Consider the following 55,297-nt stretch of genomic DNA (forward strand, 5'->3'; position numbering starts at 1 on the left):
CCCATGCCGAACTCAGCAGTGAAACCGCTCAGCGCCGATGGTAGTGTGGGGTCTCCCCATGCGAGAGTAGGTCATCGTCAGGCACTTATTCAGAAGCCCCGGCCATTGGTCGGGGTTTCGTCGTTTGGGGGTCTCCCATGGAGAGTCGCGGGAGGCCGCCCCGATCATCGTCAGGCATTTATTCAGAAGCCCCGGCCACTGGTCGGGGCTTTTTCGTTTGGGGGTCTCCCATGGAGAGTCGCGGGAGGCCGCCCCGATCATCGTCAGGCGCTTATTCAGAAGCCCCGGCCATTGGTCGGGGTTTTTTCGTTTGGGGAGCTCCCTTGGATCCCGTCTGTCGGGAACAGGCGGAAGCCGTAAACGGGGTCGAAGGGCGAGTTTCAGGAGGTGTCAGCGACAAAGCACTTCGAGCGTTTCGACCAAGCTGTCCATCTCGTCCTCGGTGCCGATGGAGATGCGCAAGAAGTCGCTGAGCACTTCGGTGTTGAAGTGGCGTACGAGGATGCCGCGTTCACGCAGCCCGACGAATAGCTGTGCCGCCTCCTGGGCCGGATGGCGTACGAGGGTGAAGTTGGCTTGGGACGGCAAGACCTCGAAGCCCAGCGTTTCTAGCCGTTTTCGTGTGCGCTCGCGGGTGGTGATGACCTTTTCGCGACAGGCATCGAAGTGGTCGCGGTCTTGCAGAGAGGCGATGCCGATGGCGCTGGCCAAGCTGTCGATGGGATAGGAGTTGAAGGAATCTTTGACGCGCTCGAGTCCTTCGATCAGTTCGCGTGAGCCGATGGCGTAACCCAGTCGAACGCCGGCGAGGCTGCGGGATTTGGAAAAAGTGCCCGTCACGAGAAGGTTGTTGTGCTGAGCCACTAGTGGAACCGCGGATTCACCACCGAAATCCACGTAGGCCTCGTCGATGAGTACGACGCGTTGGGTGATACGCTTCAGCAACCGAGATATCGCCTCGCGAGAGTGGCCATGAGCGGTGGGCGCATTGGGGTTGGCGAAAATGACGCCACTACAGTTTTGGGAAAAGGCGTCCAGGTTGATCTGCCAGTGGTCGTCGAGAGGATGCGAGCGGCGCTCGATGCCATACAGGCGACAGTAAACCGGGTAGAAGCTGTAGGTGACAGCCGGCATCTCCAGCGGCAGGCCATGGCGGAAGAACGCCTGGAAGGCAAGTGCCAGCACTTCATCGGAGCCGTTGCCAACGAAGACCTCGCCGACGTCGACGTCATACTCATCGGCCAGCGCTTGCCTTAGTGCCCGTGACTCGGGGTCGGGATAAAGTCGCAAATGATCGGCAGGAAATTCACGCAGGATCGCTTCGACGCTCGGTGCTGGCGGGTAAGGGTTCTCGTTGGTGTTCAGCTTGATCAGACGCTCACGGGGTTGTTCTCCGGGAACGTAGGGGGTCAGTTCGCGTACGGACGGGCTCCAGAACTCGCTCATGGGTTCTCGCTCGGCTACAGGCAGAAGGTGATCGTGTCATGGTGACCCTTGAGGCCTGACCGCGCAAGCGGCCGTCATGCTAGGCTGATGCACTTCATGGGCCATGCGGGGCGCCGAGAGAGGACATGACAGCACAAATACTTGCCACACTGCTGCCGGTATTCCTCATTGCGGGTTGTGGCACGCTATACGGGCGTTTCCGTACGCCGAACATCAGCAATCTCAATACGCTGAACATGGAGCTGTTCGTGCCCATGCTGGTGTTCGCCGTGCTGGCCGACGGCCAAGCTCCGCTGGAAGAGTACGTAAAGCTGGCTTTAGCGGGGGCCGTGGTCGTGCTGGGTTCCGGCATCGTGCTGTGGCCACTGGTTCGTCGGCTGGGGCTCGAGGCGAAGACCTTCCTGCCGCCGATGATGTTCAACAATTCCGGCAACATGGGCATCCCGCTGTTGCTGCTGGCCTTTGGCGAGGCGGCATTGCCGGCAGCCGTGGTGCTATTCATCGTCGAGATGATGCTGCACTTCACGGTGGGACTCTACATGCTGGATCCGCGGACGTCGCTGCGTCGTCTCTTGCGCATGCCCATCGTACTTGCAACCGTGGCTGGGCTGGCGGTCAACCTGTTCGGCTTGCCGCTTCCCGGTTGGCTTCTGGAGGCACTGCATATGCTGGGCGGCGTATGCATTCCGCTGCTGCTTTTCGCATTGGGCGTTCGCATGCTCGATGTCGACTTCTCCGACTGGAAAACGGGCCTGCTCGGCGCAGTGCTCTGCCCGCTTTCCGGGTTGCTTCTGGCCTTGCCGATGATCCTTTGGCTCGATCTGACTGGATTGCAGGCCGCGTCTCTTTGGGTGTTTGCGGCCTTGCCTCCGGCCGTGCTGAACTACCTGGTCGCCGAACAGTATCGCCAGGAGCCGCACACCGTGGCGTCGTTGGTGCTGATCGGCAATCTGGGCAGCCTGGTGGTGATGCCGGCGGTGTTGGCTTTGGTGTTTCAGTTCGTGCATGCCGCAGTTGGGCAATGAGTCGGGAACCCTGGATGCAGCATGCTGTCCGCAATGGGCATGACGCGTTATGCTGTGAGGGTTGCAGTCGTGACCCACGGCCTCATGATGCTTTTGGTTAGGAGTGTGTCGATGAAAATGAAGACTCTGTTGGCCGGCTCGGCCATGCTGGCCCTGCTGGCAGGTTGTGCCGCCGGGCCGACCGGTGACCGGGCTGCCGGCCCGGAAGTGGACGAGGGTACCGAGGTGGCCTATCAGGGCACTCTGCCCTGTCGTAACTGCGCGGGTATCGATCTGAACGTGCGCATGCTCGGTGATGAGCAGAGTTCCCTGGATGAGCGCACCTTCAACCTTCGCGCAAGCTACCGTGAGCATCCCCAGGAGCCGCCGGACGAGAACTACGAAGGCAACTGGGAGGTGCTCGAAGGGACGGAAGACGATCCCCAGGCCACCGTCTACGAGCTGACCCCGGATGGTGACGGCCAGGTCTACTATTTCCTGCGCATTGATGATGACACGCTGGAACTCATCGACCCTCAGCGGCGGCGTTTCCAGAACAGCGAGGCGCTACAGCTCGAGCGGATCTAAACGCCGGTTCTTCGAACGTGAATCTGAAAGGGCGGCCCCACGGGCTGCCCTTCGCTGTTGTGCCAGTCTTCGCTGCCTGACTTCAAGGAGGAATTTCGCGCCCATGGCCAAAGCGAAAAGTGCCTTCGTGTGTACTGAATGCGGCGCCGAATATCGCAAATGGCAGGGTCAGTGTTCGAGCTGTCAGGCCTGGAACACCCTGAGCGAAGTCCGCCTGGCGCCGGCACGTCCCGGTGCTGCAGCCGGTGCGACGGCGCGTGCCGGCTATGCCGGTAGCCTGTCGCGGGAAGTCGTCGACCTGGCCCATGTCGACCTCTCCGAGGTGCCGCGGCTCTCCTCTACGTTCGCTGAATTCGACCGCGTGTTGGGTGGTGGCCTGGTGCCGGGGTCTGCCGTACTGCTCGGCGGCCATCCGGGAGCCGGCAAGTCGACCCTGCTGCTGCAGACCGCCGCCAAGCTGGCCCAGGCGCATCGGGTGCTCTACGTCACCGGGGAGGAGTCCCTATCCCAGGTGGCGATGCGTGCCCACCGGCTGCAGGTGCCAGTGACCGGACTCAAGATGCTCGCCGAGACCAGCGTCGAGACCGTTCTCGCCGTGGCCGAGCGCGAAAGCCCCGAGATACTCGTCATCGACTCCATTCAGACCATGCATCTGGAGGATGTCGCCTCGGCGCCGGGCGGCGTGGCCCAAGTGCGCGAGTCAGCGGCTGCGCTGACGCGTTTCGCCAAGCAGTCGGACACCGTCCTGCTGCTGGTGGGGCATGTGACCAAGGACGGCACTCTGGCGGGCCCCAAGGTGCTCGAGCACATGATCGACGCCTCGCTGCTGCTCGAAGGGGGGGCGGACTCGCGTTTCCGGACCTTGCGCGGTCAGAAGAATCGCTTCGGCGCGGTCAACGAACTCGGCGTCTTTGCCATGCTCGATCACGGCCTCAAGGAGGTGAAGAATCCCAGCGCCATCTTCCTGTCGCGCAGCGAAGAACAGGCACCGGGCAGCCTGGTGATGGTGGTCTGGGAGGGGACTCGCCCGCTGTTGGTGGAGGTTCAGGCGCTGCTCGATGAGTCGGCACTGGGTAATCCGCGCCGAGTCGCCGTAGGGCTCGACGCCAATCGCCTGGCCATGCTTCTCGCCGTTTTGCACCGTCATGGTGGACTCTTCACCGGGGACCAGGACGTCTTCCTCAACGTGGTGGGTGGCGTCAAGGTGCTGGAGACGAGTGCCGACCTCGCCGTGCTGCTGGCCGTGGTCTCCAGCCTGCAGAGCCGCTCACTCCCGCGTGAACTGGTGGCGTTCGGCGAGGTGGGGCTGTCCGGCGAAATCCGCCCGGTGCCGAGTGGCCAGGAGCGTATCGTCGAAGCGGCCAAGCACGGCTTCACGCGAGCCATCGTGCCGCGTGCCAATGTACCGAAGCGCATACCGGAAGGGATGGAAGTCGTCGGTGTTGAGAAGCTGGCCGATGCTCTGGAGGCGATGTGAGCCAGGGGGCCTGCGCCGATGATGTAGAATGCTCGTATCACCAGCAGAGGAGATCACGATGAGCGCCATTCGCCTGACCCAGTACAGCCACGGCGCCGGCTGCGGCTGCAAGATCGCGCCGGACGTGCTCGACGGTATCCTGGCCAAGGCCGGCCCTGGGGCGGCTCATTCGCGCCTGATCGTGGGCAATCAGGGCCGTGAGGATGCCGCCGTCTACGACCTGGGTGACGGGCGCGGCATGATTGCCACCACCGATTTCTTCATGCCGATCGTCGACGACCCCTTCGACTTCGGGCGCATTGCGGCCACTAACGCCATCAGCGATGTCTACGCCATGGGCGGTACACCGGTGATGGCGCTGGGTATCCTGGGCTGGCCTCTGGACAAGTTGGGGGCGGAGATCGCCGGCGATGTGGTGGCGGGAGCACAGAGCGTGTGCCGTGAACTGGGTCTGGCCCTGGCCGGTGGGCACTCCATCGATGCTCCCGAGCCGATCTTCGGCCTGGCGGTCAATGGGCTGGTGGATCTCGAGCACCTGAAACTCAACAAGGGCGCTCAGGTGGGAGATCTGTTGTTTCTGACCAAGCCGCTGGGCGTGGGGCTGCTCACCACTGCCGAGAAGCAGGGGCTGCTCGAGTCCGGCCACCAGGGGCTGGCCCGTGAGGCCATGCTGCGCAGCAATCGTATCGGCATGGCGCTGGCCAGGGTCAAGGGAGTCAATGCCATGACCGATGTCACCGGCTTCGGGCTGGCCGGCCATCTCGCCGAGGTGTGCATGGCGAGCGGTGTGGCGGCGCGTATCGACTTTCGCCGTTTGCCACGGCTGGCCGAGGCTGAGGCCTACCGTCGCCAGGGGGCGGTGCCCGGCGGAACCCGTCGCAATCGAGAGGCGCTGGGGGCGAGCCTGCCGGCGATGGACGAGGCTCACTGGCAGTGGCTCTGCGACCCTCAGACCTCCGGTGGTCTGCTGCTTTCCGTGCACCCGTCCTGGGAAGACGACGTGGAGCGCATCGGCCGTGAGCACGGAATCGAACTGGCCCCCTTCGGCGAGATCGTGGCCACCAAGGGCGAGGCGCTGATCGAGGTGCGCGGATGAGTGACCTGCCGCTGGTCGAGCCGGATCTCGCCCTGCTGCACGAGCGGCGTGTACTGATCGACGTGCGGGCGCCGGTGGAGTTCGCTCAGGGGGCGATGCCCGGTGCGGTGAACCTGCCACTGATGGACGACGAGGAGCGTCGAGCCGTTGGCATCGAGTACAAGCAGCGGGGCCAGCAGGCGGCCATCGCGCTTGGCGAACGGCTGGTCAGTGGAAGCATCAAGGACGCCAGAGTGGCCGCCTGGCAGCGTTTGATCGAGACTCATCCCGATGCCGTCATCTACTGTTTCCGCGGTGGGCTGAGGTCGCAGATCGCCCAGCAATGGCTGGCCGAGGTCGGCTGCCTGCGTCCGCGCGTCCGTGGCGGTTGGAAGGCGTTGCGCCAGGCGCTCTGCGCACGCATCGATACCGCGGCGGAGCAGCCGCTGCTGGTGATCGGTGGGCTCACCGGCTGTGCCAAGACGCCGTTGATCGAAGCGCTCGACAACGGCCTCGACCTCGAGGGCTGCGCGCGGCACAAGGGGTCCGCTTTCGGCCGGCATCCCTTGCCGGCTCCCTCGCAGATCGACTTCGAGCACGCCATGGGGCAGCGGTTGCTGTCGCTGCCCGGTCCGCTGGTGGTCGAGGACGAGTCGCGTCATATCGGGGCGGCGAACGTACCGCTGACTTTCTGGCATGCCATGCAGCAGGCGCCGCGGCTGCGCGTGGAGATGCCGCTGGACTGGCGGCTGCGCCAGATCCAGAAGGACTATATCGATGACCTGTGGGCCATCTATCGCCGGCAGTGCGGCGAGTGGCTGGGCTGGGCGCTGATGCGCAAGCAGCTCGCTTCTTCGTTGTCACGACTCAAGAAGCGCCTGGGCGGTGCGAGGCTGGCGCGTTTGCAGCGCCTGCAGCAGCTGGCCTTTCGCGAGCACGCGCGTGGCAACCCCCAGGCCCACGAGGCGTGGCTGGCACCGCTGCTTACCGAATACTACGATCCCATGTATCGCTATCAACTGGAGAAGCGCGACACGACGCAGTTTCTGCATGTGGGTGACTGGGACAGCTGCCTGGCCGTAGCTCGAGAGTGGAGCGCCACGGCCGAGCAGCGAGCGGGGGAGTCGGCGCTGCCTGCCTGAGCGCGATCAGCCGGTGCTGCGTGCGAGCCATTGGCTGAGCAGGCGGTCGAGCAGTGGAGCCAGTCGGTCGAAGCGTTGTGGGTCGTCGAGCAGCGCTTCTGCAGTTTGGACGTGGGGCCCGCCCCCCTCGTCGGGCGGCCAGGGGCCCGCGAGCAGGGCCGCCAGGCTGTCGCGGGTGACCTCTAGGTGGCACAGCAGGGCGATCACCCGTCCTCCGTCCCAGGCGAAGCCCTGGACGGGACTTGCCGCACTGCCGCCCAGCGGAAGGGCATCGTCGGGCAGGGCGAAGACGTCGCGGTGCCACATGAAGGCGGTAAACTGCTCCGGGAGGTCGAAGGGGCTGTTCGGAGCGAGGTCGATCCGATGCCATCCCACCTCGGCAAAGGTGCCGGGGCCCACGCTGGCACCCAGTTCCGCAGCGATCAGCCGTGCGCCCAGGCCGATGCCGAGCAACGGCTTGTTGCCGTTCACGGCACGGGCGATCAGCTTGCGCTCGCGCTTGAGCCAGGAGTGGTCGAGGTCGTCGCGGGTGCCCATGGGGCCGTCGAGAACGATCAGCGCATCGCCGTCGGCCAGGCGGGGCGGCAGCTCACCGTCATGTAGATGGAACACCGTATGACTGTGGCCCATGCTGGTCAGCCAGTCGGCGATGCGGGCCGGGCCGCGCCGGGGGTCGTGCTGAAGCAGATGGAAGTGCATGCGAGCCTCACGGTACGACAGATGGGAGTGGCGGCATTGCTGGCCAGTTTCCGGGAGCGCAAGGGTACATGAAGTCAGAGCTTCGCGAACAGATCTACACCGTCATCGCTGCGATTCCGCCCGGTCGGGTCACCACCTACGGGCGGATCGCCACCATGACCGAGGCCACCACGCCGCGGCTGGTGGCGCGGGCGCTGCGCGAACTGCCCGCCGGCCACGAACTGCCGTGGTTTCGGGTGATCACCGCTTCGCGCAGGCTGGCCGACCACTCCGGAGCACGGGAACAGCGCCAGCGACTGATGGACGAGGGCGTGGCGTTCGATGCTCGCGGTCGCGTTCCGTTGGATCGCCTGTGGCCTTGAGCCCATAGCGTTGTGACAGTCAATTTCGAGGAGACTTCGTGAGCGGATTTCATGAGCGACTACTGACCCTCTCGTCGCGCCGCCAGCAGGCGTTCATGGCGGCGCTCATCGAGCGGCTGCTGCCCAACTATGCGCTCTATGCGCAGACCGCCGGCCATGGCGACGTCCATGGCCTGCGCGTGATTCTCGACCTGGTCTGGGAACGGTTGGCGGTTCAAGGCGCGAAGATCGACTTCGAGCGCCAGGCCGAGAAGCTCGCTGGACTGGAACCGCCGGGCGATGACGACAGCTTCGGGGCGCGCCGGGCGTTGGAGGCGGTGGTGGCGCTATCGGCGCTGCTCGACACGCTTCAGGGCGAGGCACCGGATGCCGTCCTCGAGGTGAGTCGGACCTCCAAGGGGGGCGTACGCGCCTTCATCGAACTCACCGAGGGCGAGGTGGATGATCAGCGTTTGGCCGCCCTGGTACGCGAGCACCCACTGATGACGGAGGAGAACGCCTTCCAGGACGCCGTACTCGAGGCGGCCGAGGAGGGCGTGCTGGACCGGGACGCGCTGAAGACGCTGCGTCGGCTGGGACGCAACGAAGGCGTCAGCAACCTGGGGCTATCCGCGGAGTAGCGCGGAGACTCAGAAACGCCACCCGGCGGTGACCATCATGCCTGCAGTGCCGAAGACGATCAGATCGGCCTCGGCACGCTTCCAGCGTGCCCCCACCGTGGGCAGCAACGCTGGGGCGACGCCGTAACGGTTGAAGGGAATCTTGTCGCGATACTCGCCTCGATAGCCATGCAGCAACCCGCCGCTCAGCTTGGCGCGCAGGGTGACGTCTCCGGCTTGCCAGAAGGGAAACTCCCGCCCGACATAGAGGTAGTGCGAGTCCTGACTGAATGAGTTGCGAAAGCGGGCGCCGCCGGCGAACCAGCGGTCGGGATTGTGCAGCTCCACGCCAATCAGGTGCTGGTCGTTGGTGTGGTCGGGGTCGTCGCTGAAGTGGGTCGTGTAGAGGCCAGCCTGCACCAGCACGTGATCCAGCTCCATGGTAGGAGGCCATGTCGCGTGTTCGGCGATCGCCGGGCCGGCGCCTCCTGACAGCAGTAGCATCGCAGCGCTTAGCCATCGATGCAGCAGCATGGGAAGCTCCTTCGGGTCTGTAGTCACAGGCGCATATTGATGCCGCGCTCGGCCATGTAGCGTTTGGCTTCGGGGATGGTGTACTCACCGAAGTGAAAGATGCTGGCAGCGAGCACGGCATCGGCACCGCCCTCGCGGATTCCCTCCACTAGGTGGTCGAGGTTGCCAACGCCGCCCGAAGCGATCACCGGCACGCTCACCGCCTCGCTGATGGCACGGGTCACGCCGAGGTCGAAGCCGGCCTTGGTGCCGTCGCGATCCATGCTGGTGAGCAGCAGCTCGCCGGCACCGTACTCGACCATCTTCTTCGCCCACTCGATGGCGTCCAGGCCGGTAGGGCGTCGCCCGCCGTGGGTGAAGATCTCCCAGCGCGGCGGCTCGCCCTCCTGGGAGACCCGTTTGGCGTCGATGGCCACCACGATGCACTGACTGCCGAAGCGTTCGGCGGCCTCGTGCACGAACTCGGGGTTGTTCACCGCGGCGGTGTTGATCGAGACCTTGTCGGCGCCGGCGTTGAGCATGGTGCGGATGTCGTCGCAGGTCCGGATGCCGCCGCCCACGGTGAGCGGGATGAACACCTCGCCGGCGATTCTCTCGACCATCTCTACGGTGGTGTCACGATCCTCGTGACTGGCGGTGATGTCGAGGAAGGTGATCTCGTCGGCACCCTGCTGATTGTAGCGCTGGGCGATCTCCACCGGATCGCCGGCATCACGGATGCCGATGAAGTTGACGCCCTTGACCACGCGGCCGGCGTCGACGTCCAGACAGGGAATGATGCGCTTGGCGAGTGGCATGGTTAGCTCCCGGTCCGATTGGCAAGGAGGGCGTCGCACAAGCGCTGGCCCTCGGCCAGGTCGAGCGAGCCTTCATAGATGGCGCGGCCGGTGATGGCGCCCAGGATGCCCGGCTCGCCAGCAGCGGCCAGCGCACGCAGGTCGTCGAGGTTGGTCACCCCGCCCGAGGCGATGACCGGTAGGCCCCCGTCGCGGGCGAGGGCCGCGGTGGCCTCCACGTTGACGCCGCTCATCATGCCATCCCTGGCGATGTCGGTGTAGACGATGCTCGAGACACCGTCGTCGGCGAAGCGCTTGGCGAGCTCCACGGCCTTGACCTGCGATACCTCGGCCCAGCCGTCGGTGGCGACGAAGCCGTCGCGGGCATCGAGGCCGACGATCACGTGGCCCGGGAACTGGCGGCACATCTTGCCGACGAAGGCTGGCTCCTTGACCGCCTGCGTGCCGATGATCAGGTAAGAGACGCCGGCATCCAGGTAGTGCTCGATGGTCTCGGCGGAGCGGATGCCGCCGCCGATCTGGATCGGCAGCTCGGGGAAGCGTCGGGCGATGGCGGTGACCGCATCGGCGTTGACCGGTTTGCCGGCGAAGGCGCCGTTGAGGTCGACCAGGTGCAGGCGGCGGGCGCCGGCGGCCACCCAGCGCTCGGCCATGGCCACCGGGTCGTCGCCATAGGTGGTGGCATCGTCCATGCGGCCCTGCTTGAGGCGCACGCAGTGACCGTCCTTGAGATCGATGGCGGGAATAACCAGCATGTCGGGATCCTTTCGGCGCGACTCAGGGCGCCCAGTTGACGAAGTTCTCGAGGAGCTTCAGACCAGCGCGGGAGCTCTTCTCGGGATGGAACTGCACGGCAAAGGTCGCATCGCGGCCGATGGCGACATGAGCCTGGATGCGGCCGTAATCGGTGGTGCCGAAGACCGCGGCGTCATCGGCGGCATCGACGTAGTAGCTGTGCACGAAGTAGAAATGTTCGTCCTGGTCGATGCCCGCCCACAGCGGGTGCGCATGATTCTGATGCACCAGGTTCCAGCCCATGTGCGGCACCTTGAGGCGATGGTCGCGGTCGTCGCGCATGTCGCCGGGGAAGCGCCTGACTTCGCCGGCCAGAAAGCCCAGACAGGCAATGCCACCGTTCTCCTCGCTGTGGCCGAGCAGCATCTGCTGGCCGACGCAAATTCCCAGCAGCGGCTTTTCCTGACTGGCCAGAAGCTCTTCGACCAGGCCGCGCAGTTCAGTGCGCTCGAGTTCGCCCATGCAGTCGCGAATCGCTCCCTGGCCGGGCAGCACCAGACGGGTGGCGCCATGGATACGGCGGGCATCGCGGGTGATCACCACGTTTTCATGGGTGACGTGTTCCAGTGCCTTGGCGACGGAATGCAGGTTGCCCATTCCGTAGTCGATGACGGCAATGGTCATGGGGCGCTCCTCGTGTGGTCGTGCGGCGGCCTCACAGGCAGCCCTTGGTGGAGGGCATCTGGCCGGCCATGCGCGGGTCCGGCGCCACGGCCATGCGCAGCGCGCGGCCGAAGGCCTTGAAGATGGTTTCTGCCTGGTGATGGGCATTGAAACCTTTCAGGTTGTCGATGTGCAGGGTGACGCGGGCGTGGTTGACGAAACCCTGGAAGAATTCCCAGAACAGCTGGGTATCGAGACGGCCGATGGTGGCGCGCGTGAATTCGACGTTCATGAACAGGCCGGGACGGCCGGAAAAGTCGACGACCACCCGTGAAAGCGCTTCGTCGAGAGGCACGTAGGCGTGACCATAGCGGTAGATGCCACGCTTGTCGCCGATCGCCTCGGCGAAGGCTTGGCCGAGCGTGATGCCGAGATCCTCGACGGTGTGGTGATCGTCGATGTGCAGGTCGCCTACCGCCTTGATCTCCAGGTCGATCAGGCCATGGCGGGCCACCTGGTCGAGCATGTGGTCGAGGAAGGGCACACCGCTCTCGCCGGTGAGGCGGCCCTCGCCGTCGAGGTTGACGGTCGCCGTGATCTGGGTCTCACGAGTGTCACGGGTGACGGTGGCGATACGCTCGGACATGTCGCACTCTCCCGCGCTGTCGCGCGTTTCGGGGTTGGGCCCGGCGTATACCGGCATGTCCGGTTACCGGGCGGGCAAGCCGTCGAGCTTGCCACCTCAGGGCGGACATTATAGAGAATCGGTGCCCCCATCCGCTACAATGCGCGAATCGGGCGGCCGCTGCGCCTCCAGTTCCGGGAGATTCGCCATGCCGGTAACGCTTCACTTCGTCGATCAGGCCGTGTGGACAGAGGATGCCCAGGTTCAACACGATCTGCAGCGGATCTATGCCGATGCACCGGCCGAGCGACTCTCCGGCTCGGTCGATGACTTCATCCACGGTCATCTCGCGGCCGGGCACTACTTCGGCTGCGCGCGCTTCAACGACCGCTTGCTGGGTGCCGTGGCGATTCACCCGGATCCCGAGGCCTGGTGGCTCTCTCAACTCTGCGTGCGCAAGACCACGCGCCGGCGAGGTGTGGGGTCGCGGCTGCTGGCACTGGTCAGTGGGGCGGCCTACCGTCAGGGCTGCCAGCTGCGCGCACCGGCTTCCCAATTGCCGCTGCCCGACCAACTGCTGCTGGCAAGGCTGGGCTATCGGCTGCACGATACCGGCGACTATTTCGAACTGGCACCTCCCTCGCAAGGAGACAGCGAGACATGAAGCGACTCTTTCAGCTGCTGTTGGCGGCCATCGGCATTCTGGGCGTGGTGGTCGTTGCCGTCGTGGTCTATGTCACGACTTTCCTCGACCCGGAGGATCTCAAGCCGCACCTCGTCGAGATCGTACGTGAGCACAGCGGTTTGGAGCTCGAACTGGCGGGCCCGCTCAGCTGGTCCTTCTATCCCCGCGTCGGGGTGAGTATCGCTGACGTCGAGGGACGCCTTCCCGAGCAGGAAAGTAGGGAGCCGTTACTGGCTTTCCAGCGTGCTGAAGTCAGTCTCTCCTTTGCCACCCTGCTGCGGGGCGAGATCGCCATCGAAGGTGTGACGCTGGATGGCGTGCAACTCTACCTCGAGCGCGATGCGGAGGGGCAGGGCAATTGGGAGCCGCTGCTGGAACGTCTGGAGGAGCCGGCTCCAGGCTCTCCGGCCCCGGCTAGCGCGGGCATCAACCCCCTCGGCGAGAGCCACCTGTCGGTATCGCTCAACGTCGCAAGCGTCAAGGTCCGCAATGGGGAGGTAGTGTTTCGTGACCTGGGCAGTCAGCGTGAGTGGCTGCTCGAGTCGTTCAGTTTCACCGGCACCAATGTCAACCCGCGCAGCGATTTTCCGCTCCAGGCGTCGTTCCAGCTGGCTCACTATGGCGCTTTGGACTGGCGTGAGCTGGAGCGCCCACCGACGCTGACCAGCGAGGTTTCGCTGGACACCCGGGCCCGTCTGGCTCTGGCCGAACGGCGCTATGCGCTGGAGAATTTCACCCTCGACACCGCCACCCGTCTCGAGGAAGCGGAACGCGATCACACGGCGACCCTCAGCGGCGAGCGACTGGCTCTGGACCTGGTCGAACGGCAACTGGAACTGATTGCCGGACAACTGCAAAGCCCTCTGCAGCATCAGGCGCTGGGTGAAGAGGCGCTGCCGTTGGAGCTCGACTTCGCGCTGGAGGCCGATCTTGCCGGACAGAGTGCTCGGCTGCGAGACCTTGTGCTTTCCGGGCCCGACGGGTTGCGTGCGACGGGCAATCTCGAGTTCTCCGGTCTAGACCAGGCGCTGACCTACCGCGGCGTGCTGGACGTAGAGCCGTTGTCGCTGCGCCCCTGGCTGGAGAGATTCGGGCACACGCCCGTTACGGCCGACGCTGAGGCGCTCTCCGATGTGGCCTTGACCAGCCCTGTCGAAGGTGACCTGTCACGCTTGGCGCTGCCCGAGCTGACCCTGACTCTCGATGACAGCACCTTTACCGGCAGCCTGAAGGCAGGCCTGGATGGACAGCGAATGGAGGTCTCGCTGCAGGGCGATACCCTCGATCTGGATGCCTACCTGCCCCCGCGCGAGGCAGCGCCCGAGGACTCCGCCAGCCGAGGCATCATCGGGGTCGGGCGCGCCCATGCGCAAGCGGACGAGACACCCCTGGTGCCTGCCGAATGGCTGGCCACGTTCGAACTGGATGGCGAGCTGACACTGGAGCGTCTGCGTCTTTTGGGCCTCGACTTCACCCAGGTGGAGCTGGCGTTGGCCGGAGGGGAGGGGCGGCAGCGCCTCGAGCGTTTTGCCTCACGCTTCTACGCTGGCCGACTTTCCGCCACCGGCGAACTCGACCTGACCCGCGAGCCGATTCACTGGCAACTCTCCCCGACCTTGTCGGGCGTCAGCCTCGAGCCGCTTTACGAGGCCTGGCAGCAAGGCGAGGAATCGGCGCCATTGCGGGGTCGGCTCACCAGCGAAGGCCGGCTCACTGCCAGCGGCAATTCGTTGCCTGTTCTGCGCCGTCACCTCAACGGTGAGCTGAGTGTGCAGGTGGACCAGGGGGCCATTCTCGACGTCAATGTCTCCCGCGAGCTGTGTGCGGTGGCGGCCACGCTGGAAGGCGAGCAGATGACGAATGACTGGAGTGAAGACACTCGCTTCGACCGAGCTGCGCTGAGCGTGACGATCAGCGATGGAGTGGCGCGCAGCGATGATATCGAGCTTGCGCTGCCGGGCATCGCCGTCAATGGCGAAGGCGAACTGGATCTGGTTACCGAGCGCTTCGACCTGCGCGCCGACACGCGCTTCGTCGACACCGCCGATGCGGCATGCCGCGTCAACCCAAGGCTCGAGCGTGTTCCCTTGCCGGTTCGCTGTTCCGGCGACTACACCGGCGACAGCAGTGAGTGGTGCCGCTTCGATCGCGAGGCATTCCAGGAGACCCTGGCAACGCTGCTACGCGAGGAAGCGGGGCGGCGTGCCGGCGAGGCCATAGAAGAGCGGTTGGGCGGCGCTCTCGACGAGCGTATCGGTGAAGAGGCCGGCAAGGAGCTTCGCGATGCCCTGCGCGGCCTTTTCGACTGAGGCCAGGCCTGCCGTGCAGCGCCGAGGCGCTTGCGATCGGCGCGAGTTGGCTGATGACGCGACCGGGAGAGACATGACCCAGATGCCGATCCTTGCCCCCGAGGCGTTCCAGCGGCGGCTGCTGGACTGGTTCGACGTCCACGGCCGCCACGATCTGCCGTGGCAGCAGGAGCGCACGCCCTACCGCGTGTGGGTCTCGGAAATCATGCTGCAGCAGACCCAGGTCGCTACCGTGATTCCCTACTTCGAGCGGTTCATGGCGCGCTTTCCTAACGTGCAGGCGCTGGCAGCGTCCGATCAGGACGCCGTTCTGCACTTGTGGACGGGGCTCGGCTACTACGCCCGCGGTCGCAACCTGCACGAGGCCGCGCGTCGCGTCGTCGCGGAGCACGGCGGCGAGCTGCCGGTGCACAGCCTCGAGGCCCTGGCCGCGCTGCCGGGCATCGGCCGCTCTACGGCCGGGGCCATCATCGCGCAGAGTACCGGACGCCGTGCGGTCATCCTCGACGGCAACGTCAAGCGCAGCCTGGCTCGGCTGCATGCCGTCGAGGGCTGGCCGGGGCGAACCGCGGTGGCCCGGGAGCTATGGGCGCTGGCCGAGCACTATACTCCCAGGGAGCGCCTGGTCGACTATACCCAGGCCATGATGGACTTCGGCGCCACGCTGTGCCGCCGTGGCAGGCCCGAGTGCCAACGCTGCCCGTTCGCCGACGTGTGCATCGCCCATGCCCGGGGTGAGGAGCGCCGCTTTCCCGAGTCGAAACCCAGAAAGGCATTGCCCACTCGCACCACTCGCATGCTGTTGCTGCGTGATGCCGAAGGGCGCGTGCTGCTCGAGCAGCGCCCGCCCAGTGGGCTGTGGGGCGGGCTGTGGAGTCTGCCGCAGTTCGAGGATGCGGCGGCCCTGCGCGCCTGGCTCGACGTCCATGCGCCCGGGGCGGAGCTCGATGCATGTTGGACCCCGTTTACACACGTATTCAGCCACTTTCGTCTGGAGGTCACTCCGCAGCCGGCCACTATCGACCGACTCGGGTCCGTGGGCGAGGCACGGCGCTGGTACGATCCCGACGCCCCCGACCGGATCGGCCTGGCGGCACCGGTCAAGGCCTTGCTGAGTCGCCTGGCTACCTTCACGCTGGAGAACCCGCCGAGCCCGTGAACCGAACCACGACGACCCCCCTGAGGAGCCTACTCATGACCCAGACCGTATACTGCCGTAAGTATCAGCAGGAGCTCGAGGCCTTGCCTTTTCCACCGTTACCGGGGAAGAAAGGCCAGGAAATCCAGGCCAGCGTTTCCAAGCAGGCATGGGAAGAGTGGCAGGCGCTGCAAACGCGCCTGATCAACGAGAAACACCTCAGCCTGCTCGACCCCGAGGCGCGTGCGTACCTCAATGACCAGATGGAGCGCTTCCTCGATAACCGTGAAACGGACCGCGCCGAAGGCTATGTGCCGCCCGAGCAGTGACCGGGTGGCGCGCGTATTCCCGAGCCATCTTTTTGAAATGGCAGGGGTTGACGCAACAGCCCCCGTAGGGTTTAATACGCCCCGTTGGCAGCGGCCAGATAGCTCAGTCGGTAGAGCAGGGGATTGAAAATCCCCGTGTCGGCGGTTCGATTCCGTCTCTGGCCACCACATGCTGGGGTATAGCCAAGTGGTAAGGCACCGGTTTTTGGTATCGGCATTCCCAGGTTCGAATCCTGGTACCCCAGCCACGCCAACCCCTTTCCGATGGCGCATCTCGCTCCGGTCGGTCCCGAGCCGGCATAGCTCAGTTGGTAGAGCAACTGACTTGTAATCAGTAGGTCCCGGGTTCGACTCCTGGTGCCGGCACCACTCGGACCACCGCGAAATCAATATGTTGCCCATCATGAGAAGCCGCCCGACGAGGCGGTTTTTTCGTGGGTGTCTACCCTCGGCGTACTCGCTCGCCCCTTGAAATCCTGGTCACGCGTCTCCACGCATCTCACTACGGCAGGTTCAACCCGTTTCCAGACGGCCAATGACGGGCCGCCGGTACGATAGCGAATCTGAAACCGATCACGGATAGACAGGAGGTGATTGGATGTCAGTGCAGACATCGTCCACTCGAAACGTGAACGAAACCCGCAACGTCAGTAGAGGTCTCGGCAGCGAACGGTCAGCAGGAGCCTCCTTCACGGACCGGGATCCGTATCCCACGCGCCTTGCGCGGCCGCTGGACATGCCTTGGATCAACCGCCGAGAGCCGGTCGTCAAAGGCCGTGTCGATGATGGCCCCTTGAGCCAGGCCCAGCTCGACGAGTTCGACCGCAAGGGCTTTCTTTTCGAGCCGAATGTCATCAGTGGTGAAGAGCTCGCCGAACTGCGCCGGGAGCTCAAGGCGTTGCTCGGTCGTGACGAGTTTCGCGGCCGCGACTTCAGCATCGAGGAACCGCAAGGCAAGGAAATACGCTCGTTGTTCGCCGTGCATTTCCTCTCCGAGCGTTTCAACCAGCTGGCATGCGATGACAGGCTGATGGGGCGTGCTCGTCAGATCCTCGGCGGTGAGGCGTACGTGCACCAGTCACGCATCAACTACAAGCCCGGCTTCGAGGGCAAGGGCTTCAACTGGCACTCCGATTTCGAGACCTGGCACGCCGAGGATGGCATGCCGGCAATGCATGCGGTGAGTGCGTCCATCGTGTTGACCGACAACCACGAGTTCAACGGTCCGCTCATGCTGATCCCCGGTTCGCACAGGGTCTTCGTGCCCTGCCTGGGGGAAACGCCGGACGACAACCACAAGCAGTCACTCAAGAAGCAGGAAATAGGCGTGCCGGGCCGCGATGCGTTATCCGAGCTGGTCAAGCGCCACGGCATCGAAGCGCCGACCGGTGCGGCGGGCGGCCTGCTGCTGTTCGACTGCAACACGCTGCACGGCTCCAATGCCAATATGTCGCCGGATCCACGCAGCAATGCCTTCTTCGTGTACAACCGTCGCGACAACGTCTGCGTGGAGCCGTTTGCCGCTCGGCGCCATCGCCCGGGCTTTCTGGCTCATGCCCCGGATGACACCTGGTCGCCAGATGCCTGAGACGCTTTGACTCGCCCGGTGGCGGGGTGTGGAACAGGGCGCATGGTGCGCTAGACTGTTACGCCTGTCGCTGCGAAAGTGCGGCACGCGCAACGAGAAGGAGAAGACCCGCCATGCGCTTCGTTCCCCGCTTCACCGATGGTCAGACGTATCCCCACGCGCTCGGCAAGATCGTCTGCGTTGGCCGCAACTATGCCAATCATGCCAAGGAACTGGACAACCCCGTACCCAGCGAGCCGCTGCTGTTCCTCAAGCCGGCGACCAGTGCCGTTCCTCTGGAGGGAGACTTGGACGTGCCCTTCTCACGGGGAGAGGTGCACTACGAGGCCGAGCTGGCGCTGTTGATCGGGGAGACGCTGACCCATGCCACCGCTGACGAAGCGGAACGCGCCGTCGTCGGCATCGGGCTGGCACTCGACCTGACGCTGCGTGATCTCCAGGCCCGTCTCAAGGAGAAAGGGCATCCCTGGGAAGTGGCCAAGGCCTTCGATGGCGCCTGCCCGCTCAGCGACTTCCTGCCGCTGAACCGTGTTCCCAACTGGAATGCACTGACCTTCGAGTTGGAGGTCGACGGTGAGCTGCGTCAACACGGCGAGGGTGCGGACATGCTCTTTTCGGTGCCCACGCTGGTGGCGGAAATGAGTCGCCATTTCACGCTCGAGCCCGGCGACGTGGTGCTTACCGGCACACCGGAGGGCGTGGGTGCGTTGTCGCGTGGGGCCACGCTACACCTGACATTGACCGGCGGTCTCGACGTGTCGGCCCACGTGGCTGAGTGAGCGATGGCGCCCCCTACGGTGGCTTGCCGAGAGCGTCAGGTGACTCTTGAGCTCCCCACCGTTGGGCGATTCACTCGAGATAGGTGTAGCCCTGTAGCCCTGCAGAGAGGTCGTCGAGAAAGTCGGCCTGCTCGTCGGCCGGGAGTCCGCTGTCGGCCAGCTGGGTGGCCAGGCGTTTGCGTAGCACCTCGGCGTTGAAGTTGACGTAGGCGAGCACGTCGGCCACCCGATCGCCCTGCTGCGCGTTGGTGAGCACCCAGCGACCGTCCTCGCCAAGGGCGGCGTCCACCGAATCGGTGTCGCCGAACAGGTTGTGCAGGTCGCCGAGGATTTCCTGGTAGGCGCCGACCAGAAAGAAGCCCAGCAGGCGCTCTTCGTCCGCGTCCCACTCCGGCAATGGCAAGGTGGTCTCCACTCCCTGGCCGTCGACGTAGCCGTCGATGCGGCCGTCGCTGTCACAGGTGATGTCCTGGATCACGCCGCGTCGCGTCGGCTCGTGGTGGAGGCCAGTCAACGGCAGCACCGGGAATATCTGGTCGATGCCCCAGACGTCGGGTACCGACTGGAAAAGCGAGAAATTGACGAACAGCTTGTCGGCGAGCTTCTCGGCGAGTTCGTCGAGAACCTCGCGATGCGCCCGGTTGCGGTTGTCGAGCAGGGTGCGTAGCCGTGCGCAGGCCGCGAAATAGACGCTTTCGCCCTCGGCACGCGCGGTGATGTCGGCAATCCCCATCACGAAGCGGCCGTGCAGCTCGTTCATGCCTTCGAGCAGGTCGTGCCATGCTTCCACCAGACCGCGAGGATCCACGACCTGGGTATGCAGGGTGTCGAAGACCCGCCATAGCTCTTCCACCTGGGGGTCGTCGGCGGTGCGTACTGCCGGAGCATGGGCTTCGACCCGTTCCTCGCCGATCACATTGGTGATCAGCACGGCATGATGGGCGGTGAGCGCCCGGCCGGATTCGCTGATCAGGTGCGGGTGGGGCAGGTCCGCCTCGTCGCATGCCTGGGCGAAGGCAGCGACGACGTTGCGTGCGTATTCGGTCATCGAGTAGTTGATCGAACAGAAACTGCGCGAGCGGGTGCCTTCGTAATCGATGCCGAGCCCACCGCCGACATCCACGGTATCGATGGGGGCGCCCAGTACGAGCAGGTTCTGATAGTAGCGTGCGCACTCGCGAAGGCCGCGCCAGATGTCGCGGATGTTGGCGATCTGCGAGCCGAGATGAAAATGCACCAACTGCAGACTGGCCAGGGCCCCGGCTTCGCGCAAACGCTCCACCACTTCCAGTATCTGGGTCGCGGTGAGGCCGAACTTGGATTTTTCCCCGCCGGAGGTCTGCCACTTGCCGCGGCCCACCGAGGCGAGCCGCGCGCGCAGGCCGATGCGCGGGGTCACGCCGAGGCGTTCGGCCTCCTTGAGGATGATCGGCAGCTCGGAGAACTTCTCTACCACCAGGTAGACCCGATGGCCGAGCTTTTCGCCCATCAGCGCCAGGCGCACGTACTCGCGATCCTTGTAGCCGTTGCACACGATCAGCGAAGGCCCATCGGTGGAGAGCGCCAGCACCGCGAGTAGCTCCGGTTTGCTGCCGGCCTCCAGGCCGACACGGCCGTGGCCGCGCTCGCGGGTGGCCAGTATCTCCTCCACTACGCGGCGCTGCTGGTTGACCTTGATGGGGTAGACCGCGGTGTAACCGCCCCGGTATGCCTCCTCGCGCATGGCTAGGTCGAAGGCATCGCACAGCTGTTCCACGCGGTCATGCAGAATGTCGCTGAAGCGCACCAGCACCGGCAGGCGCAGGCCGGCCTGGCGCAGCTCGTCGGCCAGCCGCGACAGTGGCAGGGCAGGACCCGTGGCTTCGCTACCGAGCGGCCTTACCAGTGCGTACCCCTGGTCGTCGACGTCGAAGTAGCCGCTGCCCCACTGGTCGATGTTCCAGGTGCGGCGGGCCCGCAGGGCGGGGCCAGCGGCAGATCCCATGGATAGCGTCATGCGTGGCTCGCTTCGGGCAGAGGCAGTGCGCCATGTTCCAGGCGTGCCTTGAGGATGGTGCGAAACTGCTCGGGGTCGTGGGGCGTCAGGTCATGGGCCGGCGGATCCACGTAAACCACCAGCAGTCGCGACAGCCAGTAGCGCAGCGCGGTCATGCGCAGCATGAACGGCCATACCGTGCATTCGGTGTCGCTGAGCGGCCGCCGGGCCTGGTAGGCGTTGAGGATGATGTCGTGCCGCTCGGCATTCAGACGGCCGTCGGATTCGGTCGCCCAGTCGTTGATGACGATGGCCAAGTCGAACAGCAGATCGCCGGTGCAGCCGTTGTAGAAGTCGATGATGCCGCCCAGGTGGTTGCCTTCGAACAGGGTGTTGTCGCGGAACAGGTCGCCATGCAGGGCGCCCTGGGGGAGCCCGGGGGCATCGCCGAATACGCCTTGATAGATCTCCACTTCGTCCTTCATCAGCGTCTGGTCATCCGCCGACAGATAGGCCAGCACCTTGTGGTGCATGGCCTTCAGCCAGTTGAGGTCACGCGGGTTGGGGCGATGGCCGGGAAAGTGCTGGGAAACCCGGTGCATGCGCCCCAGAGTGTCTCCCAGCACCCGGCACTGCTCGGCATTGGGGGACAGGGGATGGCGGCCGGGCAGGCGCGGGAACAGCAGTGCCGGCTTGTCGGCCAGGCTGTGCAAGGCGATACCGTCACGGTCGTGAACGGTTCCCGGCACCGGCAGGCGGTGCTCGTCGAGATAGTCGAGCAACTCGACGAAGAACGGCAGCTCCTCGTGTTCGCCCTGCTCGAACAGCGTGAGCACCAGCTCGCGCCGGTCCGTGGTGACGAAAAAAGTGGTGTTCTCGGTGCCGCCGGCAACGCCTTCCAGCGCGATCAGCGAGCCGACATCGAAGTGGCTGAGGAATTCCGCGACCTGTGCGTCGCTAAGCGGGGTGAATACGGCCATGTGTCTCTCGCCCAGGTTGCCAAGCCGCCTATTGTAGCCATAGCGGCGAGCTGTTGCGATGCGCCTTCACGCCAGGCGACATGGCTACTGCGACAGGCTCGGCTGACGTCGTTAACGGCGCAGAACCCACTCGGGGATCGCATCGGGCTCGTCTTCCTGGCGTGCGAAGTTGCCGTCGCCGTCCTGGTCCACCAGGTAGTAGCGTGAGCCACTGGAAGGCCGAACCTCGATGGCGTAGAGCGCGCCGTTCACGCGGTACTCGCGGACGGTGCGATCCGCTTCCTGGCGGGTCGTGACCTGTGGTTCGACCCCTCCTCCCCCCGATTGGGCCAGGACGGGGGTCGATAACGCCAGGCCGAGTGCCAGGAACAGTGCACGTTGCCAGAGACGAATGACGTTCATGGTGATCTCCTTCGCCGACGGGCGGCAACCGATGGGGCCAGGAGGCTATCGGACGAATCCGGCAGCTTCCCTGCGGGCCTCTAGTGTACGCTGCGGGCCAAGTATCGCCCAATGCCCGCGGCAAAAGCGTGGCGCTATGCGTATCATGGGGCCGGAAGCCTCATTTCGTCACCATCGTTCATCACCGTTCAGGGGAAGCCGACTCATGGCCGACACGCCCATCGTTCTCGTCGACGGTTCGTCCTATCTCTACCGCGCCTTCCATGCCCTGCCCCCGCTCACGACGTCGGAGGGGCAGCCTACCGGGGCCATCAAGGGTGTGCTGAACATGCTCAAGCGGCTCATCAAGGACTATCCGGACAGTCCGATGGCGGTGGTTTTCGACGCGCCAGGCAAGACGTTTCGCGACGAGCTCTTCGAGTCATACAAGGCGCAGCGTCCTCCCATGCCGGACGACCTGCGCGCCCAGATCGAGCCTCTCCACGATTGCGTCAAGGCGCTGGGCCTGCCGCTGTTGTGCATCGAGGGCGTGGAGGCCGACGACGTCATCGGCACCCTGGCCAGGCAGGCCACCGAGGCCGGGCGCGATGCGGTGATTTCCACCGGTGACAAGGACATGGCGCAGCTGGTCAACGACCACATCACCCTCGTCAACACCATGAAAGACGAGGTTCTGGACGTCGGCGGCGTCAAGGCCAAGTTCGGTCTCCCGCCCGAACGGATCATCGACTTCCTGGCGCTGATGGGCGACAAGGTGGACAACATCCCCGGCGTGCCCGGTGTCGGCGAGAAGACGGCGCTGGCCCTGCTGCAGGGGATGGATGGCGGCCTGGAAACCCTCTACGCCGATCTCGACAAGGTCAAGACATTGGATTTCCGCGGCGCCAAGAGCCTGCCCAAGAAGCTCGAGGAGCACCACGATCAGGCTTTTCTCTCGTATCGGCTGGCCACCATCAAGACCGACTGCGACCTGCCGGTGGGCCTCGACGACCTGGAGCTTGCCCGCCCAGACCGTGAGTCGCTGCTCGCACTCTACCGTCGCCTGGAATTCAAGGCGTGGCTCGCTGAGCTTCTCGAAGGCAGGGACCAGGGCGTAGACGACGTCGCTGGGGGCATTCCGGCACCGCAGAGTGGCGATGCTGGACAGCAGGCCAGCGGCAGTGGCTCACGCCAGGATCACGTCGTTCTGAGCCAGGACGATTTCGACGCCTGGCTGGACCGGCTCCGCGAGGCCGACAGCTTCTGTTTCGACCTGGAGACCACCAGTCTCGACTACATGACGGCAGAAATCGTCGGGGTGGGGCTGGCGCTCGTGCCGGGCGAAGCAGCCTACATTCCGCTGGCTCATACCTACCTGGGCGCTCCCGACCAGCTCGATCGTGATGCGGTTCTCGCGGCGCTCCAGCCGCTGCTCGAGGATGCGTGCAAGACCAAGCTCGGCCAGAACCTCAAGTACGACATCTCGGTGCTGGCCAACTACGACATCACCGTGGCGGGAGGGCTCGAAGACACCATGCTGGAGTCCTACGTGCTCGACTCCACGGCGACGCGACACGACATGGATTCGCTGGCGCTGAAGTATCTGGGCGAGTCGACCATCTCCTTCGAGGCGATTGCCGGCAAGGGCGCGGGGCAGCTTACCTTCGACCAGGTTGCCCTGGAACAGGCCGCTCCCTATGCCTGCGAGGATGTGGATATCACCCTGCGCCTGCACCATGAGTTGCGTCCGCGTCTGGAGGCGGAGGGACGGCTCGCCGAGGTGCTCGAGCGCATCGAACTGCCGCTGATTCCGGTGCTGTCGCGCATGGAGCGCGCCGGGGTGGCGCTCGACCCCGAGCGCCTGCATACCCAAAGCCAGGCGCTGGAAGCGCGCATTCGTGAGCTCGAGAGCAAGGCCTTCGAGCTCGCCGGGCGCGAGTTCAACCTGGGCTCGCCCAAGCAGCTTGGGCAGATCCTCTTCGAGGAGCAGAAGATTCCGGTGATCAAGAAGACGCCCAAGGGAGCGCCCTCCACCGCGGAAGCCGTGCTCGAGGAGCTGGCGCTGGACTACCCGTTACCCAAGGTGATCATGGAGCACCGCGGCCTGGCCAAGCTAAAGACCACCTATACCGACAAGCTGCCGCGGCTGGTCAACCCTGGAACGGGGCGGCTGCACACCAGCTATCATCAGGCGGTGACCGCCACCGGGCGGCTCTCCTCGTCGGATCCCAACCTGCAGAACATCCCGATTCGTACCGAGGAGGGGCGCAAGATCCGCCAGGCCTTCGTGGCGCGGCCCGGCTATCGTATCGTCGCCGCCGACTACTCGCAGATCGAGCTGCGCATCATGGCGCATCTCTCCGCCGACAAAGGCCTGCTCGCGGCCTTTGCCGAAGGGCGCGACATCCATGCCGCCACTGCCGCCGAGGTGTTCGGTGTGGCGCTGGACAAGGTTTCGTCCGATCAGCGACGCAGCGCCAAGGCGATCAACTTCGGACTGATCTACGGCATGAGCGCTTGGGGGCTCGCGCGCCAACTGCATGTAGAGCGCAATCAGGCCCAGACCTACATCGACCGCTACTTCGACCGTTACCCCGGCGTGGCGCGCTACATGGAGCGCATCCGTGCTCAGGCCGCCGATGACGGCTACGTGGAAACGGTCTACGGGCGGCGGCTCTACCTGCCGGAGATCCGCTCGCAGAATCGTGCGCGCCGTCAGGGGGCTGAACGCACAGCCATCAATGCGCCCATGCAGGGCACGGCGGCGGACATCATCAAGCGCGCCATGGTCGACGTCGATGCCTGGCTGTCCGGCGACGACACCGACGCCATGATGGTCATGCAGGTCCACGACGAGCTAGTCTTCGAGGTGGCCGAGGCGCAGGTCGAAGACTTCATCGAGGAGGTGAAGGCGCGCATGCAGGCGGCAGCCGACCTCGACGTCGAGCTGATCGTCGAGGCCGAAAGTGGGGCCAATTGGGACGAGGCGCATTGAGAAGCGGGCTAACCCACAACGACAAGGCCCGCGGCAGATGCCGCGGGCCTGGGTTACAGAGCCTGGCAAGGGGCACTGGGGGCAGGCCGAAGAGGAGGTCCGATTCCAGGGAAGGAATCGGTAGCGTACAAGGAAGTATTCACAGCGCTTCCTCGTAGGCCTGCCGCCAGGTCAGCCCCGAGCGTGCTCTTACCGCCAGCCGACGCGATCGAAGATCTTGATCGCCTCCGGGTTGTTTTCGCCCAGCACGCTGATGTTGAGATCATCCTTCTTGAAGTCGCCCCAGGACTCCAGCACCTCGTCCATGGCCACGCCGTCCACGACCGGGAACTCATAGTTGCCGGCAGCGAAAGCTTCCTGGGCCTCGTTGGAGGCGAGGAACTCGAGGAAGCGGACGGCGTTGTCGCGGTTGGGGGCATTCTCGACCACGCCGGCACCGCCGACGTTGACGTGGGTGCCTCGTCCGTCCTGGTTAGGGAACAGGATGCCGACTTTCTCGGCCGCCTCACGGTCCGCCTCGTCGTCGGACTTGAGCAGGCGCACATAATAGTAGTGGTTGGCCACGGCCAGGTCGCACTCACCGCTGGCCACGCCACGGATCTGGTCGGTATCGCCACCTTCCGGGTCGCGAGCCATGTTGTCGACCACGCCCTGGGCCCAGGCTTCGGCCTCTTCCGCGCCGTGGTGCTCGATCAGCGAGGCCAACAGCGACTGATTGTAGATGTTGTTAGAGGAGCGGATGCACACCTGACCCTCGAAGGCGGGGTCGGCCAGATCCTCATAGCTGGTGATTTGACTGGGGTCGAAGTTGTCGCGGTTGTAGAAGATGACGCGGGCACGCTGGCTGAAGCCGAACCACTTGCCTTCCGGATGGCGCATCGACTCGGGCAGGCGTTCGGCCAGCACGTCGGACTCGATGCCTTGGAAGATGCCTTCCTGTTCGGCACGCCACAGGCGACCGGCGTCGACGGTGATCATCACGTCGGCGGGGCTGGCGACGCCCTCGCGCTGGATGCGTTCGATCAGCTGATCGGAGTCGCCTTCCAGGACGTTGACTTCGATGCCGGTCTCTTCGGTGAATGCCTGGTAGAGGGCCTCGTCCGAGTCGTAGTGGCGAGCGGAGTAAAGGTTGAGCTCATCGGCGGCAACCCCGGTGGCCAGCGCCGAGCCGGCCAGCGCAATGGCGAGGGGGAGGGCAAGACGCGCGTGCTTGATCATTGTGAACCTCGTAGACGATCCCTGATGAATGATAATACGTTGCATTATTGGCAGTGATATTGAAGCCTCGAAAGTCGGTTTCGTCAAGTCTCGGCCGATGCGTATCTGGCTGATCAGCTTGGTGCAGCGATTGCAACCCTCGCAGAGCAAGGAATCGATGGAATGCGAGTCGCTTTCAAACGCATTCACTGGACAATTCGGGTATGATAGGAGTGTCATTCACTCACATCGACCACCGGCGTGACCCTATGACCCACAAGCTCAATCAGCCAGCCGCAGCGTCGATCAGTCACCCAGCGGTGCTGTCGATGCGTGGCGTGCACCATGCCTTCGGCAAGCGTGACGTCGTGCAAGGCGTCGATCTGGACGTGGCGCCTGGCGAGGTGGTATGCCTGCTGGGGCCCTCCGGCTGCGGCAAGACCACCCTGCTGCGAATCGCCGCCGGGCTCGAGGTGCTCCAGCAGGGTCGCGTGGCGCTCAACGGCGGCGATATCGCCGTACCGCGCGGACGTCACGTGCCGCCGGAGAAGCGCAACGTGGGGCTGGCATTCCAGGATTCGGCGCTTTTTCCCCATCTCACCGTGCTCGAGAACGTCACTTTCGGTCTCAAGCATGAGCCCCACAAGGAACGCCGCCAACGAGCCCTGGCCCTGCTGGAGCAACTGGGCATGGCCGGTTATGCCGACACCTATCCGCACATGCTCTCCGGTGGCCAGCAGCAACGCGTGGCCCTGGCCCGCGCGCTGGCGCCAAGCCCGCAGCTGATGTTGCTCGACGAACCCTTCTCGAGCCTCGATGCACGGCTGCGCGACCGGATTCGCGACGATACCCTGCATGTGCTCAAGAAGGTGGGAGCGGCCACGCTGCTGGTGACCCACGATCCGGAAGAGGCCATGTTCATGGCCGACCGCATCGCTCTGATGTGCGATGGACGCATCGTCCAGACGGGCACGCCGCGTGAACTCTACTGCACCCCTTGTGACCCCTTCGTGGTGACCTTTTTCGGCGAAGTGAACGAGCTGAGCGGCGAAGTGCGCAACGGTCGTGTGGTGACGCCGGTGGGTTCGGTGGATGCCGGGTGGCTGGCCGAGGGCGCTCGTGCCCGGGTGATGATCCGTCCCGAGGCACTGCGTGTCGTCGAGAGGGAAGTGCCGGATATCGGCCATCGTTACAGCCACATCATCATGGCCAAGCTGCTGGGGCGCAGCAGCCTTCTGCACATCTGTGCCCATGGCGAGGATGGGCGCGAAGCTCACCTGCACGCCCGCATGCCGGGCGTCTTCCTGCCCTCCGACGGGCAGCCGGTGGATATCCACCTGGACCTGTCCCAAGTCTTCGTCTTTCCCTCAGGCGTCTCCGGAGCCGGGGCGGGAGCGGCGCATGGCGAGGCTGAGCAGGATCACCGGGATTATGCCCACTGCCACGATGGCCAGTGACGCCGTCGAGGCCTCGGCGAGGCGTTCGTCCGAGGCCAGGCTGTGGGCACGTACCGCCAGGGTGTCGAAGTTGAAGGGGCGCAGGATGATGGTCGCCGGCAGTTCCTTCATGACGTCCACGAATACCAGAATGCCCGCTGCTAGCAGGCTGCCGCGCATGATCGGCGTGTGTACGCGCTTGAGAGTGCCGGCGGCGCTCTGCCCCAGAGTGCGAGCGGCCGCATCCATGCTTGGCGTCACCTTGCCCAGGCTCGCCTCCACGGCGTTGAACGATACTGCCAGGAAGCGCACCACGTAGGCGTAGATCAGGATGAACGCCGAGCCGCTGAACACGAGCCCGACGATCACGCCGTAGTGCTCGTTCAGCCAGGCGTTGAGCGTGCTGTCCAGCCAGGCGAACGGAATCAGAATGCCCACCGCCACCACCGAGCCCGGAATCGCATAGCCCATGGCGGCGATGCGTGTCGCCGTGCGATTCAATGGCGTGTCATTGAGGCGTACGCCATAGCTCAGCATCACCGCCAAGGCCACGGCGATCACCGCCGCAGTGGCGGCCAGCAGCAGGCTGTTGCCGGCGAAGTCGAGAAAGCGCGTTCCCAGTAGGGCATCGCCCTCGTGAAACGCCAGTTGGGTGAGGATACCGCTGGGAATCAAAAAGCCGATCAGTACCGGCAGTGCGCAGGCCGAAAAGGCACCTGCGGCCCGCCAGCCACGCAAGCGGTATTCGGGGAGTTGCTGGTAGCGGTTGGTGGTGTGGAAGTAGCGCCGCTTTCCGCGAGACCAGCGTTCGAGCAGTACCAGGGCGATCACGAAAACCAGTAGGCAGGCGGCCAGCTGGGCGGCGGCGACCGGTTCGCCCAGGCCGAACCAGGTGCGATAGATACCGGTGGTGAAGGTGTCGACGCCGAAGAACTGCACGGCCCCGAATTCATTGAGCGTCTCCATCAGCACCAGGGACACGCCGCCGACGATGGCCGGACGTGCTAGCGGCACGGCGACGCTTCCGAACAGCCGCCAGGGCCCGCGCCCCAGAGTGCGGCCCACATCCAGCACGCATACCGACTGCTCGAGGAACGCCGCCCGGGCCAGCAGGTAGACATAGGGATAGAGCACCAGCGTGATGAGGGTGGCGGCACCGCCCAGCGAGCGGATGTTGGGAAAGTAGTAGTCGCCGTGGCTCCAGTCGAACAACTCGCGCAGCCAGCTCTGCAGAGGGCCGGCGAACTGCAGGAAGTCGGTATAGGCATAGGCGATCACGTAGGTGGGTACGGCCAGCGGCAACAGCAGTGCCCACTCGAAGAGTCGGCGCCCGGGAAAGCGGCACATCACCACCAGCCAGGCCGTGCCGGTGCCGATGATCAGCGTGCCCAGACCCACCGTGACCGTCAGAAACAGCGTGTTGGTGAGGTAGCGGGGTAGCACGGTACTGGCCAGGTGCTGCCAGATGCCATCGGTCGGCATCACGATATGAGCGAGCACCACCAGAACGGGAAGCGCCACGAAGGTGGCCACAGCGAGCAGCAATGCGCTCGAAGGGGAGAAACGGTGCGTGAACCGGCGCGACACGGCGGCAAGCCCGGTGCTGGCAGATCGGGACAAGCGAAGACTCCTTGCGGTGGCCGGCCATGTGAATGCGAGGCCGTAACGGGCGTGAATGGTATCAGTTGCGGCCAATCGCTGCAGCCGGCCAGCGTGACCCGGGTCAATCCTCAACCGAAAACGCCCGCCGTCGGGCGACGGCGGGCGCAAGCGGGAAGTTCTGCCTCGCTCAGTAGCCGAGCAGCAAAGAGGGCAGGCCCAGGATCAACGACGGGAAGAGCGCCATCAGCGCGCAGGCCAGCAGGATCAGTGCGACGAACGGAACGACCGCGCGATACAGGTCCAGCGTTTCGACACCCGGCGGAGCCACGCCCTTGAGGTAGAAGAGCGCATAGCCGAAGGGCGGCGTGAGGAAGGAGGTCTGCAACACCACGGCCACCATGACCACGAACCACAGCACGTCGATGCCCATGCTCTCGACGATCGGCAGCATGATCGGGAAGCTGAGCAGCACGATGCCGGTCCAGTCGAGGAACATGCCCAGGATGAACACCAGGAACAGCATCAGGATCAGTGCGCCGGTGGTCCCGCCCGGCATGGCCATCACCACCTCATGGATCACCTCCATGCCGCCACCAATGGAGAACACACCGGTGAAAGCGGTGGCGCCTACCAGTACCAGCATGACCATGGTGGTGGTCTTGCTGGCTTCGATCAGCGTGCGATAGCAGGTCGACGGTTTGCGGTCGCCGAAGACCAGGAACAGCAGAAAGGCGATGAGCACGCCGATGGCCGAGGCTTCGGTGGCGGTGGCAATGCCGGCGAACAGCGAGCCGAGCACGCCGAGGATCAGTGCCATCGGTGGCAGTACATACTTGCCCAGCATGACCAACAGTTCGCGGGTCGAGACTCCCGCGCGCTCCTCGGCGGGCACCGGCGGTCCATAGCTGGGTTTGACGTGGCAGATGATCAGCACGTACAGCGCGTATAGCACACCCAGCATCAGGCCGGGCACCAGGGCGCCGGCGAACAGCGCTCCCACCGAGACCGGGGAATAGCTGGCCATCAGGATCAGCATGATGCTGGGCGGGATCAGGATGCCCAGGCAGCCGCTGGCCATGATGACGCCGGCGCTCAATTGCTTGTTGTAGCCGTAGCCCAGCATGGGTACCAGGGCGATCATGCCCATCACGGCGATGGACGCGCCGACGATACCAGTGGTGGCGGCCAGTAGTACCGAGACGACGACCACGGTGAGTGCGAGTCCGCCGCGTAGGTTGGCGAGCAGCAGACGCATCGACTCGAACATCTTCTCGGTGACGCCGGAGTCGTTGAGAAAGCGCGCCATCAGGATGAACAGCGGAATGGCCACCAGGACGTAGTTGTCCATGGCGTTGCCGTAGATATTGTTGATCAGAATGCCCAACGTGTTGATGCCGGGCCCCAGCCAGGCGCCCAACACGGCCACGCCGCCCAGCACGAAGGCTAGCGGATGGCCCATGAACAGCCCGACAAGCAGGCCGCCGAACATGAACAGGGTAAGAACTTCGGCGCTCATGCGGCCTCCTCCTTGCGCAGCGCTTCCACGGCGCGAATGACGACGGCAATGGCTTGGAGCAGGAGCAGTGCCGCGGAGACCACGATCACGCCCTTCACCGGATAGACGGGGATCGACACCATGCCATAGGTCGTCTCGCCGCGGCTGAAGGCACGCATGAAGAAATCCCAACCCAAGGTGCTGAGCATCCAGATGAACGGAGTGAAGAAAAGCAGGTAGCCGAGCAACTCGAGGGCGGCCTGCTTGCGGCGCGACAGCAGCCGCTTGAGCACGTCGACTTCGACGTGGGCGTGATGGCGCAGCCCATAGGCCGCCATCAGCATGAAATGGGCACCGAACAGCATTTTGGTGACATCGAAGGCCCAGTCGCTGGGGCGGCCGATGAAGAAGCGCATGGCGATGTCATAGATCACGATCAGGGTGATCACGGCGAGCAGCGGGGCAATCAGGCGGCCGAACCCCTCGTTGAGGGCGTCGATAGCCCTGGCAATGGCATTCATGATTGAGGATCTCGGGATCGGTCAGGTCGGTGAAGCTCTGCGCGAAAGCGGGGGCGATGGGATGGGCCTCGGCGAGGCCCATCCGCTACCGCTTACTGGTTCATGCAGGCTTCGATCTCGTCGAGAGACGGCAGGTCGTCGGTGACGCGGCTCATGTTGTAGGGCACCGAGATGTCCCGCCAGTTGGCATAGTGCTCCATGTAGCTGATCATGGAGTGATAGATCTTGGCGTGCATCGGATCCTCGCAGGCGCCCTGCACGATCACGTCGTTGGTGATCTGCTGGATCTCGGCGAGATCCTCGTCCGAAAGCTGGTTGATCTCGGTGCCGTCCTCCTTGAACTTCACCGTACCTTCGGTGGACTCGCGCTCCGACCAGGCCAGCGACCAGGCCATGGTGGCCTCGGCGGCGATCTTCAGCTTTTCCTGGGTTTCTGCGGAGAGGGCGTCCCAGGCATCCTTGTTGATCATCACGCCGAACACGCTGGCAGACTGGTGCCAGCCGGGCACGGACCAGTAGTCGGCGACTTCGCTGAAGCCGGCCTTGTAGTCGACGCCCGGTGTGGAGAACTCAGCGCCGTCGACCACGCCCCGCTCGATGGCCTGGTAGATCTCGCCGCCGGCCAGGGTGACCTGTGAGCCGCCGAGCTGCTCGAGCACGCGGCCCTGGTCGCGGCCGGAGAGGCGCAGGCGCTTGCCTTCCAGGTCGGCGAGGCTTTCGATGGGCGTGCCGCCGCGAAAGCCCGACTCGTTGTTGGTGATGCCGTAGGGCAGGTAGACCATGTTGTAGTCGCCGTAGACCTCCTGGTAGAGCTCCCAGCCGCCCCACTCCATGATCCAGTTGAGGTAATCGACGCCGTTGAACAGGCTGGTGGTGGTAGCCAGCGGCGAGAAGGCCGGGCTGCGGCCGGCCCAGTAGCCGGGCCAATCGCCGGCTGCCTGGATGGCCCCGGTCTCGGTGGCGTCGAACACTTCGGTGCCAGGCATCAAGGTGCCGCCGGCACGGAAGTTGATCTGCACCTCGTCGCCGGCCAGCTTGTTGACCAGCTCGGCCCAGTGGCGGTCGATCTCGATCAGGTCCAGGTTGTCGGGCCAGGTGGTGGTCATGGTCCACTGTTCCTGAGCCTGGGCGGTGGTGGAAAGCGTGGCTAGGGCGATACCTGCAGCCAAACCAGTGAGGGCGAACTTGCGAGACTTGTTCATGCGATGCTCCCTTCGTGGGTCTTCTTGTGCCTTTTGTCGTTGCGTCGTGAGCCACCCGAGGGGGCTCGCCGGCCAGCGGCCGGTATGAGTTATGGCGCAGTGCAACAGCAAGATACAAGCTAGCATGCTCTCGTTGTCACAATCGACCTCTGGTGAGGGCTGGGGGGTCGGCCGCTGTCGGGGGATGCCTATCATCCGCTTGAGGCCATGAAATTTCTTTTATTTCATGTGGTTGATGGAAAAAAGCGAAGTCGTAAAAGGACGTTGGGGGAGTGCAGAGCGTTGAAACGAGCGTGTGATATAGACCAAAGTTGTAAGCTGATGCCCGTATTCTCTGTAATGCCGAGCGCGGCGCGGTGCAGCGATGATGAGCCTCTCCGACACTGGCTGGCAGGCCATGGTTGGAGAACCCGATGAGCGAGGCTGAGGTACTGATCGGCTGGTCACGCTGGCTGAGCGCACGGCGCTGGCGCGGCCTGGTGTGGCTAACCGGTGAGGCGGCGGTGCGGCGCAATCGTGCGCTGTCCGTCTGGCATTGCGGAGGCTGGCAGGCGCCTTGCTGGGTAGCCGCCGACTGCCCCCAGGACGTGACGGCGATGCACTGGCTGCCGCCCGGCCAGGCGCTTACCCGGCTGGGTGGCGAGCACGACTTGATGGTATTCGATGCCGGTAAGGCCGGTGACGCCTTCGACCCCGATGCCTTCGGTGCACTGACCGGCACGCTGCGTGCCGGCGGTCTGGTGCTGCTGCTCACCCCCGCGGCCTGGGGCGAGGTGGCAGGCACGTGCTATGTGAGGCGACTCGAGCACCGGCTGGTCGGCTCGTCCGATCTCGCCCACTGGCCGGATTCCGTCGTTGCGCCTCGGCTACCGACGCTGACATCGCCCCCCGAACATGACGTTTCGGTCGATGATCCGGCATGCCTCACGGCCGACCAGGCCGCCGCCGTGGCGCGTTTGGCGACGATCAAGCGCCGCCGGCCCCTGGTGCTGACTGCCGATCGTGGGCGGGGCAAGACGGCAGCATTGGGCATTGCCTGCGCTCGGCTGCTGGAAGGCGGCGAGGCGCAAGTGCTGCTGACTGCGCCTCGTCCCGCAGCGGTGGCGGCGCTGTTCGAGCGGCTGGCGGTACTGCACCCCCGGGGGTGGCGCGAGGGCAACGTCTTCGTGGCGGCGCATGGTGGCCGGGTCGAGTTCCTTGCCCCCGACGCGCTGTCCGATCGGGTCGCGCGGGGCATCGCGGGTGGTGCCGGCAGTCTGCTGCTGGTCGACGAGGCGGCGGCGATACCGGCCGGATTGCTGGGCCAATGGTTGAGTGCATTTCCGCGTATCGCCTTCGCGACCACCGTCCATGGGTATGAAGGCTCGGGGCGTGGTTTTGCACTGCGTTTTCGCGAGCGGTTGGCCCGACAAACGCCTCAGTGGCGGGAACTCCACCTGGCCGAACCGGTGCGTTGGGGGCGGGGGGATCCCCTGGAGCGTCTGGTCAGCGACCTGCTGTTGCTCGATGCCGAGCCGGACTCGGCCGCCCCCGCCGGCCTGCCCCTGAGCCAGTGCCGCGAGTCGCGCGCTGTGCTGGCCGGTGACGAGCCACGCCTGCGTGAGGTGTTCGGCCTGTTGGTCCAGGCCCACTACCGCACGGCGCCGGACGACCTGCGACGGCTACTGGATGCGCCGGCGCTGCACCTGGCCACCTTGAACGCTGGCAAGTCGCCTCAGGCAGTTGCGGTGTACGCTGATGAGGGTGGGTTCGATGCCGAGCTGGCCGAACGCGTGGCACGCGGCGAGCGCCGGCCGCGTGGCCATCTGCTGGCCCAGTCGTTGGCCGCCCATGCTGGCTCGCGGGCCGCGCTAATGGCTCGGGTGCGCCGCGTGCAGCGCATTGCCGTGCATCCGGAGCGACGTTGCGAGGGACTGGGGCGTCGGCTGATCGAGGCAGAGCTGGCCGAGGCGCACCGCGACGGCACTGACCTGCTGGGCGCGAGCTTCGGCGCCGAACCGGGGTTGATGGCGTTCTGGCAGGCGCTGGGCTTTCGTGCCGTGCGTCTGGGGCTGTCTCGCGAGACCGCCACCGGCGAGCATGCGCTGATGGTGGTGATGCCCACCAGTCCGCATGGTGAGCGGCTCGCCATCGAGCTGGCGGCTCGTTTCCAGCGCCTGTTGCCGAACCTGCTGGCCTTCGAGTTGCGGGAGCTCGAACCGCGGGTTCTGCTGCGCCTGCTCGCCGAGGGGGCGCAGCAGGATCTCAGTGATGCCGACTGCTGGGATTGCCATGACGTGGCCTTCGGTCACCGCGATCCGGCTACGGCACGACCGGCACTGCAGGCGCTGCTGCATCGCTGCCTGGCGCAGTGGAGTACGCCCGACGATGTCGAGATCCTGGCTCTGGGGGCCTGGGCCTTTCAGGGGCGCGACTGGAGCTGGTTGGCATCCCTTCTTGGCGTAGCTGGGCGGCGTAGCGTGCTGGCGGCGCTGCGACGTGCCACGGAACGCTGCCTTGCCGCCATCGATCCGACTTCCCCCGGCGTGGCGGCCCCGGTAAGGTAGCGCGGGTTCAACGACAGGAATTCGCACCATGAATGCGCACCTCGACGACCTCTCTCCGCAGCCGCTATGGCGCCATTTCCGAACCCTGTGCGAGACGCCGCGTCCCTCCGGCCACGAGGCTGAGCTGGTGGCGAAACTGGAAGCCTGGGCTGAGTCTCGCGGGCTGGCGCACGATCGAGATGCGTTTGGCAATCTGCGCCTGCGGAAGCCGGCCACGCCGGGCTGCGAAGGCGCTCCGGGAGTGATCCTGCAGGCCCATCTGGACATGGTGGCCCAGGCCAATGCGGATCACCCCCACGACTTCACCCGCGACCCGATCCAGACCCGGGTGGACGACGGCTGGCTGCGTGCCAACCAGACCACCCTGGGCGCCGATAACGGCCTGGGCGTGGCGGCGGCACTGGCCCTGCTCGAGGACGACGACCTGGAGCACGGCCCGCTGGAAGCGCTTTTCACCCTGGAGGAGGAGTCGGGCATGGGCGGTGCGCTCAACCTCGCCGAGGGGTGGCTGGAGGGGTCGGTATTGCTCAACCTGGATTCCGAAGAGCGCGGCGAGGTGTTCATCGGCTGTGCCGGTGGTGCCGACGTGGTGGTGGAAGCGCAGCTGCCGACGACGCCTTCTGCCGGAGAGGAGGTGGCCTTGCATCTATCTCTCACCGGGCTTGCCGGCGGCCACTCGGGGATCGACATCCATCGCGGTTACGGCAATGCCAACCGCCTGTTGGTCCGCGTGCTGCGTGCCCTGGATGCGTGCGATGTTCGCCTGGTGGACTACCATGGCGGCACGTTGCGCAATGCCATCCCTCGGGAAGCCTTCGCCACGCTCTTGTTGCCCAACGAAGCGGTCGCCGCGGCCGAGCGCTGCGTCGCCAGGCTGCAGGAGACGCTGCGCAGCGAGCTTACCGGTACCGATGAGGGCGTGACGCTGAGACTCGAAGCGGTGAGCGAACCGCCCGGCGAGGCACTGACGGCCCCAGCCAGCCGGCTACTGGTGGCGGCGCTGCATGCGGCACCCTGCGGCGTGGAGCGCATGAGCGTGACGGTGCCGGGGGTGGTGGAAACCTCGAACAACCTGGGGGTGGTGAGCCTCGAGGGTGGCCGTTTCCATCTCTGCGCTTTGGTGCGCTCGCTGCACGATAGCGCCACGACGGACTTGTCCGAGCGCTTTCGGGCGCTCTTCGAGCTGATTGGCGCGCGCACGCGCATCGAGAACGCCTATCCTGGCTGGGCGCCGCGCCCCGACAGTGCTCTGCTAGCGCGTTTCTGTCGCCTGCATCGCCAGCGGTTGGGCAGCGAACCGCAGGTTCAGGTGATTCATGCCGGACTGGAGTGCGGCATCCTGGCCGGCAAGTATCCCAACCTGGAGATGATCTCCTTCGGCCCCTTGATCCGTGGCGCTCACTCTCCCGAGGAGCGTGTCGAGCTGGATTCCGTCGGCGAGTTCTGGATGCTGCTGCGCGGCCTGGTCGCCTCGCTGGCCGAGGAGTAGCGGATGCCATACGCGCCAGCGCCGCCCTTGGGCGGCGCTGGCGTGGCGATGCGCTGGGCGGTCGACCGGTCTCAGCCGAGGTAGGCGCCGAGCATCCACACGGTCTTTTCCTGCTCGCGGATGTAGTCGCCGACCTGGGCGGCGGTACCCTCGTCGTCGGCGTCCGAGGCCAGAGCGAGGATCTCGCGCTGCAGCTCGATCAGCGTCTGGTAGCCCTCGAGCACGCCGCGTGCGCAGGCCTCGCCGTCATGCACGTCCTTGTCCTCGGCGATGCGCGACAACTCGACATAGTCGCTGTAGGCGTGCACCGGCTTGTGGCCCAGAGTGAGGATGCGCTCGGCGACCTCGTCGACCTTGGCCAGCAGGTCGGTGTAGAACTCCTCGAACTTGGTATGCAGCTCGAAGAACTGCGGGCCCTTCACGTTCCAGTGGTAGCCGCGAACGTTCATGTAAAAGATCTGGTAGTTGGCCAGCAGATGGTTGAGCTTCTCGGCGAGCTGGCTGGCGCTGGCCTCGTGCAGGCCGATGGTGTTGGTGTCGGTCATGAAAGTCTCCTTGTTTCGGCGGCGCTCCGACGAATGAGCGGGAATATGGTTATAGCTTACCGGCCTGGCCTTAGGGTGATAAGTATCGCTGTTGTATCGTGCTGATAGCCGTATTCGATGAAATGCTGCCGGATCGGTCCGCTTTCAAGGGGCGATACGCATCGCAAGCGCTTTTGCCGGGACGATGGGGAACCGAGAAGCGTGGCACGGATCACAAGTGCCAGTGGCGCTCTGCATCGTGCCGTCCGGCCGTGTAGACTGCCGGCAATTCGGTTACCGGAGAGCCTCACCCCATGACCCAGCGCTGGCTGCTGCCTGCTTTGCTCGTCCTGCCCCTGGTCGGTTGTCAGTCACCGCCCAGCCGGTTGCCCGTTGCCGAGCCGCCGCCGGCCGCCGAGTGCCGCTGGCAGGTGCCCGGAGCCGCACCGAGCGCCCTGGTGCGTGCTGCAGTGACCGCCCTGGAGGCTGAGGACTTCGTCATTCGCGATACCGACCTGGCGTTGGGGCTGGTCAGTGCGGATCGCTCCGAACGCATCCTCTCCTATCGCAACCCTTACGATGACTGGGCCGGTCCCACCTGGTACGGCCGCTACGGCGTGGGTAGCCGTGGCTGGTTCACCGGGATGTCGGTCGGCTTCGGCGGTGGCAGTGCCTTCGACCGCGATGCTACGCGCCTGGAGCGTGTCTCGCTGGTTGCCGACGGCGACTGGGTGCGTGTCAGCCGCGACCTCCAGGTCATCGACTGGCGTGGCGAGGTGCGCGAGTCACGCAGCGCCAGCGACGCCGCCTTCTGTCGCGATCTGCGCCGTGACCTGGCGGTCGCCTTGTCCGGAGAGACGTCGTGAGAGTCGCGCTGATCCTGCTGCTGAGTGCCTGGCTGATGGGCTGTGCCGCCACCTCTCCCGCCCCCGAGACTCGCGGGGTGCCACTGGCCGTTTCCTCCCAGGTCGCCCAGGCAGCGGTGCTCGACGTGCTGGCCGAACGCGGCTACGTGATTCGCCATGCGGATGCCGAGCTGGGTCGGGTGGATGCCGTGCTGGCTCGCTGGCCAGGCTATCGCGTACGGGCGACCGTCACGCCGGATGGCAGTGGCAGTCGTGCCACCCTGAGTGCCACCTGGGGCGGCCGGCCGTTGCCGCCCGACCGTCTCGACCCGCTGCTCTCCGAGCTGGAAACGCGTCTGGCGGCCGACCCTTGATTGATCCCATGGATAACCACGATCCGGTACACAACATGCCGTTGCGCGTATTATCACCGTTGTCTCTGAAACGCCACTGTCTCGCCGGGGTCTTTCTGCTTTGCGGGCTCTCGTCCGGGGCCGTGTTCGCTCACCCTCATGGCTGGATCGATTTGAGCGTGCGCCTGCTCGTCGATGATCGGGGCCGCGCCACGGCGCTGCATCAGAGTTGGCGCATGGACCCCTTTTACAGCCTGGTGGTCGTGGAGGAGCTCGAAGCGGCTGCGGGCGATGCCGGGTTCGAAGCCGGCCTGGACCAACTGGGTGGCGAGATTCGCGACAACCTGAAGCCCCATGACTATTTCACGGAGGTCGAGCTGGACGGTGAGCCGCAGGCCTTGGCAGAGGTGACGGAGTACACCGTGATGCACCGTGACGCTCGGATCGAGTTCGTTTTTCTGCTGCCCCTGGCCGAGCCTCTGCCGCTGGAAGGCGAGACGCTGCGCTACCGTGTCTTCGACCCGACCTACTATCTGGAAGTGGTGCACGAGGCCGAGGACGGCACTCCCCTGAACCAGGCGCTGACGGTCAGCGGCGATGCCGACTGTCGCCGCCGCATCCTGCCGGCCGCCCCGGACCCTGAACGCGTGATGGAGGCGGCGATGCTCGACCGTACCGATGAGGCCGCTCCCGGCTTGGGGCGCCACTTCGCCGAGACCGGGGAGGTGACATGCGAGTGAAGGCCGGCAGGTGGCTGTTGGCGGCAGCCGGTCTCGTGGCGGTGGCCATGCTGGTGTGGCTGGCCCGAGGAGGGCTGGCCGAACTGAGCCTGCAACTGGTGGCCTGGCAGCGCGATCTGCACCGAGCCTTGTCGCTGGCCATCACCGCACTCTCCGTTTCGCCGTCGCGCGATGCCTGGTTGGCTCTGCTGGGCATCAGCTTCGCGTACGGGGTATTCCATGCAGCGGGCCCGGGACACGGCAAGGCGGTGCTGACCACCTACCTGCTCTCCCATGGCGGAGCCATGCGGCGCGCCCTGGTGCTCTCCGTCGCGGCTTCGCTGCTGCAGGGCATGGTGGCGATCGCTTTGGTGGTGGTGCTGGTGCACGGCCTGGGCTGGGTAACCCGCCAGGCCATGGGCAGCGTGGCGTGGGTCGAACAGGCCAGCTTCGTCATGGTGGCACTGCTGGGCGCCTGGCTGTGCTGGCGGGCCGTGCGGACGCTGCGCCGCCCCCTGCCGGCAACCACCGACGCAAGCCTCGCCGAAACGGGAGGCGCGTGGCATGGCCATGATGAGCATTGCTGCCATGGCCATCATCATGTCGCACCCGAGCAGGCCGCCGACTGGCGCACGGCGCTGGCCACCGTCGCCGCCATCGGTGCGCGTCCCTGCAGTGGTGCCGTCTTGCTGCTGGGGGCAGCTAGCCTGCTGGGGCAGTTTGCGGTGGGGGTGACCGCCGTGCTGGTGATGTCGCTGGGTACGGCACTCACCGTTTCGACGCTGGCCATCGCCAGCGTGGTGGCGCGTGACTGGGCTGAACGGCGCCTGCAACGCCAAGGCCGGCAGTCACGCGACGGGCGTTGGCTGGGCTGGGTATCGCTGGGTGGCGGCCTGGCGATTCTGATGCTGGGTGTGTCGCTGGCCGTCACGGGTGTGAATCAGCCAGCGGCACCGCTGTTCGGCGGCTGAGCTCAGTCCAGGTCGAGGTTGTCGATCTGCGCCAGCAGATGGTCGCGCATGCTGGCGAGGCCATCGAGATCGTAGGGTTCGGCACTGCCCTCGCCCCACACCGGCTTGGGCCAGACGGCATCGCTGCGGCGACGCACCACGACATGCACGTGCAGCTGGGCAACCATGTTGCCCAGACTCGCCACGTTGAGCTTGTCTCCCTTGCAAAGTCGCAGGAAGGCCTCACCGACCGTCGTGACTTCACGCCACAGCTGCTGCTGGTCCTTCGCGTCCAGCTCGAAGAGTTCGCTCGTGCCTGGGCGGCGGGGAATCAGCACCAGCCAGGGGAAGCGGGCATCGTCCATCAACCGCAGCTGGCAAAGCGGCAGTTCGGTTACCGGGTAGCTGTCCGCCACCAACTGTGGATCCGTGTCGAAGCTTCCCATGGTGGTTCTCCCTAGGCACCGTGATTGCCATACCATCATGGCACAGCTGCGGTACTGACGAGAGCGTTCGACGCGACAGCGCCCAGTAAGTGCTAAAGTGGGAAGGCAACTCGCACCCTGACGATGATTCATTGGAGGTACACATGAAAAGGACGCTGTCACTCATCCTGGTGTCGCTGTTCGCCCTGTCTCTGCTCGGCGGCTGCAACACCATACGCGGTGCCGGGCAGGATATCGAAGAAGGGGGCGAGGCGATCCAGCGCCAGGCCGACTGACGCAGCTCCTTGCCGGCGCGGGCTGGGACCTACCGTTTGGGCTCGCGCATTCAGGTTCGCAACGACTCAAGGGTAGCGCATGTTCGCACGGAGCCTGGTAACGCTGGGCGCTGGCTTGCTGGTGAGTGCCTGTACCATGATTGCATCGCCACCACCTCCGGATCCGGCCCCCAACCCGCCCCGCAGTGATGAGACCGACGATCGCTGCGGGGCTGGGCGGGTCCAGGATCGCGTGGGGCGAACCTACAGCGAGTCGCTGGGGCAGACACTGCTGCAGGAGAGTGGCGCCGGCGCACTGCGGGTGATGCGCCCGGGGTACGCCTACACCCTCGAGTACCGCGCCGACCGCCTCAACGTTCGCGTCGACGAGGCGGGCGTGATCACTGCCATCGGCTGCGGCTAGTCTCCTCCCGCCGGGGCGGCGGCGATTGTCGTCAGGCGTAGCGCTGTTTCCACTGCTGCTGCGCGACCTGCCCCTTGATCACTTCCAGCATGTCGATCAGCACCTGCTCGGTGACGCGGTCGGTGTGGGCGTCGACGCGCAGCCAGGCATCGAAACTGCTGTCGGCCAGGCGCTCCACCAACTGGTTGAATTCCGGCGAGCGCAGTCCCTCGATGGTTTCGTTGACCAGGCGGCAGGCGATGTCGCTCAGCGAATCGTCGAGCGCACGGGAAACCTGGTTGCCCAGCGGAAGGCGCCGCAGGCGTTTGATTTCGGGGCTCTCGGCCAGAGTGCGTCCTACCAGGGCGCTGATATAGCGCATCAGATCGTCCCGGTTGGCCCGGCAGGCGCTGTCGACCATCGTCTCCAGGCGTCGACTGATCTCGTGGATCAACTGCTGCTTGCGCGGCATCACCACGTCTTCGGTGAGCCGCTTCGACAGCGAGTCGCTGCCGCGCACTTGGTCCTGCACGCTGCCGCGCACTTGGTCCTGCACGCTGCCCAGTAGGCGCAGGGCGGCGCGGTCGGAGAGCTCTTCCATCACGATATCGTAGTACTTGGCATAGACGCCGTAGAGCCACCAACGGCGGATATCGATCAGCCCCAGACGCTGCAGACGGTACAGCAATGAGATGATGCGCAGCACCCGCAGCAGCCGGAAACCGCCCAGCGGGATGCAGCCCAGCACGTCGTACCAGTGCACGAAGGGATAGAAGAACCAGCGGTGATAGCGGCGCTCGATGATCGCCACGATCCAGCCCAATAGTACGTCGAGCAATAGGACGGCCACGAAGGCCAGGTCGATGGCGATGAAGTTGGCGCGGACATGGCGCTCGTAGGCCCCGTGCAGCCCTGGCGCTGCGGCTTCGAGGGCGGTGTTCAGCGGCGGCATCAGGAACAGGCTGTCGAACAGCAGCAGCGCCAGGTTGGCGATGACCACCGTGATGATCAGCAGGTCCCACACCAGGTGGACCTTGTCTTGCCATAGGGGGCGTGCGCCTTGCTCCGGGCTTGGGTGGGACATGGTCCCTCCTGAATGCCGCTGATGAAAGCGATGCGTGAGTCTCGGCAGCCATCCCCGGTCAGTTACTGGCCTGGCCGTTGCGTGCATCCGCCTGGTTGGCGAGATGGTCGTTCTGGGTACGGCGCTCCTCCTCTTCTGCCTGCTTGCGCAGCTTCTTGCGCAGTGCGGCCTTTTCGAAGCGCAGTTTCTGCAGTGGCGCTTCGAGCCTGAGCGGGGCCACCGGCGCGGGTTTGCCGTCCTCGCTTACCGCCACCATGGTCAGGTAGCAGCTGTTGGTGTGACGGATCACCTTGTCGCGGATGTCCTCGGCGACCACCTTGATGCCGATCTCCATGGAGGAGCGCCCCACGTGGTTGACGCTCGCCAGGAAGGTGACCAGTTCACCCACGTGGATGGGCTGCTTGAACAGCACCTGGTCGACCGAGAGCGTCACCACATAGTGGCCGGCGTAACGGCTGGCGCAGGCGTAGGCGACCTCGTCGAGCTTCTTGAGGATGGCGCCCCCATGCACCTTGCCGCTGAAGTTGGCCATGTCGGGCGTCATCAGTACGGTCATCGAGAGTTCGTGCTGGCCGGGGAGGTCGGGGGGAGTCATGGCTGAACATCCTTCGGTGGATCTCGACACAGCATAGCGCCTCGCGGCTGGAGTGGCAGCGAGGCGCTTCGGGGTGTCGCGTTGACGTTAGAACCAGGTCAGGCCCACGGCGATGATGGCGCCGGTGATGAACAGCTGAATCAGACAGAAGCCCATGATGTCCTTGGCCTTGAGGCCGGCGATGCCGAGTACCGGCAGCGCCCAGAAGGGCTGCAGCAGGTTGGTCCAGGCGTCGCCCCAGGCCACGGCCATGGCGATGCGCGGCACATCGACGCCGAGCGCCTCTGCGGCGGGCAGCATGACCGGTGCCTGTACCGCCCACTGGCCGCCGCCGGAAGGCACGAAGATGTTGACGATGCCGGCGCTGATGAACGACCAAAACGGCAGCGTGGTCTCGGTAGCGAAGGAGATCAAGGCCCCGGACAGGGTCTCGGCAAGCCCCGACTGCACCATGATCGCCATGATCCCTGCATAGAAGGGGAACTGGATGACGATGCCGGCGCCGCCCTTGATCGCCTCCTGCAGGCTCTCGAGCAGGCTACGCGGTGTGCGGTGCAGCACGATGGCCAGAAACAGGAACAGGAAATTGACCACGTTGAGGTTGAGGCCACCGTTACGTAGCAGGAAGTGGTCCGCCAGGAAGAGCAGGCCGGGGATGCCCACCAGCCAGGCCAGCGTCACGCTGTTCTCGAGGCGATCGGCCGGGCGCTGAATGCGTACACGGGCCTTGTCCGGCTCTTCTAGCAGCGCCGGATCGACGTAGACGCTTTCCTGCTCGTCGGGCAGCATCAGCCGGTTGACCAGCGGCACGGCGATGAACAGGCACAGCACGATGCCCAGATTGAACAGCGAGAAGATGGTCTCACCGGTGCCGATCACGCCGATCTGCTCGACGCTGAAGTGCCCATCGGTGGCGATGGTCAACGGCACCGAGCCGGCCAGGCCGCCGTGCCACACGATGAAGCCGGAGTAGGCGCTGGCCACCAGCAGGCGGTAGTCGACGCGTATCTGCCGAGCGAGCTCCTTGGCGAACAGTGCCCCTACCACCAGGCCGAACCCCCAGTTGATCCAACTGGCCGCCAGCGAGACCAGGGTGACCAGCACGATGGCCGCACCGGCGTTCTTGGCGAGTCCGGCCAGACGCTGCAGCAGCCGCTTGACGGGTGGTGAGCTGGCCAGCATGTAGCCGGTCACCAGGATCAGCAGCATCTGCATCGAGAAGGTCAGCAGGTTCCAGAAGCCATCGCCCCAGAACCGCATCACCGCCAGTGGCGTTTGACGCTCCACGGCGATGGCGGCGGCGGCAGCGATGACGGTAAGCAGCAGTACGAAGATGTAGGGGTCGGGCAGATAGCGCTCGACCAGCTTGACGGCAGGTCTGGACAAGGTCTTGAGCATGGCGGATTCGCTTCTTCTGATTGGGCTTTGTATGGGCACAAAAGTAGCGCAGTCTCAGTGGGTTGCGCCAATGACCGGTTAACGTTGACGTGCTTTGTCAGGTTTGTCAAAACGCGCGGTGGCCGGCGTATGGCACCAGCCGTGGCGCCGATGATGGCGGTAGTAGCCGAACAGGGTGGCCGAGCGCACGGCGGTGAAGAGTAGAAAGGCGAACCACAGGCCGTGATTGGTCAGGGGCTCGGGAAGCAATGCCTGGCCCAGCCACCAGGCGGGCAGGTAGACGACGAGGCCGGCAAAGATGCTGTTGCGCATTTCGCGAATGGCCGTGGCACCGATGAAGACGCCATCGAGCAGGTAGCTCCATACGGCAATGAGCGGCATGGCCACCATCCACGGCAGATAGACCGCGGCCGTGGCACGGACCTCCGGCAATCCGGTGAGCAGGGCGATCAGCCATTGGCCTCCCGTCGCGAAGGCCAGTGCAGCGACCGTGGCTGTGACCAGCGAAAGCAGCGCGGCGCTGGCCACGGTCCGGGCGAACTCGTCCCAATGCCGACGGCCAACCGAGCGCCCGGTGAGTGCCTCAGCGGCATGGGCGAAACCGTCCAGCGCATAGCTGGTGAGCATGATGAACTGCAGCAGTACGGCATTGGCGGCCAGAATGGTATCGCCCTGAGCCGCACCTCGCGACGTGAAGAAGGCCATGGCGAACAGCAGCCCCAGCGTGCGTATGAAGAGGTTGGCATTGACCGAGAACAGTTCGCCGTAGGCGCCAAGCGCCAGCAGGCGGCTGCGCAGGAAGCGCCCTTCCAGCCGCCCGAGCTGGCGCATCACCAGCCAGCCGCCGAACGCCAGCGCCGTGTAGTCGGCGATCACCGTGGCCCAGGCCACGCCGTCGCTGGTCATGCCCAGCCCCACCACGAACAGCAGGTCGAGGAGAATGTTCACCCCGTTGGTCAGTACCAGGATGGCCAGCGTCACGCGCGAGTTCTGCTGGCCCAGAAACCACCCCAGGATGGCGTAGTTGGCGAGTACTGCGGGTGCCGAGAGAATGCGTATCTGGGCGTATTCGGCGGCCAGTGCCGTGGCCACTGCACTGCCGTCGAGCAGCCACAGGCCGAGTGCGATCAGCGGTTGCGACAGGAGGATCAGAGCGCTGCCGATGCCGGCGGCGAGCAGTAGCGACTGGCCGAGCAGGTTGCGTATATCGCCGTCGCTTTCACGTCCCGCTGCCTGAGCGGTGAGCCCGGTGGTGCCCATGCGCAGGAAGCCGAAACCCCAGTAGAGAAAACTGAACAGGGTGGCACCCAGGGTTACGGCGGCCAGGTAGCGCGAGTCTGGCAGATGCCCCACCACGGCGGTATCGACGAGCCCCAGCAGCGGCACGGTGACGTTGGAGAGGATGATCGGCCAGGCCAGCGCCCAGATGCGACGCGAGGCGGACCACGGTATCTCACGGGGCTGAGCGGTCACGGCGGATTCCGGTCATGGACGAGACCGGATACCTTGGCGGGATTTTGTCATCGATGCAACGGCCAATCCGTGGAAGCGAATGAAGTGTGGCGCTACCAAGTTTGGCTATGCAATCTGAAACTTGCCCCATTTCCAATAAGTGGTAAGAAGAAGCTTGGTATAAGGAGTGGCTTGAAAATAACCTTCCATATTACAAGGCGCCACTAAAACATTGTGTGTGGTGCGGCAATTGGTCCTTGCTTTGTTGCCGAAAACTTCGAGTTATTAAGCGGTATTTTAAGTACTCTTAATAACTTGGGTCAGAAGTTGACTAACGTCAATATTTCTTTGTTTTGCATTGCATATATTCACCTGAATAGTGCGTTTCTCCTTAGGAGAAGCCGTGCTGGCCCCATCCTTTGCCTTGGAGTTGCCAATGGATATCGTTGAACTATCCAGGTTGCAGTTCGCCTTCACGGCGATGGTGCATTTCCTGTTCGTACCCCTCACGCTGGGTCTCTCGATCCTGCTGGCGATGATGGAGACGGTCTACGTGATGACCGGCAAGACCATCTATCGCGAAATGACCAAGTTCTGGGGAAAGTTGTTCGGCATCAACTTCGCCCTGGGAGTCACCACCGGGATCGCCATGGAGTTCCAGTTCGGCACCAACTGGTCCTACTACTCCCACTATGTGGGGGATATTTTCGGGGCGCCGCTGGCGATAGAGGCGCTGATGGCCTTCTTCCTCGAGTCGACCTTGGTGGGCCTGTTCTTCTTCGGCTGGGATCGTATGTCGAAGCAGAAGCACCTGGCCGTCACCTGGCTGATGGCGCTGGCCACCAACCTCTCCGCACTGTGGATCCTGGTCGCCAATGGCTGGATGCAGTACCCCATCGGCTCCGAGTTCAACCTCGAGACCATGCGCATGGAGCTGACCAGCTTCGCCGAGGTGGTGCTCAGCCCGGTGGCCCAGGTCAAGTTCGTGCATACCGTCTCCGCCGGCTATGTCACCGGCTCCATCTTCGTGCTGGCCATCTCCAGCTGGTACCTGCTCAAGGGGCGCGAGGTCGCCTTCGCCCGCCGCAGCTTCGCCATCGCCTCGGCCTTCGGCCTGGCCAGCGTGCTCTCGGTGATCGTGCTGGGCGACGAGTCCGGCTATGAGCTGGGCGACGTGCAGAAGGTCAAGCTCGCCGCCATCGAGGCGGAGTGGGAGACTCACCCGGCGCCGGCCGCTTTCACCCTGGTGGGGCTGCCCAACCAGGCGGAGGAGCGCACCGATTACGCCATCCGCATCCCGGCGGTGATGGGGCTGATCGCCACCCGCTCGCTGAGCGAGGAGGTCACCGGTCTGCGCGAGCTCAAGGCGCAGCATCGCGAGCGCATGGTCGACGGCCGTGAAGCCGTTGTGCTGATGCAGCGCCTGCGCAGCGGCGAAGGTACCGAGGAGGATGCCGCCCGCTTCGAGGAGGTGCGTGACGATGTCGGCTATGGCCTGCTGCTCAGCGCCTACACCGAGGACATGAGCGCCCCCACCGCCGCCGAGATCGACCGCGCCGTGGAGGCCTCGGTTCCCGAGGTGTGGCCGCTGTTCTGGACCTTCCGCATCATGGTGGCGGCTGGCTTCATCATGCTGGTGCTCTTCGCGCTGGCCTTCTGGCACAGCGTGCGTCGCCAGCCCGAGAAGTCGCCCTGGCTGCTGCGCTTCGCCCTGTTCAGCCTGCCGCTGCCCTGGATCGCCTCCGAGGCCGGCTGGTTCGTGGCCGAGTATGGCCGTCAGCCCTGGGCCATCGGCGAGATCCTGCCCATCCATATCGCGGTCTCCAGCCTCACCTTCAACCAGGTGCTCTTCACCCTGATCGCCATTGGCGTGCTCTACACCCTCTTCGTGATCATCGAGATCTGGCTGATGCAGCACTTCGCTCGCAAGGGGCCCTCCGGCAGCGGCTACCACGCCGGTCCCGACGCCATCGACGCCCCCGTCGACATCACGGCCAGCAAGCCCCAGGAGGCATGATATGGATTACGAAACGCTCAGATTCATCTGGTGGGTCCTGATCGGCGTGCTGCTGGTCGGCTTCTCGATCACCGACGGCTTCGACATGGGCGTGGGTGGCCTGCTCAAGGTGGTGGGTCGCAACGACGAGGAGCGTCGGGTGATGATCAACTCCGTGGCGCCCCACTGGGACGGCAACCAGGTGTGGCTGATCACCGCCGGCGGCGCGCTCTTCGCCGCCTGGCCGCCGGTCTACGCCGCCGCCTTCAACGGCTTCTACCTGGCCATGATGCTGACCCTGTTCGCCCTCTTCCTGCGCCCGCTGGCGTTCGACTACCGCTCCAAGCTCGACAGCCCCACCTGGCGCAACCGCTGGGACTGGATGCTGACCATCGGCTCGGCGGTGCCGGCGCTGATCTTCGGCGTGGCCTTCGGCAACCTGCTGCAGGGCGTGCCCTTCCAGTTCGACGACATCCTGCGCCTGGACTACCAGGGCGGGCTGCTGGGGCTGCTCAACCCCTTCGGCCTGCTGGCCGGGGTGCTCAGCCTGCTGATGTTCCTCACCCACGGGGCCGCCTGGCTGCAGCTGAAGACCGAAGGCGAACTGCGCCAGCGCAGCGCCGCCCTGGGCAGTCGCACCGCCCTGGCCTGCGCCGTGCTCTTCCTGCTGGGCGGTATCTGGCTGCTGCTTGGCGTGGACGGCTATCAGGTCACCAGCGTGATCGACACCCAGGGCCACAACGCCACCACCGCCAAGCTGGTGGAGGCGAGCAGCGGCGGCTGGTTCTACAACTACGCCCGCTTCCCGGCACTGTGGCTGCTGCCGCTGTTGGGCCTGGCCAGCTTCGTGCTCTGCTCCCTGACCATGAAGGCGGGCCGCCACGCCCTGGCCTTCGTCACCTCCTCGCTGGCCACGACCCTGGTGATCGTGACCACCGGGGTCACCATGTTCCCCTTCGTCATGCCGTCGTCGCTCAACCCCAACCACAGCTTGACCATGTGGGATGCCACCGCCAGCGAGCTGACGCTGATGATCATGTTCGTGGTGGTGCTGATCTTCGTGCCGCTGGTGCTGGCCTACACCGCCTGGAGCTACTGGGTGATGCGCGGCCGACTCAACGAGCAGTACATCCGCGACAACGACAAGGCGCTCTACTGACATTTCAGGCTATGGCCTCCGGCGAGAGGCGCCCCTCGAATGCCTCACCGAGGATCCGCCTCTCGCCTGCAGCCAGCCTTGCAAGGAGATAACGACTATGTGGTATTTCGCCTGGATTCTCGGTGTCGCCTTGGCGGCCTCCCTCGGCATCCTCAACGCCATGTGGCTGGAGATCAACGGCTACGAAGGCGAACCGGCAGGGGAAGCCGAGCATGACCGCGGCGACTGATTCGCCCACCCCCCGGCAGCGGCTGGCCCGCTGCCTCGCCCCCCAACGCTGGTGGCTGCGCGGTGCGCTGCTGCTGGCGCTGGGGGGCGCCGTGCTGCTGGTCGCCCAGAGCTGGCTGCTGGCGGCCCTGTTTTCCCGTTGGCTGCTGGCCTGGCAGGAGGGGGCGTCGCTGATGGCGCCAGACCCCTGGTGGCTGGTGGCCCTGGCCGCCTGCTTGGTGTTGCGCCCGCTGCTGCACGCCGGGCGGGAATCCCTCTCGCGCCAGGCCAGTCGCCGGGCGCGAGCCGCACTGCGTGGCGAGCTGCTGGAGCGCCTGGGCCAGCTGGGTCCATCGCGGCGCCGCTACGGCAGCGACGGTGCCCTGGGTGCCCAGGTGCTGGAGCAGGTGGACGCCCTGGACGGCTATATCGCCCGTTACCAGGTGCAGAGCCGCCTGGCGGTACTGGTGCCACTGCTGCTCGGCGTGGCGATCGCCCTGCACAGCCCGCTGGCCGCCACGCTGATGCTGATGACCGCGCCCCTGGTGCCGCTGTTCATGGTGCTGGTGGGGCGCGCCGCCGCCGGTGCCAGTCGCCGCCAGCTGGATACCCTGGCCCGCCTCGGTGGCCATTTTCTCGATCTTGTGCGCGGCATGGGCACCCTGCAGCGGCTGGGCGCTGCCGCCCAGGCCTCCCGGCGCATCGCCGCCGCCAGCGAGGCTTACCGCGGGCGCACCATGGGTGTACTGCGCCTGGCCTTTCTCTCCAGCGCCGTGTTGGAGTTCTTCTCCGCGCTGGCCATCGCCCTGGTGGCGCTCTACCTGGGGCTTGGCCTGCTGGGGATCCTGCCCTGGGCCAAGGGCGAGGTGCCGGTGGTCTACCCATCGGCGTTGTTCATCCTGCTGCTGGCCCCGGAGTTCTACGCCCCGCTGCGCCAGCTGGGCGCCGACTACCACGCCCGGGCCGAGGCCGAGGGGGCCATGGAGGAGCTCGCCCCGCTTCTCGAGGCCCGCCCCTGGCGGCCCGCCGAGCGGCTCACCCTGGCCGACGCCGCGGCTCCTCCGCGGCTGGCGTGTCGCGACTTGGCCGTGGCCGGCGACGCTGGCCGCCGGCGCCTGGCGCCGCTGGACCTGGACCTGGCCCCCGGGGAGCGCCTGCTGGTGCAGGGCGAGAGCGGCAGTGGCAAGTCCAGCCTGCTCGAAGTGCTGCTGGGGTTTTCGCCCTACGAGGGCTCGCTGGCCGTCGACGGCCATGAGCTGGCTACGCTTTCGCGCGAGGCCTGGCAACGCCGGCTGGGCTATCTCGGCCAGCACCCGCCGGTGCTGCGCGGCAGCGTGGCCGACAACCTGCGCCTGGCCGCCCCGGAGGCCGCCGACACCGAACTGGTCGCCGTGCTCGAGCAGGTCGAGCTGTGGCCGCTGCTGGCGCCCCGCCAGGGGCTGGCCACGCTGCTGGGGGAGCGCGGGCGCGGGCTCTCCGGCGGCCAACTGCAGCGCCTCGCCCTGGCCCAGCTGCTGCTGCGCGAGGCGCCGTTGTGGCTGTTCGACGAGGCCACCGCCCACCTCGACCCGGACGCCGCCCGGCGCCTGAACGGCTTGATCGAGCGGCTCAGCCGCGGGCGCAGCGTCATCCTGGTGAGCCATGAGGCCGATGGCCTCGAGTGGGTGGATCGTCGCCTGGCCCTGGGGGAGGCCGGCCCGCGACAGGCGCGCCGCGAAGGGGAGTGGCGAGAAGCGACGCACGAGGAAATGCCGTCATGCCAGAGCTGAAACCCGCCTCCGCCATTCGCCTGCGCGACCTGCTGCGCCTGCGCCGTGGCGGCTGGGCGCTGGCCTTCGTCATCGGTGCCGCCACCCTGCTGGCCGTGGTGGCCCTGCTGGCCATCTCCGGTTGGTTCATCACCGCCGCCGCAGCGGCCGGGGTGGCCTCCGTGGCCCTGCTGGGCTTCGACTACTTCCGCCCGGCGGCACTGATCCGCCTGTGCGCCATCGTGCGTACCGCCGGGCGTTACGGCGAGCGTCTGGCCTCGCACCACGCTGCCCTGGGGCTGCTCAAGGATCTGCGCTGTCGGCTCTTCGACGCCCTGGGGCGCCGAACCCCCGGCGCTGCCCAGGCCTCGACCGGCAGTGCGGCGACCATGCACCGCCTGGTCACCGATATCGACCAGCTCGACCGCTTCGTGCTCAGCGCCCTGCTGCCCTGGGGCTGGGCGGGGCTGCTGGCGCTCGTGGTGATGGGGATGCTGGCCTGGCTCGATCCGACCCTGCTGCTGGCGGCGCTGCCCGGGCTGCTGCTGGCCTGGCTGGGACTGCCGCTGTTGACCCTCTGGCAGGGAAGCCGGCTGGCACGGCGCGACGCCGAGCTCGGGGAGGCGCGTCGCGAGGCGCTGGTGGAGCCCCTGGCGGCGATCACCCCGCTGCTGCTGTGGGGGCGCTGGGGTGACGTCCACCGCCGCGTGGCGGAGCACGACCGGCGCTGTCTCGACCACCAGGAGCGTCAGCAGCGGCTGGCCAGCCGGGTGGGGGCCCTGCAGCAGGTGGCGCTGGGGGGAGCCATCGTCGCCGTGCTGTGGTGGGGCGTGCCGCTGCTGTCGGAGTCGGGACTCTCGGTGGCCCTGCTGCTGGCGGCAGTGCTGGTGCTGCTCGGCCTGGGCGAGATCCTCGCCCCCCTGGCGGGAAGCTTCGTCTCCCTCGGCGCCAGCCTTGCCGCCAGGGATCGTCTCAACGCCCTGGTGGCCGAGCCGCCCGGTGTGCCGGAATCGCCGACGGCCGTGGCCGGGACCGGGCCCCCCTCACCACCCTGGTCCCTCGAGCTTGACGGCATCGGTGCTCGGATCCCCGGGGCGCTGAACGGCCCCGAAGGCATCGACCTGGTGCTCGGTGCCGGCGAGGCGCTCTGCCTGCGCGGTCCCTCCGGGTGCGGCAAGTCGACCCTGCTGCAGGTGCTGGCCGGCGAGCTCGCCCCCTCGGCCGGGAAGTGTCGGCTCAACGGCCGAGGGCTGAACGAGTGGCGCTTGAACGAGGTGATCGGCTACCTGCCCCAGCAGTGGGACCTGTTCGATATGAGCCTGGCCGCCAACCTGCGCCTGGGCGACGCCGAGGCCGGCGACGAGGCGCTATGGCAGATGCTCGACGAGTTGGCACTGGGGGAGTGGGCGCGCCGTCTGCCTCAGGGGCTGGCCACGCCACTGGGGGAGTACGGCGCGGCGGTCTCCGGCGGCCAGGCGCGACGCATCGCCCTGGCCCGACTGCTGCTGGCAAGGAGGCCCATCCTGCTGCTCGATGAGCCCCTAGTCGGGTTGGATGCGGTGTGCCGCGAGCGGGTGCTGGCGACCGTACGGCGCCGCCAGGGCGACGGGATCCTGGTGGTGGTGTCGCACGTCCCGCTGGACCTGCCTGGCCTGCGGCTTCGCGAGCTGTGGCTGTCAGCTGAGGGTCGACCAGTGGAGGCAGCTGCTGGATAGCTAGGGGTGTCAGCCCCTCCCTCGAGGCGGATGGCTAGCGTCAGGCAGCAGTGATCAGACGATACTTGGTCATCAGCTCCTCGCGGCTCTCCTCGCGCTCCGGATCGAGGGGAATGCAGTCGACCGGGCACACCTGCTGGCACTGCGGTTCGTCGTAATGGCCGACGCACTCGGTGCACAGGTTGGGGTCGATGACGTAGATCTCCTCACCAGGCGAAATGGCGCCGTTGGGGCATTCGGGCTCGCAGACGTCGCAATTGATGCACTCGTCGGTGATCATCAGTGCCATGAGGCTACCTCGCGATCGGGCGGGCCGGTTCGGCCGGCAGCGCCCTGAAAGTTGCCGTTCGGCGAACGAATCGCCGAGTATTTCAGTCAGGTATTGTAATGGCTCTTCAGCGCTTCGGCGACCCTGGGATGCACCAGGCGCGAGACGTCGCCACCGAGCTTGGCGATCTCGCGCACGATGGTCGAGGAGATGTAGGAGTTCTCCACCGCCGGGGTGAGGAACACGCTCTCCAGTTGCGGGGCCTGGGCACGGTACATGTTGGCGAGCTGCAGCTCGTACTCGAAGTCGGATACGGCACGCAGGCCGCGCAGGATTACCCGCGCGCCCTGTTCGGCCATCATGTCGGTGAGCAGCCCCGAGAAGCCGATGACTTCGACATTAGGCAGTTCGGCGGTGACCTCGCGAGCCAGGGTCAGGCGGGTGTCGAGGTCGAGCGTCGGCCCTTTTCCAGGGCTTGCGGAAATCGCTACCACCACCCGGTCGAAAAGGCGGGTCGCACGCTCGATCAGGTCGTAATGGCCATGGGTGATGGGGTCGAAGGTGCCGGGATAGACTGCAAGAGTGGTCACGTTTCGTCTCCTTCGTCGAGGCGTCCGAAGGGATTGTTCACCGCCAGCGATACCGGGCGGGCATAGCCGGGAATATGGATCCGGTCACGACCGACCTCGAGTTCCGGGCCCTCCAGTACGCCCTCGCCGAAACGATAGCGGGCCTGGTAGTGGCCGTGATCGGCCTCGGCGAGATAGGCGCGTGCGGCTTCGCGGGTGGTCTCACGACGCTCGCGCCAGGCAGCCAGAGCCAGCTCGCCGTGGCGGCTGGCCATCAGTCGCTCGGTTACCGCCGGTGACAGCACCACGCCGGTGGCGTTGTTGCCGCCGAAGCCCTTGGCATTGATGAAGGCGGCATCGGCGCTGAAGGCCAACGGCTCGCGGAACAGCTGGAGGCGCTCGGCGTAGACGTCTTCGGCGACGGCATCCAAGGAGGGGATGCCCGGCAGCAGGCCGTGGCAGAAGCTGCCCAGGGCGCTGGCCAGCTGATCACCCGCGGCACTGCCCTGAGAGTGGCCGACGAAAGCTTTCACCGCGACCACGGGCCAGGTCTCGATGCCCTGGGCCTCGGCCACTCTGTCGAACACATGGGATTCGGTGACGCGATTCTTGGGCGTGCTAGTGCCGTGAGCGTGCAGGAAAGTGCGTTCGCGCAGCGCCCGGGGGCCGAGCATGTCGCGCACCAGAGCGGCGGCTTTGCCCAGGGTGATGTAGTTGCCGATGCCGGGGGCAGAAATGGAGCGCTTCCAGCCATCGGCATTGACGAAGACGCCCGGCACGCTGCCGAGAACCTCGGCGCCGCTCTCCAGCGCCAAGGTGTCATCCATCAGCAGCAGGAACTGGCTCGATTCGGCGATGGTGAAACCGCAGTTGCGGGCGAAGGGGCGGCAGGCGCGCTGGTAGTCGCTGTCGGTGAGCAGCTCCAGCGCGTCCAGCGCCCTGAGGCTATCGTCGTCGGCCAGCGCTCCCATGGCGCGAAAGCCTTCGATGATCTCCGGCGTGATGGGCGCATCGGCGGTGCCCACCATGACCACGCGGCGCTGGCCGCTGCGAATGTCCTCGACGCCCAGGCGCAGGTTGTAGAGGAAACTGGCGCAGGCGCCGAGCGCTGCGCCGGTGCCACCCACGCTGCCCAGCACGTAGGCGTTGAGGAAGTCGGCGGGCATCTGGCCGTAGCCCAGCGGCATCTGTTTGGAGGTGGCACGATTGCCCGAGACGAAGCTCTTGAGCAGGCCGCCCCAGCCCTCGTCGTCGAGCTGGCCGATGGAGTTGCCGGCGTAGACGGCAATGTCGTCGGGGTCGAGGCGGTCGCGCAGGGTCTCCCATTCCAGTCCGCTGTCGCCCAGGCAGTCGCTGGCGGCGAAGATGGCCATGGAAAGCCCGCGCGGATGGTGCACGCTGCGGTAGTAGCGGCGCGGGTCGAAGCCGCTGGGCAGTTGGCCGGCGGTGCGGACCTGGGCCGGGCGGGTTTCCGGCAGCATCACATCGAGATCGCCCGGTGGAACCGACACTTCCAGCGTTCGCCGGTCGATCTCGCGTACCTGCCAGGTAGGCGGCAGGCTGTCGGGCAGCTGACGACGACGCACCTGGAAGGTCAATGGCACCTCGAGAGTGAGATTGGCGCGGCGATTGGCGGGCAAGCCGGCATCGTTGAAGCGCGGATCCTCGATACGGCGAATCAGCGTGTGGTCGAGCACTCGGGCACGGCACCGATCGGCGAGCTGCGCAGCCGAGATCGCCTGGCCCTCGGCATCGCGCCAGCCATCGCCATGATGGTTGCCCAGGCCCATCAGGGTGGCCAGCCCCAGCAGCAGATTTTGCTGGTCGCCGCCGGGCAGAGCATCGAAGATGGTGCGACGGAATGCCTGATGGCCAGACGTCCGACCGGCGGGGTTGATGCCGCCCATGCCGACGATCACGGGTAAGTGTGACAAGCCGCTTTCCTCGTGTGCTGTTCGTGCGAGTCGCTATTATGAGTATGGGATGGGCGATCATAGCACCCGGTTTGCCATGGCGTCATGGGCTTGGCAGGCTCGGGGGTTGGTCCTCGAATATAAAACAAACGTTTGAAAAAGTGTCCCGGCTGGGGTATCCTGCGACGGCTGTTTGAGTCATATGAGTGGGTATCTGGGCGCCTCGCCATGGGGCGCCTTTTTTTGCGACGGGTTTTGGCGACGGGGGCCACCCCATGCCGCGTTGGCCATGCGATGCCGGCGGGC

52 protein-coding genes, 3 tRNA genes and 1 rRNA gene are annotated in these 55,297 nt (G+C 65.6%); 32 read left to right on the top strand and 24 right to left on the bottom strand.

What is annotated here, in order from left to right; all coding sequences use genetic code 11:
* Positions 1-83 (top strand): 5S ribosomal RNA (gene rrf, locus GFD32_RS20160); the annotation flags it as partial.
* 307 nt (positions 84-390) lie between these two features.
* On the opposite strand, the gene hisC is transcribed toward rrf, so the two are convergent.
* Entirely contained in the window at positions 391-1,446 is a 1,056-nt protein-coding gene (hisC, locus tag GFD32_RS03120; protein ID WP_163575114.1) for a histidinol-phosphate transaminase, read from the bottom strand.
* Positions 1,447-1,571: 125 nt separating this feature from the next.
* On the opposite strand from hisC, the gene GFD32_RS03125 reads away from it, so the two are divergent.
* The 5 genes from GFD32_RS03125 (at position 1,572) to mnmH (ending at position 6,732) form a co-directional block, all read left to right on the top strand.
* Complete coding sequence (locus tag GFD32_RS03125) at positions 1,572-2,471, top strand: AEC family transporter (RefSeq protein WP_163575115.1); 900 nt, start codon at positions 1,572-1,574, stop codon at positions 2,469-2,471.
* 111 nt (positions 2,472-2,582) lie between these two features.
* Positions 2,583-3,038, top strand: a complete 456-nt coding sequence (locus GFD32_RS03130) for a copper resistance protein NlpE N-terminal domain-containing protein (RefSeq protein ID WP_163575116.1) — start codon at positions 2,583-2,585, stop codon at positions 3,036-3,038.
* Between the two features lie 103 nt (positions 3,039-3,141).
* Positions 3,142-4,515, top strand: a complete 1,374-nt coding sequence (radA, locus tag GFD32_RS03135; RefSeq protein ID WP_163575117.1) for a DNA repair protein RadA — start codon at positions 3,142-3,144, stop codon at positions 4,513-4,515.
* Between the two features lie 58 nt (positions 4,516-4,573).
* A complete protein-coding gene (gene selD, locus GFD32_RS03140) occupies positions 4,574-5,611 on the top strand; it encodes a selenide, water dikinase SelD (protein WP_163575118.1) in 1,038 nt (345 codons plus the stop codon).
* Positions 5,608-6,732, top strand: coding sequence for a tRNA 2-selenouridine(34) synthase MnmH (gene mnmH / locus GFD32_RS03145; RefSeq protein WP_163575119.1), 1,125 nt, complete (start codon positions 5,608-5,610; stop codon positions 6,730-6,732). Before selD ends, mnmH begins: the two co-directional genes overlap by 4 nt.
* 6 nt (positions 6,733-6,738) lie before the next feature.
* Here mnmH and GFD32_RS03150 read toward each other — a convergent pair whose 3' ends face one another.
* A complete protein-coding gene (locus tag GFD32_RS03150; protein WP_163575120.1) occupies positions 6,739-7,431 on the bottom strand; it encodes a type 1 glutamine amidotransferase in 693 nt (230 codons plus the stop codon).
* A 68-nt stretch (positions 7,432-7,499) separates the two neighbouring features.
* Between GFD32_RS03150 and GFD32_RS03155 the strand changes: the two genes are divergently transcribed.
* Both GFD32_RS03155 and GFD32_RS03160 read left to right on the top strand, forming a co-directional pair.
* Entirely contained in the window at positions 7,500-7,793 is a 294-nt protein-coding gene (locus GFD32_RS03155) for an MGMT family protein (protein ID WP_163575121.1), read from the top strand.
* Positions 7,794-7,831: 38 nt separating this feature from the next.
* Positions 7,832-8,413 (top strand): YjaG family protein, encoded by a 582-nt coding sequence (locus GFD32_RS03160; protein WP_163575122.1) that lies wholly within the window; start codon positions 7,832-7,834, stop codon positions 8,411-8,413.
* Between the two features lie 9 nt (positions 8,414-8,422).
* On the opposite strand, the gene GFD32_RS03165 is transcribed toward GFD32_RS03160, so the two are convergent.
* The 5 genes from GFD32_RS03165 to hisB are packed head-to-tail and all read right to left on the bottom strand — an operon-like array spanning position 8,423 to position 11,767.
* Positions 8,423-8,926, bottom strand: a complete 504-nt coding sequence (locus tag GFD32_RS03165; RefSeq protein ID WP_163575123.1) for a hypothetical protein — start codon at positions 8,924-8,926, stop codon at positions 8,423-8,425.
* Between the two features lie 23 nt (positions 8,927-8,949).
* Positions 8,950-9,723 carry an imidazole glycerol phosphate synthase subunit HisF gene (gene hisF / locus GFD32_RS03170; protein WP_163575124.1) on the bottom strand — a complete coding sequence of 258 codons (774 nt, stop codon included), beginning with the start codon at positions 9,721-9,723 and terminating at the stop codon, positions 8,950-8,952.
* Positions 9,724-9,725: 2 nt separating this feature from the next.
* Positions 9,726-10,478, bottom strand: coding sequence for a 1-(5-phosphoribosyl)-5-[(5-phosphoribosylamino)methylideneamino]imidazole-4-carboxamide isomerase (gene hisA / locus GFD32_RS03175; protein WP_163575125.1), 753 nt, complete (start codon positions 10,476-10,478; stop codon positions 9,726-9,728).
* Positions 10,479-10,500: 22 nt separating this feature from the next.
* Positions 10,501-11,142, bottom strand: coding sequence for an imidazole glycerol phosphate synthase subunit HisH (hisH, locus tag GFD32_RS03180; protein ID WP_163575126.1), 642 nt, complete (start codon positions 11,140-11,142; stop codon positions 10,501-10,503).
* A gap of 31 nt (positions 11,143-11,173) precedes the next feature.
* Positions 11,174-11,767 (bottom strand): imidazoleglycerol-phosphate dehydratase HisB, encoded by a 594-nt coding sequence (gene hisB, locus GFD32_RS03185; RefSeq protein ID WP_163575127.1) that lies wholly within the window; start codon positions 11,765-11,767, stop codon positions 11,174-11,176.
* Positions 11,768-11,954: 187 nt separating this feature from the next.
* Between hisB and GFD32_RS03190 the strand changes: the two genes are divergently transcribed.
* The 9 genes from GFD32_RS03190 (at position 11,955) to GFD32_RS03230 (ending at position 18,574) form a co-directional block, all read left to right on the top strand.
* Positions 11,955-12,410, top strand: coding sequence for an acetyl-CoA sensor PanZ family protein (locus tag GFD32_RS03190; RefSeq protein ID WP_163575128.1), 456 nt, complete (start codon positions 11,955-11,957; stop codon positions 12,408-12,410).
* The gene (locus tag GFD32_RS03195; RefSeq protein ID WP_163575129.1) at positions 12,407-14,740 is read left to right on the top strand and encodes an AsmA family protein; all 2,334 of its coding nucleotides are present in this window, start codon (positions 12,407-12,409) and stop codon (positions 14,738-14,740) included. The genes GFD32_RS03190 and GFD32_RS03195 overlap by 4 nt, the downstream gene beginning before the upstream one ends.
* 73 nt (positions 14,741-14,813) lie before the next feature.
* Entirely contained in the window at positions 14,814-15,899 is a 1,086-nt protein-coding gene (gene mutY, locus GFD32_RS03200; RefSeq protein WP_163575130.1) for an A/G-specific adenine glycosylase, read from the top strand.
* Between the two features lie 35 nt (positions 15,900-15,934).
* The gene (locus GFD32_RS03205) at positions 15,935-16,207 is read left to right on the top strand and encodes an oxidative damage protection protein (RefSeq protein WP_163575131.1); all 273 of its coding nucleotides are present in this window, start codon (positions 15,935-15,937) and stop codon (positions 16,205-16,207) included.
* 92 nt (positions 16,208-16,299) lie between these two features.
* Positions 16,300-16,375, top strand: a tRNA-Phe gene (locus tag GFD32_RS03210).
* Positions 16,376-16,380: 5 nt separating this feature from the next.
* A tRNA-Gln gene (locus GFD32_RS03215) sits at positions 16,381-16,455 on the top strand.
* Positions 16,456-16,500: 45 nt separating this feature from the next.
* Positions 16,501-16,576 (top strand) — tRNA-Thr (locus GFD32_RS03220).
* A gap of 229 nt (positions 16,577-16,805) precedes the next feature.
* A complete protein-coding gene (gene thpD, locus GFD32_RS03225; protein WP_163575132.1) occupies positions 16,806-17,795 on the top strand; it encodes an ectoine hydroxylase in 990 nt (329 codons plus the stop codon).
* 113 nt (positions 17,796-17,908) lie between these two features.
* Positions 17,909-18,574 carry a fumarylacetoacetate hydrolase family protein gene (locus GFD32_RS03230; protein ID WP_163575133.1) on the top strand — a complete coding sequence of 222 codons (666 nt, stop codon included), beginning with the start codon at positions 17,909-17,911 and terminating at the stop codon, positions 18,572-18,574.
* A gap of 70 nt (positions 18,575-18,644) precedes the next feature.
* Here the strand turns inward: GFD32_RS03230 and speA are convergent, their stop codons facing one another.
* The 3 genes from speA to GFD32_RS03245 form a co-directional block, all read right to left on the bottom strand.
* A complete protein-coding gene (gene speA, locus GFD32_RS03235; RefSeq protein WP_163575193.1) occupies positions 18,645-20,558 on the bottom strand; it encodes a biosynthetic arginine decarboxylase in 1,914 nt (637 codons plus the stop codon).
* 8 nt (positions 20,559-20,566) lie between these two features.
* Positions 20,567-21,529, bottom strand: coding sequence for a homoserine kinase (locus GFD32_RS03240; protein ID WP_163575134.1), 963 nt, complete (start codon positions 21,527-21,529; stop codon positions 20,567-20,569).
* Positions 21,530-21,640: 111 nt separating this feature from the next.
* Positions 21,641-21,931, bottom strand: coding sequence for a DUF2782 domain-containing protein (locus GFD32_RS03245; protein ID WP_163575135.1), 291 nt, complete (start codon positions 21,929-21,931; stop codon positions 21,641-21,643).
* Positions 21,932-22,136: 205 nt separating this feature from the next.
* On the opposite strand from GFD32_RS03245, the gene polA reads away from it, so the two are divergent.
* The gene (polA, locus tag GFD32_RS03250; RefSeq protein ID WP_163575136.1) at positions 22,137-24,905 is read left to right on the top strand and encodes a DNA polymerase I; all 2,769 of its coding nucleotides are present in this window, start codon (positions 22,137-22,139) and stop codon (positions 24,903-24,905) included.
* Positions 24,906-25,094: 189 nt separating this feature from the next.
* On the opposite strand, the gene GFD32_RS03255 is transcribed toward polA, so the two are convergent.
* A complete protein-coding gene (locus GFD32_RS03255) occupies positions 25,095-26,123 on the bottom strand; it encodes a Fe(3+) ABC transporter substrate-binding protein (RefSeq protein WP_163575137.1) in 1,029 nt (342 codons plus the stop codon).
* A gap of 308 nt (positions 26,124-26,431) precedes the next feature.
* Here GFD32_RS03255 and GFD32_RS03260 point away from each other — a divergent pair, with 308 nt between their 5' ends.
* The gene (locus tag GFD32_RS03260) at positions 26,432-27,559 is read left to right on the top strand and encodes an ABC transporter ATP-binding protein (protein WP_455429259.1); all 1,128 of its coding nucleotides are present in this window, start codon (positions 26,432-26,434) and stop codon (positions 27,557-27,559) included.
* On the opposite strand, the gene GFD32_RS03265 is transcribed toward GFD32_RS03260, so the two are convergent.
* The 4 genes from GFD32_RS03265 to dctP form a co-directional block, all read right to left on the bottom strand.
* Positions 27,470-29,158: an ABC transporter permease gene (locus tag GFD32_RS03265; protein WP_163575139.1), complete on the bottom strand. Its 1,689-nt coding sequence runs from the start codon at positions 29,156-29,158 to the stop codon at positions 27,470-27,472. The two genes, GFD32_RS03260 and GFD32_RS03265, sit on opposite strands and share 90 nt — an antisense overlap.
* 169 nt (positions 29,159-29,327) lie before the next feature.
* The gene (locus GFD32_RS03270; RefSeq protein ID WP_163575140.1) at positions 29,328-30,656 is read right to left on the bottom strand and encodes a TRAP transporter large permease; all 1,329 of its coding nucleotides are present in this window, start codon (positions 30,654-30,656) and stop codon (positions 29,328-29,330) included.
* Positions 30,653-31,156 (bottom strand): TRAP transporter small permease subunit, encoded by a 504-nt coding sequence (locus GFD32_RS03275; RefSeq protein ID WP_163575141.1) that lies wholly within the window; start codon positions 31,154-31,156, stop codon positions 30,653-30,655. Before GFD32_RS03275 ends, GFD32_RS03270 begins: the two co-directional genes overlap by 4 nt.
* 92 nt (positions 31,157-31,248) lie before the next feature.
* Complete coding sequence (dctP, locus tag GFD32_RS03280) at positions 31,249-32,358, bottom strand: TRAP transporter substrate-binding protein DctP (protein WP_163575142.1); 1,110 nt, start codon at positions 32,356-32,358, stop codon at positions 31,249-31,251.
* 413 nt (positions 32,359-32,771) lie between these two features.
* Between dctP and GFD32_RS03285 the strand changes: the two genes are divergently transcribed.
* Together GFD32_RS03285 and GFD32_RS03290 are read left to right on the top strand one after the other, a co-directional pair.
* A complete protein-coding gene (locus GFD32_RS03285; protein WP_163575143.1) occupies positions 32,772-34,904 on the top strand; it encodes a tRNA(Met) cytidine acetyltransferase TmcA in 2,133 nt (710 codons plus the stop codon).
* Between the two features lie 28 nt (positions 34,905-34,932).
* Positions 34,933-36,393, top strand: a complete 1,461-nt coding sequence (locus GFD32_RS03290; protein WP_163575144.1) for an aminoacyl-histidine dipeptidase — start codon at positions 34,933-34,935, stop codon at positions 36,391-36,393.
* A gap of 71 nt (positions 36,394-36,464) precedes the next feature.
* Here the strand turns inward: GFD32_RS03290 and GFD32_RS03295 are convergent, their stop codons facing one another.
* Entirely contained in the window at positions 36,465-36,938 is a 474-nt protein-coding gene (locus tag GFD32_RS03295; protein WP_163575145.1) for a Dps family protein, read from the bottom strand.
* A gap of 293 nt (positions 36,939-37,231) precedes the next feature.
* Between GFD32_RS03295 and GFD32_RS03300 the strand changes: the two genes are divergently transcribed.
* The 4 genes from GFD32_RS03300 to GFD32_RS03315 are packed head-to-tail and all read left to right on the top strand — an operon-like array spanning position 37,232 to position 39,805.
* Positions 37,232-37,783, top strand: a complete 552-nt coding sequence (locus GFD32_RS03300) for a hypothetical protein (protein ID WP_163575146.1) — start codon at positions 37,232-37,234, stop codon at positions 37,781-37,783.
* On the top strand, positions 37,780-38,136 hold the full coding sequence (locus tag GFD32_RS03305) for a hypothetical protein (RefSeq protein ID WP_240455533.1): 357 nt from the start codon (positions 37,780-37,782) through the stop codon (positions 38,134-38,136). The genes GFD32_RS03300 and GFD32_RS03305 overlap by 4 nt, the downstream gene beginning before the upstream one ends.
* 8 nt (positions 38,137-38,144) lie before the next feature.
* Complete coding sequence (locus GFD32_RS03310; RefSeq protein ID WP_240455534.1) at positions 38,145-38,855, top strand: DUF1007 family protein; 711 nt, start codon at positions 38,145-38,147, stop codon at positions 38,853-38,855.
* Entirely contained in the window at positions 38,846-39,805 is a 960-nt protein-coding gene (locus tag GFD32_RS03315; RefSeq protein WP_163575147.1) for a nickel/cobalt transporter, read from the top strand. Before GFD32_RS03310 ends, GFD32_RS03315 begins: the two co-directional genes overlap by 10 nt.
* A 2-nt stretch (positions 39,806-39,807) precedes the next feature.
* Here the strand turns inward: GFD32_RS03315 and GFD32_RS03320 are convergent, their stop codons facing one another.
* Positions 39,808-40,230 (bottom strand): HIT domain-containing protein, encoded by a 423-nt coding sequence (locus GFD32_RS03320; RefSeq protein ID WP_163575148.1) that lies wholly within the window; start codon positions 40,228-40,230, stop codon positions 39,808-39,810.
* A 143-nt stretch (positions 40,231-40,373) separates the two neighbouring features.
* On the opposite strand from GFD32_RS03320, the gene GFD32_RS03325 reads away from it, so the two are divergent.
* Together GFD32_RS03325 and GFD32_RS03330 are read left to right on the top strand one after the other, a co-directional pair.
* On the top strand, positions 40,374-40,505 hold the full coding sequence (locus GFD32_RS03325; RefSeq protein ID WP_163575149.1) for an entericidin A/B family lipoprotein: 132 nt from the start codon (positions 40,374-40,376) through the stop codon (positions 40,503-40,505).
* A 79-nt stretch (positions 40,506-40,584) separates the two neighbouring features.
* Entirely contained in the window at positions 40,585-40,908 is a 324-nt protein-coding gene (locus tag GFD32_RS03330; RefSeq protein WP_240455535.1) for an I78 family peptidase inhibitor, read from the top strand.
* A 31-nt stretch (positions 40,909-40,939) separates the two neighbouring features.
* Here the strand turns inward: GFD32_RS03330 and GFD32_RS03335 are convergent, their stop codons facing one another.
* The 4 genes from GFD32_RS03335 to GFD32_RS03350 form a co-directional block, all read right to left on the bottom strand.
* Positions 40,940-41,971, bottom strand: a complete 1,032-nt coding sequence (locus GFD32_RS03335) for an ion transporter (RefSeq protein WP_163575150.1) — start codon at positions 41,969-41,971, stop codon at positions 40,940-40,942.
* Between the two features lie 58 nt (positions 41,972-42,029).
* On the bottom strand, positions 42,030-42,566 hold the full coding sequence (locus GFD32_RS03340; RefSeq protein WP_163575151.1) for an acyl-CoA thioesterase: 537 nt from the start codon (positions 42,564-42,566) through the stop codon (positions 42,030-42,032).
* Positions 42,567-42,653: 87 nt separating this feature from the next.
* Entirely contained in the window at positions 42,654-43,964 is a 1,311-nt protein-coding gene (locus tag GFD32_RS03345) for a short-chain fatty acid transporter (RefSeq protein WP_163575152.1), read from the bottom strand.
* A gap of 78 nt (positions 43,965-44,042) precedes the next feature.
* Positions 44,043-45,437 carry an MATE family efflux transporter gene (locus GFD32_RS03350; protein ID WP_240455536.1) on the bottom strand — a complete coding sequence of 465 codons (1,395 nt, stop codon included), beginning with the start codon at positions 45,435-45,437 and terminating at the stop codon, positions 44,043-44,045.
* A gap of 415 nt (positions 45,438-45,852) precedes the next feature.
* Between GFD32_RS03350 and GFD32_RS03355 the strand changes: the two genes are divergently transcribed.
* From GFD32_RS03355 to cydC, 5 genes are all read left to right on the top strand, one after another.
* Complete coding sequence (locus tag GFD32_RS03355) at positions 45,853-47,433, top strand: cytochrome ubiquinol oxidase subunit I (protein WP_163575153.1); 1,581 nt, start codon at positions 45,853-45,855, stop codon at positions 47,431-47,433.
* Between the two features lies 1 nt (position 47,434).
* Positions 47,435-48,571 (top strand): cytochrome d ubiquinol oxidase subunit II, encoded by a 1,137-nt coding sequence (cydB, locus tag GFD32_RS03360; protein WP_163575154.1) that lies wholly within the window; start codon positions 47,435-47,437, stop codon positions 48,569-48,571.
* 97 nt (positions 48,572-48,668) lie between these two features.
* The gene (cydX, locus tag GFD32_RS03365) at positions 48,669-48,800 is read left to right on the top strand and encodes a cytochrome bd-I oxidase subunit CydX (protein ID WP_163575155.1); all 132 of its coding nucleotides are present in this window, start codon (positions 48,669-48,671) and stop codon (positions 48,798-48,800) included.
* Positions 48,784-50,547: a thiol reductant ABC exporter subunit CydD gene (gene cydD / locus GFD32_RS03370; RefSeq protein WP_163575156.1), complete on the top strand. Its 1,764-nt coding sequence runs from the start codon at positions 48,784-48,786 to the stop codon at positions 50,545-50,547. The genes cydX and cydD overlap by 17 nt, the downstream gene beginning before the upstream one ends.
* Positions 50,535-52,241 (top strand): thiol reductant ABC exporter subunit CydC, encoded by a 1,707-nt coding sequence (cydC, locus tag GFD32_RS03375; RefSeq protein WP_163575157.1) that lies wholly within the window; start codon positions 50,535-50,537, stop codon positions 52,239-52,241. Before cydD ends, cydC begins: the two co-directional genes overlap by 13 nt.
* 40 nt (positions 52,242-52,281) lie before the next feature.
* Here cydC and GFD32_RS03380 read toward each other — a convergent pair whose 3' ends face one another.
* The 3 genes from GFD32_RS03380 to GFD32_RS03390 form a co-directional block, all read right to left on the bottom strand.
* Positions 52,282-52,530, bottom strand: coding sequence for a YfhL family 4Fe-4S dicluster ferredoxin (locus GFD32_RS03380; RefSeq protein ID WP_089687014.1), 249 nt, complete (start codon positions 52,528-52,530; stop codon positions 52,282-52,284).
* Positions 52,531-52,616: 86 nt separating this feature from the next.
* Positions 52,617-53,099, bottom strand: coding sequence for a pantetheine-phosphate adenylyltransferase (coaD, locus tag GFD32_RS03385; protein WP_163575158.1), 483 nt, complete (start codon positions 53,097-53,099; stop codon positions 52,617-52,619).
* Positions 53,096-54,985 (bottom strand): beta-ketoacyl synthase, encoded by a 1,890-nt coding sequence (locus GFD32_RS03390; RefSeq protein WP_163575198.1) that lies wholly within the window; start codon positions 54,983-54,985, stop codon positions 53,096-53,098. The genes coaD and GFD32_RS03390 overlap by 4 nt, the downstream gene beginning before the upstream one ends.
* Between the last annotated feature and the right edge of the window lie 312 nt (positions 54,986-55,297).

Source organism: Halomonas faecis (assembly GCF_010993975.1).
In the GTDB taxonomy this organism is placed as follows: Bacteria; Pseudomonadota; Gammaproteobacteria; order Pseudomonadales; family Halomonadaceae; genus Halomonas; species Halomonas faecis.

Bases quoted from the DNA above. Each gene is read 5' to 3' on its own strand.
- hisC (WP_163575114.1), bottom strand. From the start codon at position 1,446: ATGAGCGAGTTCTGGAGCCCGTCCGTACGCGAACTGACCCCCTACGTT.
- GFD32_RS03125 (WP_163575115.1), top strand. From the start codon at position 1,572: ATGACAGCACAAATACTTGCCACACTGCTGCCGGTATTCCTCATTGCG.
- GFD32_RS03130 (WP_163575116.1), top strand. From the start codon at position 2,583: ATGAAAATGAAGACTCTGTTGGCCGGCTCGGCCATGCTGGCCCTGCTG.
- radA (WP_163575117.1), top strand. From the start codon at position 3,142: ATGGCCAAAGCGAAAAGTGCCTTCGTGTGTACTGAATGCGGCGCCGAA.
- selD (WP_163575118.1), top strand. From the start codon at position 4,574: ATGAGCGCCATTCGCCTGACCCAGTACAGCCACGGCGCCGGCTGCGGC.
- mnmH (WP_163575119.1), top strand. From the start codon at position 5,608: ATGAGTGACCTGCCGCTGGTCGAGCCGGATCTCGCCCTGCTGCACGAG.
- GFD32_RS03150 (WP_163575120.1), bottom strand. From the start codon at position 7,431: ATGCACTTCCATCTGCTTCAGCACGACCCCCGGCGCGGCCCGGCCCGC.
- GFD32_RS03155 (WP_163575121.1), top strand. From the start codon at position 7,500: ATGAAGTCAGAGCTTCGCGAACAGATCTACACCGTCATCGCTGCGATT.
- GFD32_RS03165 (WP_163575123.1), bottom strand. From the start codon at position 8,926: ATGCTGCTGCATCGATGGCTAAGCGCTGCGATGCTACTGCTGTCAGGA.
- hisF (WP_163575124.1), bottom strand. From the start codon at position 9,723: ATGCCACTCGCCAAGCGCATCATTCCCTGTCTGGACGTCGACGCCGGC.
- hisA (WP_163575125.1), bottom strand. From the start codon at position 10,478: ATGCTGGTTATTCCCGCCATCGATCTCAAGGACGGTCACTGCGTGCGC.
- hisH (WP_163575126.1), bottom strand. From the start codon at position 11,142: ATGACCATTGCCGTCATCGACTACGGAATGGGCAACCTGCATTCCGTC.
- hisB (WP_163575127.1), bottom strand. From the start codon at position 11,767: ATGTCCGAGCGTATCGCCACCGTCACCCGTGACACTCGTGAGACCCAG.
- GFD32_RS03190 (WP_163575128.1), top strand. From the start codon at position 11,955: ATGCCGGTAACGCTTCACTTCGTCGATCAGGCCGTGTGGACAGAGGAT.
- GFD32_RS03195 (WP_163575129.1), top strand. From the start codon at position 12,407: ATGAAGCGACTCTTTCAGCTGCTGTTGGCGGCCATCGGCATTCTGGGC.
- mutY (WP_163575130.1), top strand. From the start codon at position 14,814: ATGACCCAGATGCCGATCCTTGCCCCCGAGGCGTTCCAGCGGCGGCTG.
- GFD32_RS03205 (WP_163575131.1), top strand. From the start codon at position 15,935: ATGACCCAGACCGTATACTGCCGTAAGTATCAGCAGGAGCTCGAGGCC.
- thpD (WP_163575132.1), top strand. From the start codon at position 16,806: ATGTCAGTGCAGACATCGTCCACTCGAAACGTGAACGAAACCCGCAAC.
- GFD32_RS03230 (WP_163575133.1), top strand. From the start codon at position 17,909: ATGCGCTTCGTTCCCCGCTTCACCGATGGTCAGACGTATCCCCACGCG.
- speA (WP_163575193.1), bottom strand. From the start codon at position 20,558: ATGGGATCTGCCGCTGGCCCCGCCCTGCGGGCCCGCCGCACCTGGAAC.
- GFD32_RS03240 (WP_163575134.1), bottom strand. From the start codon at position 21,529: ATGGCCGTATTCACCCCGCTTAGCGACGCACAGGTCGCGGAATTCCTC.
- GFD32_RS03245 (WP_163575135.1), bottom strand. From the start codon at position 21,931: ATGAACGTCATTCGTCTCTGGCAACGTGCACTGTTCCTGGCACTCGGC.
- polA (WP_163575136.1), top strand. From the start codon at position 22,137: ATGGCCGACACGCCCATCGTTCTCGTCGACGGTTCGTCCTATCTCTAC.
- GFD32_RS03255 (WP_163575137.1), bottom strand. From the start codon at position 26,123: ATGATCAAGCACGCGCGTCTTGCCCTCCCCCTCGCCATTGCGCTGGCC.
- GFD32_RS03260 (WP_455429259.1), top strand. From the start codon at position 26,432: ATGCGTGGCGTGCACCATGCCTTCGGCAAGCGTGACGTCGTGCAAGGC.
- GFD32_RS03270 (WP_163575140.1), bottom strand. From the start codon at position 30,656: ATGAGCGCCGAAGTTCTTACCCTGTTCATGTTCGGCGGCCTGCTTGTC.
- GFD32_RS03275 (WP_163575141.1), bottom strand. From the start codon at position 31,156: ATGAATGCCATTGCCAGGGCTATCGACGCCCTCAACGAGGGGTTCGGC.
- dctP (WP_163575142.1), bottom strand. From the start codon at position 32,358: ATGAACAAGTCTCGCAAGTTCGCCCTCACTGGTTTGGCTGCAGGTATC.
- GFD32_RS03285 (WP_163575143.1), top strand. From the start codon at position 32,772: ATGAGCGAGGCTGAGGTACTGATCGGCTGGTCACGCTGGCTGAGCGCA.
- GFD32_RS03290 (WP_163575144.1), top strand. From the start codon at position 34,933: ATGAATGCGCACCTCGACGACCTCTCTCCGCAGCCGCTATGGCGCCAT.
- GFD32_RS03295 (WP_163575145.1), bottom strand. From the start codon at position 36,938: ATGACCGACACCAACACCATCGGCCTGCACGAGGCCAGCGCCAGCCAG.
- GFD32_RS03300 (WP_163575146.1), top strand. From the start codon at position 37,232: ATGACCCAGCGCTGGCTGCTGCCTGCTTTGCTCGTCCTGCCCCTGGTC.
- GFD32_RS03310 (WP_240455534.1), top strand. From the start codon at position 38,145: ATGGATAACCACGATCCGGTACACAACATGCCGTTGCGCGTATTATCA.
- GFD32_RS03315 (WP_163575147.1), top strand. From the start codon at position 38,846: ATGCGAGTGAAGGCCGGCAGGTGGCTGTTGGCGGCAGCCGGTCTCGTG.
- GFD32_RS03320 (WP_163575148.1), bottom strand. From the start codon at position 40,230: ATGGGAAGCTTCGACACGGATCCACAGTTGGTGGCGGACAGCTACCCG.
- GFD32_RS03325 (WP_163575149.1), top strand. From the start codon at position 40,374: ATGAAAAGGACGCTGTCACTCATCCTGGTGTCGCTGTTCGCCCTGTCT.
- GFD32_RS03330 (WP_240455535.1), top strand. From the start codon at position 40,585: ATGTTCGCACGGAGCCTGGTAACGCTGGGCGCTGGCTTGCTGGTGAGT.
- GFD32_RS03335 (WP_163575150.1), bottom strand. From the start codon at position 41,971: ATGTCCCACCCAAGCCCGGAGCAAGGCGCACGCCCCCTATGGCAAGAC.
- GFD32_RS03340 (WP_163575151.1), bottom strand. From the start codon at position 42,566: ATGACTCCCCCCGACCTCCCCGGCCAGCACGAACTCTCGATGACCGTA.
- GFD32_RS03345 (WP_163575152.1), bottom strand. From the start codon at position 43,964: ATGCTCAAGACCTTGTCCAGACCTGCCGTCAAGCTGGTCGAGCGCTAT.
- GFD32_RS03355 (WP_163575153.1), top strand. From the start codon at position 45,853: ATGGATATCGTTGAACTATCCAGGTTGCAGTTCGCCTTCACGGCGATG.
- cydB (WP_163575154.1), top strand. From the start codon at position 47,435: ATGGATTACGAAACGCTCAGATTCATCTGGTGGGTCCTGATCGGCGTG.
- cydX (WP_163575155.1), top strand. From the start codon at position 48,669: ATGTGGTATTTCGCCTGGATTCTCGGTGTCGCCTTGGCGGCCTCCCTC.
- cydD (WP_163575156.1), top strand. From the start codon at position 48,784: ATGACCGCGGCGACTGATTCGCCCACCCCCCGGCAGCGGCTGGCCCGC.
- cydC (WP_163575157.1), top strand. From the start codon at position 50,535: ATGCCAGAGCTGAAACCCGCCTCCGCCATTCGCCTGCGCGACCTGCTG.
- GFD32_RS03380 (WP_089687014.1), bottom strand. From the start codon at position 52,530: ATGGCACTGATGATCACCGACGAGTGCATCAATTGCGACGTCTGCGAG.
- GFD32_RS03390 (WP_163575198.1), bottom strand. From the start codon at position 54,985: ATGGGCGGCATCAACCCCGCCGGTCGGACGTCTGGCCATCAGGCATTC.